Genomic DNA, 56,417 nt, shown 5'->3' with positions numbered 1-56,417 from the left:
GTCGCCCACGAAGGGCGTCAGGGTGTTGGTCAGGTAGCCGTTGCGCGCCACGCCGGAGAAGCCCCAGTGCAGGGGGATGCCCACGTGATGCACGATCTTGCCGTTGACCTGCAGCGGACGGATGCGCTTGGTCACCACCGCCACCGCCTTGATGTAGCCACGGTTGGACGAGACCTTCACGCGGTCGCCGGCCTTGATGCCGATCTCCTTGGCCAGCGCCTCGCCGATCTCGACGAACTGCTCCGGCTGGACGATGGCATTCAGACGGCAATGCTTGGTCCAGAAGTGGAAGTGCTCGGTGAGCCGGTAGGTGGTAGCGGCGTAGGGGAACTCGTCGGCCTTGCCGAACAGCTCCATGTCGTTCTTGAACACCCGCGCCGCCGGGCTGCTGATCGCCTGCGGGTTCTTGTGCAGCGGGTTGACGCCAATCGGCGTCTCGAACGGCTCGTAGTGCTCGGGGAACGGACCCTCGGCCATCTTGTCGACGGCGAAGAAACGCGCCACGCCTTCGGGGTTCATGATGAACGGGTTCATCCCCGCTTCCGGCGGGACGTCGGCCTTGTAGTCGGGCACGTCGGTGCCGCCCCAGGCCTTGCCGTTCCACCACACCAGGCGCTTCTTCACCGGGTCCCAGGGCTTGCCGCTGGGGTCGGCCGAGGCGCGGTTGTAGAGGATGCGCCGGTTGGCCGGCCACGCCCAGGCCCAGCCGAGGGTCTGGCCCATGGCGTAGGGGTCGCTGTTGTCGCGGCGGGCCATCTGGTTGCCCAGTTGCGTCCAGGAGCCGGCGAAGATCCAGCAGCCGCTGGCGGTGCTGCCGTCGTCGCGCAACAACGCGAAGCCGGGCAACTGCTCGCCGGCTTTCGCCAGGACCATGCCATTGTTCGGGTCGACCAGGTCGGCCAGCGCCTTGCCGTTGTACTCCTTGGCGATCTCCTCGGGCGTCGGCTCATCGGGCGTCAGGTACGGCCAGTCGAGCCCGAGGATCGGGTCGGGGAACTTGCCGCCGTCCTTGCGATAGGCCTCGCGCAGGCGGTGCAGCAGGCCGCTCATGATGGCGATGTCGGTACGCGCCTCGCCCGGCGGCTCGGCGCCCTTCCAGTGCCATTGCAGCCAGCGCCCGGAGTTGACGATGGAGCCGTCCTCCTCGGCGAAGCAACTGGTGGGCAGGCGGAACACCGTGGTCTGGATGGCCTGGGTGTCGACGTCGTTGTGCTCGCCGGCGTTGCGCCAGAACTCGCTGGTCTCGGTGGCCAGCGGGTCCATCACCACCATCCACTTCAGCTTGGCCAGCGCGGCGCTGACCTTGGCCTTGTTGGGGAAGGAGGCGATGGGGTTGAAGCCCTGGCAGAAGTAACCGTTGACCTTGCCCTGGTACATCATGTCGAAGTAGCGCAGCACGTCGTAGCCGGCGCCGGGCATGTCCAGCTTGGGCAGCCAGTCGTAGCACCAGTTGTTGTCCTTGGTGGCGGATTTGCCGAACCAGGATTTCATCAGGCTGACGTGGAATTTCGGGTAGTTCTGCCAGTAGGACAGTTGCCCCGGCCGCAGCGGCTTGCTGGTGCGCTTGGTGATGTAGGCGTTGTAGTCCTGCTCCGCGTCCATGCCCAGGGTCAGGTAACCGGGCAGCGAGTTGGACAGCAGCCCCAGGTCGGTGAGGCCCTGGATGTTGGAGTGGCCGCGCAGGGCGTTCATGCCGCCGCCGGGCATGCCGATGTTGCCCAGCAGCAGCTGGACCATCGCGCCGGTACGGATCATCTGCGCGCCCACCGAGTGCTGGGTCCAGCCCAGGGCGTACATGATGGTCATGACCTTGGTCGGCGCCGCCGTGGTGGAAATCTCCTCCCACACCTTGAGCATCATGTCCTTGGGCGTGCCGCAGATGTTGCTCACCACATCCGGCGTATAGCGGCTGTAGTGCTGCTTCATCAGGTTGAACACGCAACGCGGGTGCGTCAGGGTCGGGTCGACCTTGGCGAAGCCGTCCTCGCCCAGCTCGTACTGCCAGGAAGACTTGTCCGGGTAGGTGCGCTTCTCGGCGTCGTAGCCGTTGAACAGACCGTCCTCGAAGCCGAAGCCTTCCTTCACGATGAAGGAGACGTCGGTGTAGTTGTGCACGTACTCCTTCTGGTACTTGTCGTTTTCCAGCAGGTAGTTGATCAGACCGCCGAGGAAGGCGATGTCCGTGCCGGTGCGGATGGGCGCGTAGTAGTCGGCCACCGACGCGGAACGGGTGAATCGCGGGTCGACCACCAGCAGGCGCGCCTTGTTGTGCGCCTTGGCTTCGGTCACCCACTTGAAGCCGCACGGGTGCGCTTCAGCGGCGTTTCCGCCCATTATCAGAATCAGATCGGCATTCTTGATGTCGGTCCAATGGTTGGTCATGGCTCCACGGCCAAACGTCGGGGCAAGACTTGCCACCGTCGGGCCGTGTCAGACACGCGCTTGGTTATCGAACGCCAGCAGGCCGAGGGAACGAACCACCTTGTGGGTGATGTAGCCCGCTTCGTTGGAAGACGCCGACGCGGCGAGGAAGCCGGTGGTCAGCCAGCGGTTCACCGTCTGGCCCTGGTCGTTCTTCTCGATGAAGTTGGCGTCGCGGTCTTCCTTCACCAGCCTGGCGATGCGGTCCAGCGCCTCGTCCCAGCCGATGCGTTTCCACTCCGAGGAGCCGGCTTCGCGAACCTGCGGATACTTCAGGCGGTTGGGGCTGTGGACAAAGTCCAACAGGCCTGCGCCTTTGGGGCAGAGGGTGCCGCGGTTGACCGGGTGATCGGAATCGCCCTCGATGTGGATGATGTTCTGAGCGACGTTCTTCGCCGCATCACCCTGGCTGTACATGAGGATGCCGCAACCCACCGAGCAGTAGGGGCAGGTGTTGCGGGTCTCGACGGTGCGCGCAAGCTTGAAGTGGCGGATCTGGTCGGCGAATGCATCCGGGGGTGCCATCCCGAGTGCCGCCAGGCTCGATCCTCCAAGGCCCACGGCGCAGACCTTGAAAAATTGCCGACGGTTCATATCCATCGTGCGTCTCCTGATCAGGCAGCGTACGTCCGGGACATGGCCGGACCCTTGCTGCTTAAAAGATAGCCAAGCGGGCGCAATGCGCCAGCTTTGAGCGGGGCAGACCATGCCCGCGGGGGATTTGCGGCGCATTGACGCGCGTCAGTACGCCACTAGAACGTGCTGCCGAGTACCCCCAAATGGGCCGTTGGCGGGTAGCTGCAGGAGAGTCGGTCGCCGTCGGGCTGGCAGGAAGCGTGCTGCCGATCCGGATGCAGGGTCTCGTGCAGCCCGAGCAGTGCCAGGCCGATGAGGGCAGCGAGCAGGTAATGGCGCGCGTGTCTTCTTCTGGTCGCTTTCATGACGTCCTCCGTCACTTCAGCCTGCGATCGGGGCGTGGCAGCCCGGGCATAACCTTGAGTCTGGAACCTGTGGCGTGGCTGTCAACGTGGCGCGCTTGACCGAAATGCCCGAACGGCCCGGCAGCCGGGCCGTTAACCGACCCACCGCCGGCCGATTAGGGTGGCAGGACCTGATTGCCCAAGAGCGCCTCCATGTCGTCCGCCGCCTCGCCCTACCCTCACCTGCTCGCCCCGCTCGACCTGGGCCACTTCCAGCTGCGCAATCGCGTGGTGATGGGGTCGATGCACACCGGGCTGGAAGACCGCCTGTGGGACTTCGGCAAACTCGCCGCCTACTACCGCGAGCGCGCGCGCGGCGGCGTAGGGCTGATCATCACCGGCGGCTTTGCGCCCAACCGCGAGGGCTGGCTGCTGCCGCTGGGCAGCAGCCTGACCAGCGGCCTGCAGGTGCCCGCGCACCGGCGCCTGACCCAGGCGGTGCACCGCGAAGGCGGGCGCATCCTGCTGCAGATCCTCCACGCTGGGCGCTACGGCTATCACCCATTGGTGGTGTCGGCCTCGGCGGTGAAATCGCCGATCAGCTGGTTCGCCCCCCGCGAGCTGTCCGAGCGCGGCATCCTGCGCACCATCGCCGCCTTCGTGCGCTGCGCGAAGCTCGCCCACGCCGCCGGCTACGATGGCGTGGAAATCATGGGCAGCGAAGGCTACCTGCTGAACCAGTTCCTCTGCCCGCGCACCAACCAGCGCGACGACCGCTGGGGCGGCGACCTGGGCAACCGCATGCGCCTGCCGCTGGAGATCGTCCGCCGCACCCGTCGCGCGCTGGGCGAGCGCTTCGTCATCAGTTATCGCCTGTCGCTGCTGGACCTGGTGGACGGCGGCAACAGCTGGGACGAAGTCCGCACCGTTGCGCGGGCCCTGGAAGGTGCCGGCATCGACCTGCTCAACACCGGCGTCGGCTGGCATGAATCGCGGGTGCCGACCATCGTCACCTCGGTGCCGCGCGCCGCCTTCGCCGAGGTCAGCGCGCGCCTGCGCCGCGAGCTGCGGGTACCGGTGATCGCCAGCAACCGCATCAATACGCCGGAGGTTGCCGAACACGTGCTCGCCGAGGGTCATGCCGACCTCGTTTCCATGGCCCGGCCGCTGCTGGCCGACCCGCAGTTCGTGGAGAAGGCCGCCGCCGGCCGCGCCGCGTCGATCAACACCTGCATCGCCTGCAACCAGGCCTGCCTGGACCACGCCTTCGCCAACCGCCGCGCCAGCTGCCTGGTCAACCCGCGCGCGGCCTTCGAGACCGAGCTGCGCTACCGCAAGGCACGCGTGCACAAGCGCATCGCGGTGATCGGCGCCGGGCCGGCCGGGTTGTCCGCCGCCTGCGTCGCCGCCGAGCGCGGCCACCGGGTGACGCTGTTCGAGGCCGCCTTGGAGATCGGCGGCCAGTTCAACCTGGCCAAGCGCGTGCCGGGCAAGGAAGAGTTCCACGAGACGCTGCGCTACTTCGCCGTGCGCCTGGCCGAACTGGCTGTCGAGGTGCAACTGGGCCGGCGTATCCGGCGCGGCGAACTGAGCGGCGAGTACGACGAGGTGATAGTCGCCACCGGTATCCAGCCGCGCACGCCGTCGATCCCGGGGATCGGCCACGCCAGGGTGCTCAGCTACCTCGACGTGCTGCAGGGCGCGCCGGTGGGCGAGAAGGTCGCGCTGATCGGCGCCGGCGGCATCGGCTTCGACGTCGCCAGTTTCCTGCTCGCCGACCGCGAAGGGCCGCAACCACTTGGCGAGTGGCTCGGGCAGTGGGGCATCGACCTGGACAATGCCACGCCTGGCGGGCTGATCCCGCCCGTGGTCGCCGCACCGCGCCGGCAACTCTGGCTGCTGCAACGCAAGGCCGGGCAACCGGGCGCCGGGTTGGGCAAGACCAGCGGCTGGGTGCACCGCGCGCACCTCAAGCACCACGGCGTGCGGATGATCGGCGGCGTGGAATACCTGCGCATCGACGACGACGGCCTTCACCTGCGCATCGACGGCCAGGTGCAGTGCCTGGCGGTGGACAACGTGGTGATCTGCGCCGGCCAGGAGCCGCTGCTGGAACTGCAGCCGACACTGGCGGCGCAGAACCTGCGCTACCACGTCATCGGCGGCGCCAGCGTGGCACGCGAGCTGGACGCCAAGCGGGCGATCCGCGAGGGCGCCGAACTCGCCGCCCGGTTGTAAGGCTTTTTGTAGGAGCGAGCTTGCTCGCGAACCGCCAGACACCGAAGCCGCAGGCTGACTCGTTCGCGAGCAAGCTCGCTCCTACAGGGTGCGCACGGTGCGGAGAACCTTCCGACAAGCGTCTCGGCTAGGGTGACTGTAATCTGTTAGATTACAGTCTGGCGATGATCAGGAGCTTCCGCCACAAGGGGCTGCGTGCCCTTTATCAGCAAGGTGACACTCGCGGAGTGAAGGCCGAGCACGCGCCCAGGCTGCGGCGAATCCTCGCCGCGCTGGATACCGCCCAAAGCGCGAAGGACATGGACCTGCCCGGCTATCGCCTGCATGGGCTCAAAGGCTCGCTGTCCGGCTACTGGGCGGTCAGCGTCTCGGGCAACTGGCGAGTCATCTTCCGCTTCGTCGACAACGACGTGGAGCTCCTGGACTATCTCGACTACCACTGACCGGAGGATCACAGCATGGCAATGCACAATCCGCCCCACCCTGGCGAAATCGTCCGGGAAGACGTATTGCCGGAGCTGCGTCTTTCCGTGACGGCGCTGGCGGCTCACCTGGGCGTAAGCCGCCCTCATTTGTCAAAAGTTCTCCATGGTCGTGCGCCCGTCAGCGCCGATCTGGCCTGGCGTCTGGAGCAGGCTGGCGTGGGAACGGCCCGCCACTGGCTGGCGATGCAGGCCGCTTACGATCTCTGGCAGGTCAGTCAGCAGGCACACCCGCCAATTGCCCGGCTCAAAGCAGTGGCGTAGCGCTCTACTGTTCAGCTTCCAGCAACACCTTGATCGCCTGCAGATCGCGCTCCACCCATTGCGCATCGCGCTCGAAGGTGGCGTCGTCCATCTGTGGCTGGCGCAGCAGGGTGAGTTGCAGTTCGCAGCCGTCGCCGTTGGCGATCAGCCGCAGCGGGATGTGGATGGCGGGCGCCTGCTCGGGCAGGACGTCGTGGTCGAGCACGCCGAAGGTGTTGCGCGGCGAGAAGCGCACCCGCATCGGCCCCTGGGGTGTCTGCGCGAGCCAGAGCTGGCCTTCCAGCGGCTCGATGGCGCTGCACAGGCCGGAGGCCCAGTAAGGGAAGTTGTTCGGGTCGGCGAGGAAGTCGTAGGCGATGTCCCGAGGCCGCTCGATACGGACGCTCAGGGTACGGGACGCGCGGGTGACCATGGTCGGGACCTCCATCGGGGCGGGAGCGATGCGCCGGTCTGGTGCATACTACGCGGCTGACTATTCTCGATCGACCGCCGGCCAGCACATCGCGGCTCGGCCTTCAGACCTTTTTTCGGAGTTTCCCATGCCTACGCCGCCCTGGTGGATGTTCGTCCTGCCGCTGATCGCCGGCGCCTGCCTGCCGTTGCAGGCCGGCATCAACGGCCAGTTGGCCAAGCAGGTGTCGAGCGTGCTCGCTGCCGCGCTGATTTCATTCTTCGTCGGCATGCTCGGCCTGCTCGCGCTGACCCTGGCCAACCGCGAGTTTCCCAGCCTCGCGGCGATGCGCGGGATGCCCTGGTGGCAGTGGTGCGGGGGCTTCCTGGGGATGTTCTTCATCTTCATCGCCGCCTTTGCCGCCCCGCGCGTCGGCGCGCTGATGTTCATGGTGCTGGTGCTCGCCGGCCAGCTCGGCATGGCCCTGGCGCTGGACCACTTCGGCTGGGCCGGCTTCAAGGAAGCACCGGTGAGCACCCTGAAGGTCGCCGGCATGGCCGCCATCGCCGTCGGCATCTGGATGATCCGCAAGGGCTGACGGCCCGCCGTCTACGCTGAGCAGGGGCAGCTCGCCCGCAGGAGAAATCCATGACCGATATCCAGGTGATCCTGGTCGACGAACACGACAACCCGACCGGCACGATGGAGAAACATCAGGCCCACCATCTCGGCCTGCGTCATCGCGCGATTTCGGTGTACGTGTTCAACCGCGCCGGCGAACTGTTGCTGCAGCGCCGCGCGGCGGCCAAGTACCACTGCGGCGGACTGTGGAGCAATACCTGCTGCGGCCACCCTTACCCGGACGAATCCGCACGCCACGCCGCCGAACGCCGGCTGCGCGAAGAGATGGGCGTACAGGTCGAACTGCACAAGCTGTTCGAGTTCAGCTACCGCCTGGAACTGGCCAACGGCATGACCGAGCACGAGTACGGCCATCTGTTCGGCGCCGTCGACGACCAGCCGCCGCGCCCCGACCCCGAGGAAGCCGACGACTTCCGTTACATCGCCCTGCCCGATCTGGAAGCCGAAATGGCGGCTCACCCGGAGCGTTTCACGCCCTGGTTCGTGCTCTGCTACCCGACATTCAAGGAGCACCTGCGCGACCACGGCGGCATCGCCGCCCTGTAAGCCCCTGCAGTTCATCGAAAGGCCGCGCAAATCTGCGCGCCGCCCACTATGATGCGCGCCTTCGCGCCACCGCCCCGACTTGCCGCCATGAGAAAACCACCGCTGATCGCCAACGCCGAGCTGGACCGCCTGGAAACCTGGGCCAAGTACACCTCGGGCCTGTGCAAGGACTGCAACGCCACCTGCTGCACCATGCCGGCGGAGGTGAAGGTCAACGACCTGATCCGTATCGGCGTCGTCGACGAGTTCGAGCGCGACGAGCCGGCGAAGAACATCGCCAAGCGTTTGCTCAAGGAAGGCATCGTCGAGCGCTTCAACCAGAAGAGCGGCATCTTCACCCTGACCCGCAGCAGCAACGGCGACTGCTACTTCCTCGACGCCAGGACCCGCCTCTGCACCATCTACGCCAAGCGCCCGGACACCTGCCGCAACCACCCGCAGGTCGGCCCGCGCCCCGGCTACTGCGCGTACCGCAAGAAGACCGTCTGAGCGCCGATCCGTCGGGGGAAAGCGCCGTTATGGGTGGCTCTGGTCAGGACCTAGGGGGCGCCTGACCCCTGCTCGCGAATCGAACGGCACCCCGCCTGGCAGGCTCGCGAGCGCTAACGATGGCCACCCTCGCTCCTGCAGGTGGCGCCCGCGTCTGACCTGGCTCGCTATACTGCGGGCCTGTTCAGGAGCCCCGCATGAATTCCCTGCTCGAAGCCTGGCGGCACTCGCCGACCCACCGCCGCGTCTGGGCGCTCGCCGCGCCGATGATCCTCTCCAACGTTTCCGTGCCGCTGGTCACCCTGGTGGACAGCGCGGTGATCGGTCACCTGCCGCACGCCCATCAGCTTGGCGCCGTGGCGGTCGGCGGGGGTCTCTATACCCTGCTCGTGGGAGTGCTGGGCTTCCTGCGCATGGGCACCACCGGTTTCGCCGCCCAGGCCGCCGGGCGTAGCGATGGCGGCGCGCTGCGGCGCATCCTGGGCCAGGGCCTGCTGCTGGCATTGGGCCTGGCGCTGCTGCTCGGCCTGCTGGCGATACCGCTGACCGGCCCGGCACTGGCACTGATGCGCCCGTCCGCCGAGCTGGATGCGCTGGCCCGCGAGTTCTTCCACATCCGCCTGTTCGGCCTGCCGGCGGCGCTGGCCACCTACGCGCTGGTCGGCTGGTTCCTCGGCACGCAGAACGCCCGCGCGCCACTGGCGATCCTGCTGACCACCAACCTCATCAACATCGTGCTCAGCCTGTGGTTCGTCATGGGCCTGGGCTGGGGCGTGGCCGGCGCGGCGAAGGCCGCGGTGACGGCCGAATGGGGCGGCGCCCTGCTGGGCCTGGCGCTGACCCGTGGTGCGCTCAGGCGTTACCCCGGCCTGCCGGACTGGTCGCGGCTGCGCGCCTGGGCCAACTGGCGACCGCTGCTGATGGTCAACCGCGACATCTTCATCCGTAGCCTGGCGCTGCAGGGCGTGTTCTTCCTGCTCACCGTGCAGGGTACGCGCCTGGGCGATGCCACGGTGGCGGCCAACGCCCTGCTGCTCAACGGGCTGATGGTGACCGCCTACGCCCTCGACGGCCTGGCCCATGCCGTGGAGGCGCTGTGCGGGCACGCCATCGGCGGCCGCGACCGCACCGCCCTGCGCCGCTCGCTGGTGGTCGCCTGCGGCTGGTCGCTGATCGCCAGCCTGCTGTTCGTGGCCTTCTTCAGCCTCTTCGGGCACCTGTTCATCGCCCTGCAGAGCGATATCCCGGACGTGCGCGCCACCGCCGACCAGTACCTGCCCTATCTGGCCTGCTTGCCGCTGATCGGCATGTGGAGCTACCTGCTCGACGGTCTGTTCATCGGCGCCACCCGCGCCCGCGAGATGCGCAACGCCATGCTGCTGGCCTGCGCCGCCAGCCTGCCGCTGGGCCTGGCCCTGCAAGGCTGGGGAAATCACGGATTGTGGCTAACCTTTTTATGCTTCATGTTGTTGCGCGCGCTGGTCCTGGCGGGTTACGCCTGGAAACTCACGCGCCAAGACGCCTGGCAGGCGCCTGCCAGTCCCTGACCTGTTAAGGAGACGCCATGCCGGCTTGTCCCATTCCCGTTGACGAATCCCTGCGTCAGCAGACCCTGGATGAGATGAACCTGCTCGACACCCCGGCCGAGCATTATCTGGATACCCTGGTCCGCCTGACGCAGGACCTGGTGAAGGTCGATACCGTGCTGATCAGCCTGATCGACCAGGACCGCCAGTGGTTCAAGGCCCGCATCGGCCTGGACGCCACCGAGACCAAGCGCGACGTGTCGTTCTGCGGCTACGCGATCCTCGGCGAGGACACCCTGCTGGTGCCCGACGCCACGCTCGACGAGCGCTTCGCCGACAACCCGCTGGTGCTCGGCCCGCCCTATATCCGCTTCTACGCCGGGCGCCCGCTGCGCGCCGGCAACGGCCAGGCCATCGGCACCCTGTGCATGATCGACCCGCGCCCGCGCGGCATGACGGCGGCGCAACAGGCCAACTTCCGCGACCTCGCCACCCTTGCCGAGGGCTACCTGCAACTGCGCAGCCTGATCCAGAGCACCCGCGACCTGCGCGTCGAGATGGACCGCGAACAGCGCAAGGCCCTGCTCGACCCGCTCACCCAGCTGTGGAATCGCGGCGCCCTGCACGCCTTCCAGGAGCGCGAGTGCCGCCTGGCGCGGGAAAGCCACGCGCAGCTGGGCGTGCTCTATGCCGACCTCGACCATTTCAAGTCGATCAACGACCGGCACGGTCATGCCGGCGGCGACCAGGTGCTCCGCGAATGCGCCCAGCGCCTGCGCGCCGCGCTGCGGCCGGACGACCTGCTGGTGCGCCAGGGCGGCGAGGAATTCGTCGCGCTGCTCAAGGTGAAGGACGGTGAGGAACTGCAGCGCGTCGCCGAGCGCGTGCGCGAGCAGATCAACCACGCCCCCGTACCGCTGGCCGGCGGCCCGCTGCCGGTGACCCTGAGCATTGGCTGCACCCTGCGCGCCGGGGAGGAACCCATCGACCAGGCGCTGGAGCGCGCCGACGTTGCGCTTTACAGTGCCAAGCAGGCCGGGCGCAACCGGGTGAGCTTCAGCCCGCCGCCGGCATCCGCCTGACCGAATAAGGCCCCCGTAGAGGACCCACCCATGGCCCAAGCCATTGCCGCGTACCTGCACTACCTGTCGATCTACCTGCTGTTCGCCCTGCTGGTGCTGGAGCACCAGCTGTTCCGCCTGCCGCTGGACCTGTCGCGGGCGCGCAGCCTGGTGATCGTCGACCTGGCCTATGGCGCCTGCGCGGGCCTGGTGCTGCTGACCGGCGCGGCGCGGGTCGTCTGGTTCGCCAAGGGCGCGGACTACTACCTGCACAACAGCCTGTTCCACGCCAAGGTCGGCCTGTTCGTGCTGGTGGGGCTGCTGTCGATCCTGCCGACCATGACCTTCCTCAACTGGCGCAACGAGCTGCGGGCCGGGCGCGTGCCGGTGCCCAGCGAACGCCAGGCGAAGCGGGTGATCATGGTCATTCGCCTGGAGCTGCTGGCCCTGCTGGTCCTGCCGCTGCTGGCGACGCTGATGGCGCGCGGCTTCGGGATGATCGGCTGAGCAGGTGGCTTCGCTCATCCGCCCAGCCACTTTCCTACAGACAGAGCCGAGCAATCCGATTCAGGCGACGCCTTGATCGGCGGATGCTCCTGCGCAGTTTCGACTGCCGCAGGACCTCCGCATGCCTTCCCGCTTCCCCCGCCGCGCGCCCTGGCGGGCCCTTTCGCTGCTCGCCGCGCTGGCCCTGGGCGGCTGCGCCAGCAATGAATTCACCCTGGAAGCCGACCTGCCGGGGGATTTCGCCCTGGCCGGCGACGCGCGCTATTCCCTGCCGGCCGGCAGCCATTGCGGCGCGGCGGCCGAGAGCGTCACCCAACGCCTATTCACCACCGACGGCCACGCCCAGCGGCCGCACCGGGTCAGCTATCAGGTCCCGCTGAGCCTGAGCAGCGATGGCTGCCGTCGCGAGCTCAGCCACATCCGCCTGGCAATGGACGGCGAATCGGCCAGCCATCCCCTGGAAGCCTTCGCGCCGGACGTCAGTTACGCCAACCTCGCCATCCGCAGCCAGCTCGCGCCAGGCAGCGCGGGCATGCCCAAGCATGGCGTGCGCATCTTCGACGGGTGCTGCCGCTGGTTGCTGCCCGACTCGCCCAGCGGCGAACGGCAACTGCAGTGCAACGCCTCCGATATCAACGGCCAATGGTTCGACGCCAAGCCCGGCGGCGAGCTGCAGCGCGACCAGTTGCCCGGTCGCATCGTGCGACTGGCTATCGGCGTGGCGCCGGATATCCCCGCCAGCGCCGAGCAGCCGGGGGCTCAGACCCTTTCGGCAGCCGACTCCAGCAACTGAGCCAGCCGGCGCCGCAAGGCCGGCACTTCACCTTCGGCCGCTTGCAGGCCGAAGCGCTCGCGCAGCAGCGTGAGCAGTTCGTCGGCCTGGGTGATGTTGCGCTGCTCGACGCTGCCATCGGCACTGCGCCGGTTGAACTGGCCGTTGAGCAGCGACAGCCGCGCACCGCCTTCGCTGAGCGCGACCCGCAGGGAGTTGCGGAACACACTCTGCGGGAAGGTCGAGGTGTACCAGTTGCGCATGCCGTAGTCGGCCCAGTGCTGTGGTTCCAGGGTGAAGCGGTACAGCGTCTGCCAGCCGGACGCCGAGCGCGTGGCCATTTCCAGTTCGCCATCGAGCGCGCCACTGATGCGCCAGCCGCCGGGCAGGGCTTCGTTCAGCCGCAGCGGCAACGCGCGGGGCGACGCCGGGCCACCGAAGCCGATGTCCACCAGGTGCGGACCCTCGTCCAGGTCGACGCGCAGCAGCAAGTGGGTCTGCGGGGTCAGCGGCGCGTCCGCCGGCAAGCCCCAGCGCACCCGCGCCACCAGCAGCGTCACGCGGTAATCCAGGCTGCTCAGCAGTCGGGCGAACAGGCTGTTCAGCTCGAAGCAGTAGCCGCCGCGGTGCCCTTCGACGACCTTGGCGAACACCGCGTCGGGCTCGATCAGGATGGGCTTGTCCAGCAGCACGTCGAGGTTCTCGAACGGCAGGTGATGCAGCGCCGCGACGATCAGCCGGTCGAGGTTCTCCAGCGTCGGCGCCGGGCGCTCGGCCGGCAGGCCGAGGCGCGCCAGGGTCGCGTCGAGCTGGGTAGCGGTGAAGGGGGTGAGCGGGGTCATGCGAGTCTCCTTTCGCGAAGCATCAATGGTGCGGGGCGGCGGGTTCCGGAATCACCAGCGGGCCGCAATTATCATCGCTGACGATCACTGCCAGCAGCCGCGCGGGTTCGCTGGCGCTGGCGTTCTCGGCGAACAGGTGCAGCGCGCGGCTGGGCTCGAACCAGGTCTGGCCCGCGCTGTAAGTCTGCGCCGGCTGGCCCTGCATCTGCGAGCGCACCTGGCCGCTGAGCACGATGGCGGTCAGCGCGCCGGGGTGGCGGTGCGCTGGGGTATGCGCGTTGGGCGGGAAATCCACCTGCAGGGTGGTCACCACCTTGCCCGGCAGATCCGCCAGCGGCTCGCAGGACAGGCGCGTCACCTGGGTCGTCGGCCGCGCGCCGGTCGCATGCCCGGCCTGGCTGTCGGCCAGGCTCGCCAGCGGCCGCGACCAACCCTGCCAGCTCAACGCCCCCGCCGCGAGCGCCGCGAGAGCCGCCACCAGCGCCAGGCCGCCGCGCGCCTCGCGTCCGAGCGCGAGGTTCATGCCGGCACCCCCGCCAGGCGTACGCCCGGTTGCCAGCCCAGGCGATGGCGCGCCTTGGCCGAGCTGACCTCGATGTCCTGCTCGGCGATGTTGTAGGCCCCGTGCGCGCCCCACTGCAGCGCCAGCAAAGCGGCGCGGGCGGCATCGTCGACGTGCACGGACAAGCGCGGATCGGCCCGCTCGGCGCCGGTTCCCGGCCCGTAGAGGCGCCCGTAGCGCAGCACGATGCCCTCCAGGGGGCGTGCGCCGAGCACGGCCTCTTCCAGCGCCACCACGCCGCCGACGCTGATGGCGCGCGGGCCTTCGGCGGCCAGGTCGAGGGGGTGTTCCTCGTGCAGCGGCAACTCGCCCGGCGCATAGGCCCAGGCGATGCTCTGCGCCACCATGCGCTCCACCCCCGCGGCACGGGCGGCGGCCACCAGGTTGGCCGTGCCCTCCCGGCGCAGGCGAGCGTTGCGCGGCTGCGCGGCGGGCATCAGGGCGGGGTCGAGGCCGGCCGGCAGGTCAGTGAGCTGATGAATCACCCAGCGCGGCTGGAAGGCCGACACCGCATCATGAAGGGCGCGCGCGTCATATACGTCCAGCACCATCGCCTGGGCGCCGGCAGCTTCGAGTGTGGCGGCGCGCTGCGCGCTGCGGCTGATCGCCAGCACCTGGTAGCCGCGCTCCAGCAGCATCGGCAGCAAGCGCTGGCCGATGGCGCCCGTGGCGCCGGCAAAGAACACTTTCATGCACATGGGGACCTCGAAGGAGCAGTGGGGACTCGTCGCCACTCTAGCCAGGCCATGCCCCACCCCACAGTGCCAAGATCGCCTCGAACGACTGGGACATGCTTCCCGAACCTTGATTCATGTCCACGCAATGTCACCCGCATCGTCTATAACAAACGGCTCAATACCCCGATCCTGAGGAGTCGTCATGAGCCAAGTCTTCGATGTTGCCGTGGTCGTCGGCAGCCTGCGCAAGGAATCCCTGAACCGCAAGATCGCCAAGGCATTCGCCGACCTGGCGCCGGCCAACCTGAAGCTGTCGATCGTGGAGATCGGTGACCTGCCGCTGTACAACGAGGAACTCGACGTCGGCACCCCGCCCGCCAGCTACACCACCTTCCGCGAGCGCATCGCCCGTGCCGACGCGGTGCTCTTCGTCACCCCGGAATACAACCGCTCGGTGCCCGGCGTGCTGAAGAACGCCATCGACGTCGGCTCGCGTCCCTATGGCAAGAGCGCCTGGAACGCCAAGCCCTGCGCCGTGGTCAGCGCCTCGCCGGGCGCCATCGGCGGCTTCGGCGCCAACCATCACCTGCGTCAGTCGCTGGTGTTCCTCAACATGCCGGTGCTGCAACAGCCCGAAGCCTACCTGGGCGGCGCGGGCAGCTTCTTCGACGACGCCGGCAAGCTGTCCGAGAAGACCCAGCCCTTCCTCAAGAGCATCATCGACGCCTTCTCCGCCTGGATCGAACAGAACCAGCCGCGCTGATCGCCCCTGGGCGCCGGCCCCGGCCGGCGCTCGCCGATCTGTGCAGCGGGTCGCAGGCTACCGGACAAAGTCCGATTCCGCCGCGATCCGACTGGTCGCCCCTCCCGCGCCGCGCCATGGTTCAGGCCCGCCTTATCCGCCGGACCGACCATGCACCCGCGCCCGCTCCGACTCTGCCTGCCCGCCCTTGCACTGCTGGCCGCGTGCAGTTCGCCTCCGGTCCACAAGGACATCGACGGCGAAGGCTTCGCCGCCGGGCAGATGCTGCAGAACGACGCCAACCGCGCCGCCAACCTGGCCATGCGCGATAACCTGCAAAGCCTCTCGCTGCTGCTCGACAAGCTCTACAAGCGCAACCCGCGGCAGTGGAAGAAAACCGGCGCCGCCTCCCGCGACGCGGCGCACAAGGTGGTGATGGATGCCATCGTCGACCAGCAGCCGTTGCCCGGCCTGGGCGACAAGCGCTCGGTGGCCGCACTGCCGCTGGCTTTCGATGCCGACTTCGAGGGCGACCGCGCCGGCGCATTGATCTACGGCCTGGGCAGCATGCTGGTGGAGCTTTACGGCGGCACCACCACTCAGCACCTGCTCAGCGGCCTGAACGCGCAGAAGACCGCCAACGCGGCGTGGAACATCGAGGTCGCCGCCTGGCTGCTGGCCAGCCGCACCGACGCGGCGGGGCAGCCGCTGCTGCTGTCCAACGAGATCAGCAGCGCCGGGCGCAACCTGTCCTTCGAGCGTGAATTCGGCCGCATGATCGGGCGCCTGGAACTGCTCGCCCAGACCAGCGACGAAAGCCTGCGGCGCAGCGGCATCAACTACGTGCAGGGCCTGCTCGCCGCGCCGATCATCGGGCTGGTGCAATTCATCCCGCTGGATGCCGCCTCGGCAGCGGCCACCCAGTAGCTACTCCAGCAGACGCGCCAGGCGCTGGCGCAGGTAGCGGTTTTCCGCGCGCAGCTCCTCCACCTCGTCCAGCAGGCGCAGCGCCAGGGCGATGCCCGGCCAGTCCAGCTCGAACTCGCGGCGCAGGCGCACCGCACGGCGCACCACGCTGACCGCCTGGTAATCGAACACCCAATGCCCGCCGCGTTGTTCGCGGGGCTCCACGATGCCCACCTCGACGATCTCGACGAGTACGTCGCGGGGCAGGTTCACCGACTGGCAGAGCTCGTCGAGGTCCACCACCATCACTGTAGTCGTCATGCGCGTTTACCCCAATCGGCACGGGGGTCGAAGGCCGCCTTGGCGGCCAGTTCTTCCCAGAGTTTGCGGGTCGCTTCGTCCGCCGCCTTCGGCATCACCACCTTGAGCACGGCGTAGAGATCGCCGGCGGCGGCGTCTCCCTTGTTCGGCAGGCCCTTGCCCTTGATGCGCAAGCGCTGGCCGGCCTGGCTGTTGGCCGGGATGCCGAGGTTGATGCGCCCGCCCAGGGTGGGCACTTCCACCTTGGCGCCGAGCGCGGCCTCCCACGGCGCCACCGGCACGGTGACGACCAGGTCGCGACCCTCGACATCGAACAGCGGGTGCGGCACCAGGCGGATCGCCAGGTACAGGTCGCCAGGCGGGCCGCCGTTGACGCCCGGCGCGCCCTGCCCCTTGAGGCGGATGCGCTCGCCGTCGGCAGTGCCCACGGGGATCTTCACGTTCAGCGTCTTGTTCTGTGGCGGCAGCTTGCGGCCGTACTCGTCGTAGCTGGGCAGGCTGAAGCTGATCGGCCGGCTCTCGCCGGAAAGGGTTTCCTCGAGGAACAGCGGGACCTCCATCTCCACGTCCTGGCCACGATGCGGCTGCGGCTGGCGAGCGCCGCCGAAGCCACCACGGGAGCCGCCGGCGCGGGCGCCGAAGATCTGCTCGAAGAAGTCGGAAAAGTCCTGCTCATGCCCCGGCGGCGGGCCATCGAAGCCTCCGCGCGGCTGCCAGCCGGGCGGCGCCTCGAACTGCGGGCCCTGCGCGCCGTAGCGACGCAGCTCGTCGTACTCGGCGCGCTTCTCCGGGCTTTTCAGCACCTCGTAGGCTTCGGAGACGTCCTTGAACTTCGCCTCGGCGTCCGCCTCCTTGCTGACGTCCGGGTGGTATTTGCGCGCGAGCTTGCGGTAGGCGGTCTTGATCGCCTTCTCGTCGGCGTCGGGTTCAACCCCGAGCGCCGCGTAGTAATCCTTGAATTCCATCGATCTCCTCACATGCGTTGGACCTGTCGGCGCCTGGGACACGGGGATTCGCGCGGGCGGCCGAAGCCGCTGCGCGCACTGCGGGGCGAACAGGTGGAAAAAACGGGTTTCTGCGACAACAGATGGAGTCGCGGCGCCTGCTTTTCAACACTGCCTGCAAGCCTAGACGCTGATCCTGCAGGGCGGCTGCCGCGACGTGTTGATGCCGGTCATGGCATAGTCGGCTTTCCGCTTTCCCGGCAATCGACCCAGGCCATGACCGCTCCCCTCGATTCGTTCCGCCAGCCGCTGGACCCGAGCCACGAGCTGCCCATCTACCGTCAGTTGTACGGACGCATCCGCGACGCCATCACCCGCGGCGCCCTGCGTCCCGGCGAGCGCGTGCCGCCCGTGCGCGGGCTGGCCGGCGAACTGGGTGTGGCGCGCGGCACGGTGGAGCTGGCCTACCAGTTGCTGACCAGCGAAGGCTATCTGCAGGCACGCGGGCCAGCGGGCACGGTGGTATCGCCGCAACTGGCGGGACGCAGCGCCGCCGCGCCGGCGGTGGCGGTCGCGCCGGCAACCGTCGAGCGCACCCTGCCCGGCCTGATCGCCCATGGCCCGGCGTTGCGCCCGTTCCAGCTCGGCGTGCCGGCGCTGGATGCCTTCCCCCGCGCGCTCTGGGGGCGCCTGTGCGCGCGCCGCCTGCGCCAGCAGAGCGCCGCCATGCTGGCCTACCCGGAGCCCTGTGGCTACGGACCCTTGCGCGAGGCGGTCGCCGGTTACCTGGGCATTTCCCGAGGGATCGTCTGCGACCCGGCGCAGGTGTTCATCTGCGCCGGCTACCAGGGCGCGCTGGACCTGATCAGCCGCACCCTGCTCGAACCCGGCCAGCGTTTCTGGCACGAAGACCCGGGCTACCCGCGCGGCCGCGAGCTGCTGCGCCGGGCCGGCGGGGTGCCGGTGCCGGTCGCGGTGGACGGCGATGGTCTGCGCGTGGAGGACGGCATCGCCCGCGCGGCGGATGCGCGCTTCGCCCTGGTCACGCCGTCGCAGCAGAGCCCCACCGGCGTCGCCCTGAGCCTGCCGCGCCGCCTCGCCCTGCTGGACTGGGCCGCCGGCAGCGGCGCCTGGGTGGTCGAGGACGACTACGACAGCGAGTACCGCTACGCCGGCTTCCCGCTGCCGGCGCTGAAAAGCCTCGACCGCGCCGGGCGCGTGCTCTACACCGGCACCTTCAGCAAGGTGCTCTACCCCGCACTGCGCCTGGGCTATCTCGTGGTACCGGCGGCGTTGGTGGATGACTTCGTGCGCGCCCAGCAGGTGTTTTCTTCCGGCTGCGCGGAGCTGCTGCAGGCGACCCTGTGCGACTTCATGCAGGAGGGCCATTTCGCCCGCCACCTCAAGCGCACCCGCACGCTGTACGCCCAGCGCCGGCAGTGGCTGCGCAGCGCGCTGGAAGCACGCCTCGGCGAGCGCCTGCGCTTTGCCGACACGCCGGGGGGCCTGCATCTGATCGGCGCGCTGGAACAGGACGACCTGGCCGTCGCCCGCCGCGCCCATGCCGAGGGGCTGGGCCTGCAGGCGCTGAATGCCTGGTGCGTGGAGGCCAAGCGCGCGCCGGCGCTGATGATGAGCTTCACCAATGTCAGCGATGAGCCGCTGGCCGGGCGCCTGGCGGAGCGCCTGGCGGCGCTGCTGGAGTGAGGCAGGAGGCTGGGCGGGCGAAGAAGGTTCCGCTGCGACGGGCTTCGCGACCGGGTTTGCTTTCTGAAACATCGTGGCGCGGCCTGCACTCTCCCCCGCCCTCTCCCTGAAGGGAGAGGGAGCTGTCCGTGCCGGCTGACACCATGGATTCCTCCTGCACCGACCGGTTCCCTCTCCCTTGGGGGCGGGGGAATCAGGCAGACCGTAGGGCGCATGACCCGGAACGGGTTATCCGCCGATCACCCCGCGGCGGATAACGCTGTCGCGTTATGCGCCCTACGATCTCAGGCGGGAAAGGATCCGCCCCGCCGGCTTTCGCGGACAAGGCCCGCTCCTTCACCCCAGGCCGCCCCCCGTCCCCCTGTAGGAGCGAGCTTGCTCGCGAACAGCCTTGGCGATGGAACACCACCGTTCGCGAGCAAGCTCGCTCCTACGAAGAGCAAAAAGCCCCGCCGAAGCGGGGCTTTCATCACGCCGACCGCCGCCCGATCAGGACGACAGGTAGGCCGAACGGGTCAGGCCCAGGCGCAGCGCGTCGAGGAACTGCGTGCGCTCGCGCGCGGTGAGCTTGGCCCCGGCGACCTTGTCGCGGTAGTGGGTCATCAGCTCCTCGGGCGACAGGTGCACGTAGCGCAGCATGTCCTCGATGGTGTCATGGGTCTCGATGCCGGCGTGGTAGTAGCTGCCGTCGGCGTTCTGGTAGACGTTCACCGAGTCGGTGTCGCCGAACAGGTTGTGCATGTCGCCGAGGATTTCCTGGTAGGCGCCGACCAGGAAGGTGCCGATCAGGTAATCCTCGCCTTCCTTCACGTCGTGCACCGGCATGCTGGTCTCGATGCTCTGCTCGTCGACGTACTGGGTGATCTTGCCGTCGGAGTCGCAGGTCAGGTCCTGCAGCACCGCGCGGCGGGTCGGTTCCTCGCCCAGGCGGTGGATCGGCAGGATCGGCAGTACCTGGCCGATGGCCCAGGTGTCGGGCAGGCTCTGGAACACCGAGAAGTTGCAGATGTACTTGTCCGCCAGCTTGTCATTGAGCTCGTCGAGCACCTGGCGATGCGAGCGCTGGTGGGCCTTGAGCTGGTTGTGCAGGCGGCGGCAGATGGCGAAGTAGCACTGCTCGGCCAGGGCCTTCTGCGCGAGGCTGATCTTGCCCTCGGCGTACTGCGCGGCGGCGTCGCTCATGTAGTGGGTGGCGCGCCAGTAGGTCTCGGTGACCATCTCGGCGTCGGTCGGGCCAAGCAGGTCGGCCAGCCACTGGACGATTTCCGGCTGTTCGGCCAGGTCGGTGATGGTCGGTAGCTCGTCGTTGTGCCGCTCGACGTCGGTGACCTGGGTGATCAGCACCGCGTGGTGCGCGGTCAGCGCGCGGCCGCTCTCGGAGAAGATGTGCGGGTGCGGCAGGCCCTGGGCGTCGCAGAATTCCTTGAGCATGCCCACCACCACACCGGCGTAATCGTCGATGTCGTAGTTGATCGAGCTGGCGTTGCGCGAGTGGGTGCCGTCGTAGTCCACGCCCAGGCCGCCGCCGACGTCCACGTGGTCCACCGGCAGGCCGAGGGCACGCAGTTCGCCGTAGTAGCGGATGGCTTCCTTGAAGCCGTGCTGGTAGTCGGCCAGGTTGGCGATCTGCGAGCCCATGTGGAAGTGCAGCAGGCGCACGCCCTGGTCCAGCCCGGCGGCGCGGAAGCGCTCGACCACCGACAGCAGCTGCGCGGCGGACAGGCCGAACTTGGCCTTCTCGCCACCGGTGTCGGCCCACTTGGAGGAGGCCAGCGAGGACAGCCGCACGCGCAGGCCGACCTGGGGCAGCACGCCGATGACGGCGGCTTCCTCGATCACCAGCTGCACCTCGGATTCCTTCTCGATCACGATGAACACGTTGTGGCCGAGCTTCTGCCCCATCAGCGCCAGCTTGATGAACTCGCGGTCCTTGTAGCCGTTGCAGACGATGGTGCCGCCCTTGGGCGCCAGCGCCAGCACGGCCATCAGCTCGGGCTTGGAGCCGGCTTCCAGGCCGATGGAGACGTTCTGGGTGGCGATGATGCTCTCCACCACCGCTTCCTGCTGGTTCACCTTGATCGGGTACAGCGCGGTGTAGCGGCTGCCGTACTCCAGGCGCGCGATGTTGGCGTCGAAGGCGCCGGTGAGCTTGCGCACGCGGTCCTGGAGGATGTCCGGGAAGCGCACCAGCAGCGGCAGCGACAGGCCCGCCTCGCGCAGCTGCTCGACCAGCGCATGCAGATCGATCGGCTGGGCATCGGCGCCCTGCGGGCGAACTTCCACGTTACCGGCGTCGTTGATGGCGTAGTAGCCGGCGCCCCAGTGGCGAATTCCGTAGATGCTGCGGCTGTCAGCCACGGTCCAGTTGCTGCCGTCGTCTTTGCGGGTCCGTCTAGCGGCCATGCGTGGTGGTCTCCTCAAATAGCGCGAATGTGTGCAGGCGCCCGCCCGGCGTGCGGGTGAGTCGTTCGAGGCCTTCTGGTGTAACCCTAGCCGGGACTCGTGACGATGCCGTGTTGACCGCCGGGCTTGGCGGTAAGTTTAGGAAAATCCGACGACGCGCCCAGGGCGCGCCGGTAAATCTCCCATCTAGGGAAAGGGCTTGCCGGCGCCGCGCAGTCTGCGCATCGCCTGGAACCCGTTCTCGACAGGGGAGAGTCGCTTGCCTGTTCAGGCAGGGGGGACGGATCAGCCGCCGGATTTCTTCGCCTTGAGGCCGCGCTTGGCCAGCTCTTCGAGCAGCAGGTCGACGTGGTCGCCCTGGATCTCGATGATGCCGTCCTTCAACGCGCCACCGGTGCCGCAACGCTTCTTCAGCGCGGTGGCCAGGTCCTTGAGCGCATCGGCCGCCAGCGGCACACCGGTCACCGTGGTCACGGTCTTGCCGCCGCGGCCCTTGGTTTCCCGACGCACGCGAGCGATGCCGTCGCCGGCCGGAATCTCGGCCTGCTTGCAGGTGCACGCGCCAATGGGCTGATTGCAGTCCGGGCAGTGCCGGCCGGCATCAGTGGAATAGACGAGCCCGCCGAGGGCGGACAGGGAGGATGCTTTCTTGACCACCGGGCGTTTCCCCAGGATTGGCCTCTTCGGGCCAGGTCAACGAATGGCCGGCTGGCGCCGACCGCGACGCCCCACTCAGGCAGGGGCTGCGCAATTCCCGGTGGAGGACCCTGCCGGAAAGGTCGCGCAATTTAGCAGCATTGGAGGCAAATGCTAAGAGCGAAAATGCGTCATTGATCGGCGGTTTGGCGACATGGGGTCTTTTCAGGGCATCTGGAAATCAGATCAAGCGATCGCGGACGAAGTCCGCTCCTACCCATAGGTTAGCCACGGCGTAGGAGCGGACTCCGTCCGCGATTGCTCAACGCCAGCTCCGAATTCCTTAGAAACTCACCAGGTACTTGCGCAACGCCGCCAGCGAATCCGGGCAATACGGCGTGCCCGCCTTCGCCTCGGCCAGCACCTGGTGCGGGTCGATGAAGCGCGCTTCCAGCACTTCCTCGGGCTGCAGCTTCAACGGCGCATCGGACACGGCGGAGAACACCGCGCACCACAGGCGGTTGTCCGGCTGGTCGAAGAAGAAGGTGCCATGCGCGCGGAGTTCGACGCCGGCAATGCCCAGCTCCTCTTCCAGCTCGCGGGCGGCGGAAGCCTCGTAGCTCTCGTCCGCCTGCACCATGCCGCCGGCGGCCGGGTCCCAATAGCCCGGGTAGATCGCCTTGCTCAGGGTGCGGCGGTGCACGCACAGCTCGCCAGCGGAGTTGAACAGCAGGATGAAGGTGCCCCGGCCGATCAGCCCGCGCGCGCGCAGCTCGGCGCGCGGCAGGCTGCCCAGCAGCTGGTCGTCATCGTCGACCCAGGCGATCTTCTCCGCGTCGGAGGCCGCCCGGTGGGCGGCTTCCCTGTCGCTGATGGCCGCCATGGATCAGCCCTGGGCCAGCAGCTGGCGCAGGTCGATGATTGCGGCGTTGGCGCGGGAGATGTAGTTGGCCATGACCAGCGAGTGGTTGGCCAGCACGCCGAAGCCGCTGCCGTTGAGGACCATCGGGCTCCACAGCGGCGCCTCGGCGGCCTCCAGCTCGCGGATGATCTGGCGCACGCTGACGGTGGCGTTCTTCTTCGCCAGCACGTCGGCGAAGTCCACCTCGATGGCGCGCAGGATGTGCGACAGCGCCCAAGCCTGCCCACGGGCTTCGTAGAACACGTTGTCGATCTGCATCCAGGGGGTTTCCTGGATCACTTCCTCGACTTCCGGCGCCTGGCCCGGGGTGACCGGCTTGAGCGGGGTGATGTTGGTGTTCAGCTTGACCCGGCCGACGCTGGCCGAGAGGCGCTGGGACAGCGAGCCCAGGCGGGTGGAGACGTCGCCCAGCCAGTTGTTCAGGCTGTCGGCGCGGGCGTAGAACTGCGCGCCGGCGGGGTCGGCGGACAGGCGGGCGAGGTAACGGTCCAGCGACTTGATGCCCTCGGCGTACTCCGACTCGGAGGACGGCAGCGCCCAGCTCTTGTTGTCGAAGTTGAAGCGCGGCTCGGCGCGCGCCAGGTCCGCGTCCTCGGTGGACTGCGACTGGGAGCGGGCGAAGTCCTTGCGCAGCGCGCGCGACAGATCGCGCACCTGGACCAGCGCGCCGTATTCCCAGCTGGGCATGTTGTCCAGCCAGACGCCCGGCGGGAAGATGTCGTTGGACAGGTAGCCGCCGGGCTTGTTGAGCAGCGTGGCGACCACTTCCTTGAGGGTTTCGACGGTGGTGTAGCCCACCACCATCTGCCGGCCCGCGCGTTCGGCGGCGGCCTGAGCGTTCTGCTGCACGGGGAAGAGGTCCGGCTCCTGGCTCCAGTACCAGCCGATGGCCCCGCAGATCACCAGGTAGACGCCCAGCAGACCACCCAGCACGCGGCCCAGCCAGGGCCCGCCGAAGTAGGCGCGCGCGTCGTCCACCGAGTCATTCACGCGATCACGCACGGAGCCGCGTTTCTTCCAGTTCCACATGGCAAGTTCCTTGATGTCCCGAATTCGAAGATAGCTTGGACCTGCAACCGGCCCCAGGGTGCCGGGATTTTAGGCCCACCGGCGCCAGCATGCCGCACGGCGGCAGGTCAGCGCAGCCTACCCTGCGCATGGTGCTCGGTAATGGTGCGAATTACAAAGCTTCGGATGTTTGACCGAAGGCACTGTTATTGCCATCCAGGATTGGTAGCATAGGGCCATCACTGTGTATCACGGCGGAAATATCTTCGCCCCGCAGGCCGCCGGTACGGCTCTATAAAGAAGCGCGCGATGACCGAGCTCGATGATCCCTCCCTGGACCGCCTCAAGCATCACTTCGCCCAGCGGGTGATCCACCAGGCCCGTCACCTGCTGGAAGTCTGGCAGCGCCTGTCGCGCTCGGAGTGGAACAGTGCCGGGATGGCCGAGCTGGCCGAGGCCTGCCTGCGCCTGCAGCGCTACGCCGAACGCTTCGAGCAGGCCGAACACGCCGACCTGGCCAAGGGCATCGACCAGTGCCTGCGCGCCGTGCAGGACAACCGCGGGCGCCTGTCCAGCGAACTGATCACCGAACTCAACCGGTTGATGCAGCGCCTGTCGCGCACCGGCCTGCGGCATGGCGACCAGTTCGAGCAGACCCACCTGCCGCCGCTGCGCAAGCCCGTCTACCTCGCCCTGCAGGACCAGGAGCGCGCCGAGCGGCTGGCCCAGCAGCTGGAATTCTTCGGCATGGCCGCGCAGGCCTGCGAGCACGCCAACGCCTTCCGCGCCGCCATGGCCGACCGCCACCCGGCGGCCATCGTCATGGAAATCGACTTCGCCGGCGGCCAGGGCCTGGCGCTGGCCGACGAGGCCCAGGCGGGCCTGAAGCAGAAGCTGCCGGTGCTGTTCTTCAGCCACGAGGAAACCGACACCCCGACCCGCCTGGCCGCCGCCCGCGCCGGTGGCCAGGACTTCTTCAGCGGCGCGCTGGACGCCTCCGGCCTGCTGGAGAAGATCGAGACCCTGACCCGCGTGGCGCACTACGAGCCGTTCCGCGTGCTGATCGTCGACGATTCCCGCGCCCAGGCCGCGCACACCGAGATGGTCCTCAACAGCGCCGGCATCGTCACCCGCGCGCTCACCGCGCCGCTGTCGGTGATGGCCGAGCTGGCCGAGTTCCAGCCGGACCTGATCATCCTCGACATGTACATGCCCGAGTGCCTGGGCACCGAGCTGGCCAAGGTGATCCGTCAGCACGAGCGCCACGTGAGCGTGCCGATCATCTACCTGTCCGCCGAGGATGACCTGGACAAGCAGCTCGACGCCATGAGCGAAGGCGGCGACGATTTCCTCACCAAGCCGATCAAGCCGCGCCACCTGATCGCCACCGTGCGCAACCGCGCCGCCCGCGCGCGCAGCCTGAAGGCGCGGATGGTGCGCGACAGCCTCACCGGCCTGTACAACCACACCCACACCTTGCAGCTGCTCGATGACGCCCGCTTCCGTGCACGCCGCGAAGAGCGCCCGCTGACCTTCGCGATGCTCGATATCGACCACTTCAAGCGGGTCAACGACACCTACGGCCATCCCATGGGCGACCGCGTGATCAAGAGCCTGGCGCTGTTCCTCAAGCAGCGCCTGCGCAAGACCGATCACATCGGCCGCTATGGCGGCGAGGAATTCGCCGTGGTGCTGCCCGATACCGACGCCGACGCGGCGCGCAAGGTGCTGGAGGAAATCCGCCAGCGCTTCGCCGAAATCCATTACCCCGCGCAACCCCACGACCTGTCCTGCACCTTCAGCTGCGGCATCGCCGAACTGGGCGAGGACATGGACATCAAGACCCTGGCCAAGCAGGCCGACGAGGCCCTGTACCGCGCCAAGCACGGCGGCCGAAACCGCGTCGAGGTCTACACCTGACCCCCGCCGCTCTGCCGCGGCGCTTCCCGACCGAATGCTGGCACCGTGTCATCAGCCAGTAACCAAACTGCAATAGCTTCAGGGCTCGCCGTTTTTTCGCCGTCGGTCGAGACCTGCCATGCGCCTCAAGCTGCTCACCAACCTCAACACCGTCCTGCTCCTGCTCGTCTGCCTCGCCCTGGGCGCCACCCTGTGGTGGTCGCAACGCGCCCTGGAGCGCCCCTTCAGCCTGATGGACCGTTACCTGGAACTCTCCCAGGGATTCGAGCGGCAGGTGGCGCAGAACATCCAGGCGTACCTGGCCAGCGGCGACGCGCTCAAGCAGAAGGCCGCCCAGCAGGGGCTGGACGAACTGGCGAACGAACTGCCGCAACTGCCGGACAGCCTCCGCCAGCGGCTGGGCCAGAGCTTCGACGAGCTGCAGCAGTTCAGCGGCAACCAGTTGCTCGCCGCCGGCAAGCTGGCGGGTGATCCCCAGGGCCTGCTGCTGCAGGCCGAACGTGACCTGCTGGCGGCGCTGGACCAGCTCGGCGCCTATGCCGATGCCAGCCAGAACCCCGCGGCCGCCGAGTACCGCACGCCGCTGCTGCAGGCCGGCCTGCACCTGACGCGCCTGGCCCACGCCCGCGCCAAGCTGGTGGACAGCGGCAACCCGGCGCTGGCCGAGGACATCCAGCGCGAGCTGGACACCCTGCGCCAGCTGGCCGAGCGCATCGATGCCCTGCCGCTGCTCGGCGTGCTGGAGCAGCAGGCTTCGGCTTCCGACGACTTCGCCGCGATGATGGGCCTGGAGTCCCAGCCGGCCGCGCAGGCGCACAGCGAAGACCGTGGCGTGACGCTCAAGCGTGACCTCGCCGGCGTGCTGCGCCGCTACCCGGACGAACTCAACCGCACCCGCCAACTGATCGCCCAGCGCCAGGAACTGGCCAACGCCACCGCCCAGCGCCTGGGCGCCGTACAGCAGGCCCTGGCGACCCTGGAGCCGCAGGTGCGCGGGGAGCGCGCGAAGATCCAGGCGCAGGTGCGGGTGATCCAGGGCGCGCTGATCGCCCTGATCCTCGCCACCGCCCTGCTCATCGATACCCTGCAACGCCGCCTGGCACGGGTGCTCGGTCAACTGGTGCCGGCCCTGTCGACCTGGGCGCGGGGCGACTTCGCCCACCCTATCGCGCTGGCCACCCGCACCCGCGACCTGCTGGAGTTGCAGGAATCGCTGAACCGCCTGCGCGACTTCCTCGGCACCCTGGTCGGCACCATTCACCAGCGCGCCGAGGAAGTCGCCGGCAGCAGCCGCGCCCTGGCGGAACTGTCCGGCGGCCTGCATGCCGGCGCGGAGCGCCAGGCCAGCGACACCGGGGAGATCCGCGATGCCTTGGGCAACATGGAAGCGGCGATCCAGCAGGTGGCCGGCGACGCCAGCCAGGCCGCCTCGGCCAGCCACGCCGCCGGCCTGGCCGTCGAGCAGGGCCAGCAGGTGATCGGCAACAGTCTCAGCGGCATGCACGCGCTGGTGGACGAAGTGCAGAGCAACGCCCAGGCCATCGAGAACCTGGCGGAGGAGTCGGCCACCATCGCCAACGTGCTGGGGGTGATCCGCTCCATCGCCGAACAGACCAACCTGCTGGCGCTCAACGCCGCCATCGAGGCCGCGCGCGCCGGCGAGCAGGGCCGGGGGTTCGCCGTGGTGGCCGAGGAAGTGCGCTCGCTGGCCCTGCGCACCGCGGGCGCCACCGAGGAGATCCAGCAGCTCACCGCGCGCCTGCAGCAGGCCGCGCGGCAGTCGGTGGAGGCGATGCGCAGCCAGGTGGAGCATGCGGAAGTCACCGCCAGCCAGGCCGGTGCCGCCGAGGGCGCGCTGGACGAGGTGGTCGGCGCCATCCGCACCATCGCCAGCATGGCCGAGCGCATCGCCGAGAGCTCCGCCCAGCAGAGCGGCGCGGTCAGCGAGATCCGCTCCCACAGCGAGCGCATCCACGCCCTGGGCAGCGAGAACCTGCGACTGATCGGCCAGGGCCGCAGCCAGGGCGAGCAGTTGCAGGAGCTGGGCGGCGCGTTGCATACCGCTGTGCGGGCGTTTCGGGTGTGACGGACCCAACCTGTAGGAGCGCTCCCCGCGCGAACAGGGCCATGACCCGTCCTTGAAGATAAAGAGCCCCTCACCCTAACCCTCTCCCGCAAGCGGGAGAGGGGACCGCTCGGTGCAGGACGACACCTCAGTCTCAGCCGGCACGGACGACTCCCTCTCCCTCTGGGAGAGGGCTGGGGTGAGGGCATGCCCCGGCACAATGCCAATTCCGTGCAGGAGCAATTCGCGAGCAACAACGATGGCGCCCCTTCGTCCTACAAGGGGCGCTCTTCGTGGGAGCGAGCTTGCTCGCGAACGCCGTTCAGGCCGCGCTCAACGCTCCCCCAGCTTGTGCCGCGCCGCGTACAGGCAAACCATCTCCATCGCCAGGGTCGCGCCGGCCAGGGCGGTGATCTCGGCGCTGTCGTACGGCGGCGCGACTTCCACCACGTCCATCCCCACCAGGTTGATACCGCGCAGGGCACGGAGGATTTCCAGCGCCTGGTGCGAACTCAGCCCGCCGCAGACCGGCGTGCCGGTGCCCGGGGCGAACGCCGGGTCGAGGCAGTCGATATCGAAGGTCAGGTACACCGGGTGCTCGCCCACCCGCGCGCGGATGCGTTCGGCAATGGCCTGCAGCGACGTGCGGTGGACTTCGCGCGCGTCCAGCACCTGGAAGCCCATCACGTCGTCGTTGGTGGTGCGCAGGCCGACCTGCACCGAGCGCGCCGGGTCGACCAGCCCTTCGCGGGCGGCGTGGTAGAACATGGTGCCATGGTCGATGCGCTGGCCGTCCTCGTCCGGCCAGGTGTCGCTGTGGGCGTCGAAATGGACCAGCGACAGCGCTCCGTGCTTCTTCGCGTGGGCCTTGAGCAGTGGATAGCTGATGAAGTGGTCGCCGCCCAGGGTCAGCAGCGCGCAACCGGCATCGAGGATGCGCGCGGCGTGGGCTTCGATGACGTCCGGGGTTTCCTGCGGCACGCCGTGGTCGAAGGAGCAGTCGCCGTAGTCGATCACCGCCAGGTGATCGAAGGGGTCGAATTCCCAGGGGAAGTGCCGCGCCCAGGCCATCTGCACCGAGGCGGCGCGGATCGCCCGCGGCCCGAAGCGGCTGCCGGGGCGGTTGGTGGTGGCGGTATCGAAGGGCACGCCGCTCACCACCAGGTCGACGCCGCGCAGGTCGCGGCTGTAGCGGCGGCGCATGAAGCTGGTGATGCCGGCGTAGGTGGATTCGGCGGCGGTGCCATACAGGCTGTCGCGGGTGATGGCCTGGTCGTTGTCGTGGGCGTGGTCCATGGTGTCCTCGTTTTCAGTGGGTCACGGTGTCGGATAGGGGAGCGCCCCATGGGCGCGATCGCGGGCAGTGGTCGGGCTCAGCCCCGCGTCCGAAACGCCGACCACAGCCGCGTCCGCTCGCGCTGCTGTTTCAAGGTCAGCAACTGCTCGCCGAACAACTTCTGGCGCATGGCCGCAGGCGGGTAGATGTCCGGGTCGCCGGCCACGTCGGCATTGAGCAGCGGCGTGGCCTTGAGGTTGGCGTTGGCGAAGTACAGGGTGTTGGTCAGCTCGGCGATGGACTCCGGGCGCAGCATGAAATCGATGAAGGCGCGCGCCTCCTGCGGGTGCGGGGCATCCACGGGGATGGCCATCGTGTCGAACCAGAGCAGCGTGCCTTCGCGGGGAATCCGGTAGATCACCTCGAACGGCTTGTTCGCCTGTTTGGCCTGCGCGGCGCCCATCAGGGCATCGCCGGTATAGGTCAAGGCGACGCACAGGGTGCCGTTGGCCAGGTCGTTGATGTGCTTGCCGCTGGCGATGTAACGCACGTGGGGCTGCAGTTTTTCCAGCAACTGGCGGACCTCGGCCAGGTCCGCCGGGTCGGTGCTGTACGGCGGCTTGCCCAGGTAATTGAGCGCCACGCTGATGACCTCCTGGGGCGAGTCGATCAGCGACAGGCCGCAATCGGCCAGGCGGCTGGCGTACTCGGGCTTGAACAGCAGGTCGAGGCTGTCCAGCGGCGCGTCGGGAATGCGCTTGAGCACCTCGTTTTTGTTGATCGCCAGGCCCACGGTGCCCCAAGTGTAGGGCACGCCGAAGCCATTGCCGGGGTCGATGGCGGCGAGCTTGGCCAGCAGTTCCGGGTCGAGGTTGGCGAGGTTTTTCAGCTGCGCACCGTCCACCGGCTGCACCGCCTTGGCCTGGATGGCGCGGGCCAGGCCGCTGCTGGCGGGGAAGACCACGTCATAGCCGCTGCGGCCGGTCATCAGCTTGCTGTCGAGCACCTCGGCGCTGTCGAAGGTGTCGTATTTGACGCGGATGCCGGTTTCCGTCTGGAAGCGCTGCAAGGCATCGGCGCCGACGTAATCCGCCCAGTTGTACAGGTTGAGCACCCGCTCCTGCGCCGGCAGGGGCATGGCCAGGGCCACGGCCAGCGCCGCGAGAGAAGCCCGGAAGAACGCACGCATGATCATCGCCTCGGGTTGTTGTGGTTATGGGGGCGAGCATGGGGCGGGCTTTACTTTGCAAAAATACAAAGTTAATTACTTTGGCATTTCATCGAAGCAATGTTTGGAGACGGCCATGCTCAGCCAATTGCGCGACCTCGACCTGCAACTGCTGCGGCTGTTCGTCACCGTGGTGGAGTGCGGCGGCTTCAGCGCCGCGCAGGGCGAACTGGGCCTGAGCCAGCCCAGCATCAGCATCCAGATGGCCAAGCTGGAGACGCGCCTGGGCTACCGCCTGTGCGAGCGCGGCAAGGGCGGCTTCCGCCTGACGCCCAAGGGCGAGCACCTGCTGCAATCGACGCGGCGGCTGTTCGTCGCCATCGAGGGCTTCCGCGACGAGGCGCGCGGCGTGGCGGACAAGCTGCTGGGCGAGGTGCGCATCGGCTTGTCCGAGGGGCTGGACGTGGAAGTCCTGGCGCAGCTCTCCGGGGCGATCCGCCGCTTCCGCCAGCGCAACGAGGCCGTGAACCTGGAGCTGATCACCGCCGCCCCCGCCGAGCTGGAGCGCCTGCTCCTGCAGGACCGGCTGCACCTGGCGGTCGGCTACTTCGCCGGCACCCAGGCGGCGCTGGAGCACCGCACCCTGTTCATCGAGGCGCAGGGGCTCTACTGCGGCGCCGGACATCCGGCCTTCAGCGAGCCGCAGCCGACCCGCGAATCCCTGGCGGACGCCGACCAGGTGCTCCATCCCTATCGCTTCATCGCCGCCGACGAACCGCTGCAGACCAGCCGCAGCAGCGCCCGTTGCGAGCAGGTGGACGGCAGCCTGGCGTTCATCCTCTCCGGCGCGCACGTCGGCTACCTGCCCCGGCACGTCGCCCAGCCGTGGATCGAGCGCGGCCAATTGCGCGAACTGCTGCCCGGCGAGCTGGGCTTCGACGTCGCCTTCAGCCTAACCCGTCACCGCGGCCGCCACCCCGGCGACGCCGAGCAGGCCTTCGTCAGCGACCTGCTGGCCGCCTTCGGACAGCACGCGGCCGATTGACGCAGCGGCGCGGCGGGAACCGATCCACGTAGGCGCAGTCCCACAGCGTCGATCACGTCTTGTGACAGCTCTTGCGGCAACGCCTCGGGCCGGGCCGGGAGCTTTCCGCTATCATGCCCGCCACCGATATGCCCGCCCACCACGTAGTCCGCGAGATGTCCATGCGCCGCCTGCTTACCCTGCTCCTGCTCCTGGTCGCCCTGCCCGCTGCCGCCGGCCTGTTCGACAAACCCGCCGACAAGGGCGGCTTCGCCGTCGGGCAACCGGCCAAGGGCGACTTCCTGCCGGTGGCCGAGGCCTTCCGCGTCAGCGTGGAGGACAGCGACAGCCAGCAGGTGAAGCTGCGCTTCATCAACGCCGACGGCTACTACCTCTACCAGCACCGCTTCAGCTTCAAGGTCGAGCCTGCCGACAGCGGCGTGAGCGTGGGCGAGGTGAAGCTGCCGCCGGGCAAGCAGCACCACGACGACTATTTCGGCGATACCGTCGTCTACTACGCCATCACCGACATCGACGTGCCGCTGGTCAATCCGCAGCACAAGCCCTTCACCCTGGTCGTCAGCTACCAGGGCTGCGCCGACAAGGGCCTGTGCTACGCGCCGGAAACCACCCGCCTGCAGATCGCCGACGGCCAGGCGGCCAGCGTGGTGAGCGGCCCCGCGCCCGCCGCCAGCGCCAAGCCCGCCGCGTCGGGCAACCCGCTGGCCAGCCTGCTGGGCGACCACGAGCCGGGCAAGATCAAGAAACTCGGCCGCGCGCTGGTGATCTTCTTCCTCCTGGGCCTGGCGCTGACCTTCACCCCCTGCGTGCTGCCGATGCTGCCGATTCTCTCCGGCGTCGTGCTGCGCGGGCGTCCGGGCGGCATGCGCGGGCTGGCGCTGTCGCTGGCCTACGTATTGCCGATGGCGGCGTGCTACGCGGTGCTCGGCACGCTGATGGGCCTGTTCGGCGCCAAGCTCAACCTGCAGGCGATGTTGCAGTCGCCCTGGGTACTGATCCCCTTCGCGGCCTTCTTCGTGGTCTTCGCCATCGCCATGTTCGGCGCGTTCGAGCTACGCCTGCCGGGCTTCGTCCGCGAGCGCCTGGACGCCATGGCGAACAACACCCGCGGCGGCTCCATCGCCGGCGCGGCCACCCTGGGCGTGCTCTCCAGCCTGCTGGTGTCGCCCTGCGTCACCGCCCCGCTGGCCGGCCTGCTGCTGTACATCAGCAGCACCGGCGACGCGGTGGGCGGCGGGCTGCTGCTGTTCTCCCTCGGTCTGGGCATGGGCACCCCGCTGGTGATCTTCGCCGTCGGCGGCGGTGCCCTGCTGCCCAAGAGTGGCGCCTGGATGAACGGCGTGCGCAACGTCTTCGGCGTCATGCTGCTGGCGGTGGCCATCTGGATGCTCGAGCGCCTGGTGTCCGGGCCGGTGGCGCTGACCCTCTGGGGCACCCTGGCAGGCGGCGTCGCCCTGGCCATCGGCACGCTGGAACTGGGGCCGAAGAAGCCGCTGCAACGCCTCGGCCAGCTGTTCGGCCTGATGCTGCTGGTCTACGCCGTGGCCGCCTGGACCGGCGCCCTGCGCGGCGAGTCCGACCCGCTGCACCCGCTGGGCCGTAGCGGCCCTGGCCAGCATGCGGGCCCGCCCAGCTCCACGCCCGGCGACTGGCAGAACATCACCACCCCGGCGCAGCTCAACGCTGCCCTGGCCAGCGCCCAGGCCGCCGGTCGGCCGGTGCTGCTGGACTGGTACGCGGACTGGTGCATCAGCTGCAAGATCATCGAGCGCCAGGTACTGCCCGCGCCGGAAGTCCAGTCGCAGCTGCCCGGCTTCGTGCTCTTGCGCTTCGACATGACCGCCAGCACCGAAGAGCAGCGCGCCCTGCTCGACCGCTACAACCTGTTCGGCCCGCCCGCGCTGCTGTTCTTCTCGCCCAAGGGCGACGAATGGAGCGATCTGCGCATCATCGGCGAAACCGATGCAGCCACCCTCGCCGACCGCCTGAAACAGGCTGGAACGCGCTCCTGATCACAGTTTGATTGCAACGGTTCTGCCGTAATCGGCTGGCAACATGCTGACATCTACGGCAAAACCGGCATGACTGGACAGTCACGCCGGCTTTCCGGCATAGTCCCGCCCTATCTTTTCCCGCCAATAACAAGGACTACCGCATCCAGATGGCGACCTTACTGGTACTGCACGGGCCGAACCTCAACCTGCTGGGCACCCGCGAGCCCGACAAGTACGGCTCCGTCACCCTCGAGCAGATCAACCAGGACCTGGAGCGCCGCGCCCGCGAAGCCGGCCACCACCTGCTGCACCTGCAGAGCAACGCCGAGTACGAACTGATCGACCGGATCCACGCCGCGCGCAACGAAGGCGTGGACTTCATCCTCATCAATCCGGCCGCTTTCACGCATACAAGTGTCGCACTACGTGACGCATTGCTCGCAGTGAGCATCCCATTCATCGAAGTGCACCTCTCCAACGTGCACAAACGTGAACCTTTCCGGCATCACTCCTACTTTTCCGACGTGGCGGTAGGGGTGATCTGCGGTCTGGGCGCCACAGGCTACCGCCTGGCCCTGGAATCCGCCCTCGAACAACTTGAACGCCCGTGACCTCACCTGGGAGAGCGAACACTGATGGACATCCGTAAAGTCAAGAAACTGATCGAACTGCTCGAAGAATCCGGCATCGACGAACTGGAAATCAAAGAGGGCGAAGAGTCCGTACGCATCAGCCGCCACAGCAAGACCGCCGCCCAGCCGGTCTATGCCGCCGCCCCGGCCTACGCGCCGGCGCCGGCTCCGGTCGCCGCCCCCGCCGCAGCGGCTGCCGCTCCGGCCGCCGAAGCCGCCCCGGCTGCGCAGAACCTGGCCGGCGCCGTGCGCTCGCCGATGGTCGGCACCTTCTACCGCGCTGCTTCGCCGACCTCCGCCAACTTCGTCGAAGTCGGCCAGAGCGTGAAGAAAGGCGACATCCTCTGCATCGTCGAAGCCATGAAGATGATGAACCACATCGAGGCCGAGACCAGCGGCGTGATCGGTCAGATCCTCGTGGAGAACGGCCAGCCGGTCGAGTTCGACCAGCCCCTGTTCACCATCGTTTAAACCGCGGGGAACCTGCGATGTTGGAAAAAGTACTGATCGCCAACCGCGGCGAAATCGCGCTGCGTATCCTGCGCGCGTGCAAGGAGCTGGGCATCAAGACGGTGGCCGTGCACTCGACCGCCGACCGCGAGCTGATGCACCTGTCGCTGGCCGACGAAGCGGTCTGCATCGGTCCGGCCCCGGCCGCGCAGTCCTACCTGCACATCCCGGCGATCATCGCCGCGGCCGAGGTCACCGGCGCCGTGGGTATCCACCCCGGCTACGGCTTCCTGGCCGAGAACGCCGACTTCGCCGAGCAGGTCGAGCGCTCGGGCTTCACCTTCATCGGCCCGAGCGCCGAGGTCATCCGCCTGATGGGTGACAAGGTGTCCGCCAAGGACGCCATGAAGAAAGCCGGCGTGCCGACCGTACCGGGCTCGGACGGCCCGCTGCCCGAGGACGAAGAGACCGCGCTGGCCATCGCCCGCGAGGTAGGCTACCCCGTGATCATCAAGGCCGCCGGTGGCGGCGGTGGTCGCGGCATGCGCGTCGTGCACCACGAGGAAGACCTGATCAAGTCCGCCAAGCTGACCCGCACCGAAGCGGGCGCAGCCTTCGGCAACTCGATGGTCTACCTGGAGAAGTTCCTGACCAACCCGCGCCACGTGGAAGTCCAGGTGCTCTCCGACGGCCAGGGCAACGCCATCCACCTGGGCGACCGCGACTGCTCCCTGCAGCGTCGTCACCAGAAGGTGCTGGAAGAAGCCCCCGCCCCGGGCATCGACGAGAAGGCCCGCGCCGAAGTGCTGGCCCGCTGCGTCCAGGCCTGCGTGGAAATCGGCTACCGTGGCGCCGGCACCTTCGAGTTCCTCTACGAGAACGGCCGCTTCTACTTCATCGAGATGAACACCCGCGTGCAGGTGGAGCATCCGGTGTCGGAGATGGTCACCGGTATCGACATCGTCAAGGAGATGCTCAGCATCGCCTCGGGCAACAAGCTGTCGATCAAGCAGGAAGACGTGGTCATCCGTGGCCATGCGCTGGAATGCCGGATCAACGCCGAAGACCCGAAGACCTTCATGCCCAGCCCCGGCAAGGTGAAGCACTTCCACGCACCCGGCGGCAACGGCGTGCGCGTGGATTCGCACCTGTACAGCGGCTACGCCGTACCGCCGAACTACGACTCGCTGGTGGGCAAGATCATCACCTACGGCAAGGACCGCGATGAAGCCATGGCGCGCATGCGCAACGCGCTGGACGAGCTGATCGTCGATGGCATCAAGACCAACACCGAGCTGCACAAGGAGCTGGTCCGCGACAAGGAGTTCTGCAAGGGTGGCGTGAACATCCACTACCTGGAGAAGAAGCTGGGCATGGACAAGCACTAAGCCTGTCGCGCCTTTCTCGCTCCCTCCACAAGGGCTGCCTCCGGGCGGCCCTTGTGCTTTGTGGCCCGCTGGTGCGGCGCGGTGCCGTGCAGTAAGCTTGCCGCCTTTATCGACGGGCCGCCCAGGCGGGCCGTGGTCTTTTCCAGCCGCACTGCCGCACTATCGAGGTCCCGCCCCATGCCCTGGCTCCAAGTCCGACTCGCCATCACCCCGGATCAGGCGGAAACCTACGAAGATGCGCTGCTGGAAGTCGGCGCCGTCTCGGTGACCTTCATGGACGCCGAAGACCAGCCGATCTTCGAGCCGGACCTGGGCACCACCCCGCTGTGGAGCCACACCCACCTGCTGGCGCTGTTCGAGGCCGATACCGACGAGACGGCCCTGGTCGCCCACCTGTCCCTGCTCACCGGCGGCGAGCTGCCGCAGCACGAGATCGAGCGCATCGAGGACCAGGACTGGGAGCGCAGCTGGATGGACAACTTCAAGCCGATGCGCTTCGGCCGCCGCCTGTGGATCGTCCCCAGCTGGCACGACGCCCCGGAGCCGCACGCGGTGAACCTGCTGCTCGACCCTGGCCTCGCCTTCGGCACCGGCACCCACCCGACCACCGCACTGTGCCTGGAATGGCTCGACGGCCAGGAACTGGCCGGCCAGAACGTCCTCGATTTCGGCTGTGGCTCGGGCATCCTCGCCATCGCCGCGCTGCTGCTGGGCGCCGAGCAGGCGGTGGGCACCGATATCGACCCGCAGGCGCTGGAAGCCTCGCGCGACAACGCCTCGCGCAACGGCATCGACCCGGCGAAATTCCCCGTCTACCTGCCCGCTGATCTGCCCAAGGCGCCAGCGGACGTCCTGGTGGCGAACATTCTGGCCGGTCCGCTGGTCACATTGGCAGAGCAGCTCACCGGCCTGGTGAAACCCGGTGGCCTGCTGGCCCTCTCGGGCATTCTCGCCGAGCAGGCCGAGGAAGTGCGCGCCGCCTATGCGAGCGCTTTCGACCTCGACCCGACCGCCGAGCGCGAAGGCTGGATCCGCATCACCGGCCGCCGCCGCTGAGTGCCCGCCGCAAAGGGCTTGAGTTAGACTAACCGCCTGTTTTTTCCGCCGGACCGCCGCATGAGCGACAGCTTCATCACACAGTGCCCCCATTGCCAGACCCGTTTCCGCGTCAACGCGACGCAACTGGGTGCGGCCAGCGGTGCTGTGCGCTGCGGAACCTGCCTGAAGGTCTTCAACGCCCCGCAGAACCTGGTGGGCGAACCGCCCCTGACGCCGGCATCGACGCCAGCAGCGGCGGCGCAACCGCCGGCAGCAGCGCCCGTGGCGAAAGCCCCGGCGCCGGTTCCGCCGCCGGCCTTCACGCCCTTCACCCCGGAAAAGCCCGCAGCCCCCAGCGCTCCCGGCACCGCCACCCTCGGCTGGCCCCTGGCGCCCCATGCCGCGCGGCACTCCAGCGATGTGGCGGAAAAGCCCGCCAGCGCCGAGCCCAGGGTCCAAGCACAACCCACGCCGCCGGCCGCCCCCGCGGCCAGCGTTGCGGCGAGCGCGGTGATCGCCCCGGCGGCCACCGTCAGCAGCGAGCCGGCCAAGCCTGTCGCCGCGCCGGCGAAAAAAGACGAGACGCTGTGGATCCACGACGATCTCGACCTGGACAGCCTCAACCTCGACGAGGAACTGGCCAAGCTCGATGAATTCGAGCTGACCCAGGAATTTCTCAGCATCGACAAGGCGCCGCGCCCCAGCGAGGCCCTGCAGAGCCGCCAGGAAGAGAAGCGCGACCCGCACGACGAGCGCTGGGCCGAAGCCCTGCTGGAAGAAGAGCAGAACGGCGCCAGCCGCGCGACCCGCCAGGAGCCCAGCTTCGGCCGGCTACCCGTCGAGGAGCCGGACGAGCCGCCCGCCAGCGCACGCCTGGTGGCCGACAAGGAGCCCGAGCCGGATGCGCACGAGCCCGATGACGAACCCCGCATCGACCCGGCGCCCCTGCGCGCCGAGACCGACGACGAACCGCTGCCCGCCTTCAGCGCCCGCCGCGATGACGACGAGCCCGACGCTGTCGACGAGCCGGACGACGAGCCGCCGCTGGCCGACGCGCGCGGCGACAGCCGTCGTGCCGAGCCGGGCCTGGGCACCGACGGCCTGCACGACCTGAGCGACGAACCCCTGCAACTGGACTGGCAGAAACCCAAGCGCCGCTGGGGCCGCCGCCTGTTCTGGCTGCTGCTGGTGCTGCTGGCCCTGGGGGGTCTCGCCGGCCAGTACATCGCCTATCACTTCGAGGAACTGGCCCGCCAGGACCAGTACCGCCCCTGGTTTGCCCAGGTCTGCCCGGAGCTGGGTTGCACCCTGCCCTCCAAGGTCGACGTGGAACAGATCCGCAGCAGCAACCTCGTGGTGCGCAGCCACCCGGACTTCAGCGGCGCCCTGGTGGTGGACGCGATCATCTACAACCGCGCCAACTTCTCCCAGCCCTTCCCGCTGCTGGAGATGCGTTTCGCCGACCTCAACGGCCAGCTGATCGCCAGCCGCCGCTTCAAGCCCAGCGAGTACCTCTCCGGCGAACTGGCCGGGCAGAGCGAGATGCCGCCGCAGACGCCGATCCACATCTCCCTGGACATCCTCGACCCGGGTCCGAAGGCGGTGAACTACAGCCTGAGCTTCCACTCGCCGGAATGACCCGGCGGGTAGCTCAAAGCGCCTGAGCGCGCCAGTTCCGCTCGTCTTCCTACCTTGGGTGCTAAGCCCGCAGCTGTTCAGAATTTATCCAAAATCGCCTTTATCCGGTCATCGAGAGCGGGTATCATGCCCTCCCTTTTTTGCTAGCACCGGTGGCACGCCCCGAAACGCACCCGCGAGTCCGTAACGCGCGGCGCCTCGGTGTTTGTGCCCCATTGACCATGGAAAACCAGTCGGTGGTACGCATCGGCTCCTACACATTGCCCAACAGACTGATCCTGGCCCCGATGGCCGGCGTCACTGATCGTCCGTTCCGCCAGCTGTGCCGCCGCCTCGGCGCCGGCATGGTGGTCTCGGAAATGGTCACCAGCGACGTTCGCCTGTGGAACAGCCGCAAGTCGCGCCTGCGCCTGCAGCACGACCACGAGGACCAGCCGCGTTCGGTGCAGATCGCCGGCGGCGACCCGCAGATGCTCGCGGAGGCCGCGCGCTGCAATGTGGAGCTGGGCGCGCAGATCATCGACATCAACATGGGCTGCCCGGCAAAGAAGGTGTGCAACAAGGCCGCGGGTTCCGCGCTGATGAAGGATGAACGGCTGGTGGCCGACATCCTCGAGGCGGTGGTCGCGGCGGTAGAGGTTCCCGTCACCCTGAAGATTCGCACCGGTTGGGACCGGTCGAACAAGAACGGTGTGACGGTGGCGCGGATCGCCGAGCAGTCGGGCATCCAGGCGCTGGCGGTCCATGGCAGGACCCGTGCCGACCTCTACACCGGCGAGGCGGAGTACGAAACCATCGCGGCGATCAAGCAGGCGGTTTCGATTCCGGTCTTCGCCAACGGTGATATCGATTCGCCGCGCAAGGCACGGCAGGTGTTCGAGCAGACGGGCGTCGATGCCCTGCTGATCGGCCGCGCCGCCCAGGGCAGGCCCTGGATCTTCCGCGAGATCGATCATTACCTGAGCACCGGTGAGACCTTGCCGGCGCCGAGTCTGCACGAAGTGGAGAGCATCCTGCTCGAACACCTCGCTGCATTGCATGCGTTTTATGGGGAGGAAATGGGTGTGCGAATTGCCCGCAAGCATGTGGGCTGGTACCTCGCAACCCTACCGGGCGCGGCGGAGTTCCGCACCCAGTTCAATCGTTTGCAGGACACGGATGCACAAAGCGCCAGCGTCAGGCAGTTCTTCGCCGAGCGCCACAATAACGGAGAAGGGGTGGCCGCATGACAACGATGACCGAGACATTAGTGAGTGGAATGACACCCGTGAGCGACAACGCCAACCTTAAACAGCACCTGACCACTCCGACGCAGGAGGGTCAGACCCTCCGCGACAGCGTGGAAAAGGCTCTGCACAACTATTTCGCCCATCTCGAAGGGCAGCCGGTCACGGACGTGTACAACATGGTGCTTTGCGAAGTCGAAGCGCCGCTGCTGGAAACCGTCATGAACTACGTGAAGGGTAACCAGACCAAAGCCTCCGAACTGCTGGGGCTGAACCGCGGGACCCTGCGCAAGAAACTCAAGCAGTACGATCTTCTCTGACTGGTGGCAGGCGTTGGCCCGCGACCGCAAGGTCAGCCGGGCCCACGCCTGACACGCGAAAAGCCCGAAGCCTTTGTGGAAGCCGTTATGACCGACCAAACCACCCGCCTGCCCGTCCGCCGTGCGCTGATCAGCGTTTCCGACAAGACCGGCGTCGTCGATTTCGCCCGTGAGCTGGCTGCCCTTGGCGTGGAGATCCTGTCCACCGGCGGCACCTACAAGCTGCTCAAGGACAACGCCATCGCCGCCGTGGAAGTGGCCGACTACACCGGCTTCCCGGAAATGATGGACGGCCGCGTGAAGACCCTGCACCCGAAGATCCACGGTGGCATCCTCGGCCGTCGCGACCTCGACGGCGCAGTGATGGAGCAGCACGGCATCAAGCCGATCGACCTGGTGGCGGTCAACCTGTACCCGTTCGAAGCGACCGTGGCCAAGCCCGACTGCGACCTGCCGACCGCCATCGAGAACATCGACATCGGCGGCCCGACCATGGTCCGCAGCGCGGCGAAGAACCACAAGGACGTCGCCATCGTGGTCAACGCCAGCGACTACGCCGGCATCGTCGGCGCGCTGAAGGCCGGCGGCCTGACCTACGCCCAGCGCTTCGACCTGGCCCTGAAGGCCTTCGAGCACACCTCGGCCTACGACGGCATGATCGCCAACTACCTGGGCACCATCGACCAGGCGCGCGACACCCTCTCCACCGAAGACCGCGGCGCCTTCCCGCGCACCTTCAACAGCCAGTTCATCAAGGCGCAGGAAATGCGCTACGGCGAGAACCCGCACCAGAGCGCGGCCTTCTACGTCGAGGCGAAGAAGGGCGAGGCCAGCGTCTCCACCGCCATCCAGCTGCAAGGCAAGGAACTGTCGTTCAACAACGTGGCCGACACCGACGCTGCACTGGAATGCGTGAAGAGCTTCGTCAAGCCGGCCTGCGTCATCGTCAAGCACGCCAACCCGTGCGGCGTGGCCGTGGTGCCCGAAAACGAAGGCGGCATCCGCAAGGCCTATGACCTGGCCTACGCCACCGACACCGAATCCGCCTTCGGCGGCATCATCGCCTTCAACCGCGAACTGGACGGCGACACCGCCCAGGCCATCGTCGAGCGCCAGTTTGTCGAAGTCATCATCGCCCCGAAAGTCTCCGAAGCCGCCCGCGCCGTGGTCGCTGCCAAGGCCAACGTGCGCCTGCTGGAGTGCGGCGAGTGGCCGGCCGAGCGTGCGCCGGGCTGGGACTTCAAGCGCGTCAACGGCGGCCTGCTGGTGCAGAGCCGCGACATCGGCATGATCACCGCCGACGACCTGAAGATCGTCACCCAGCGCGCCCCGAGCGAGCAGGAAATCCATGACCTGATCTTCGCCTGGAAAGTCGCCAAGTTCGTCAAGTCCAACGCCATCGTCTACGCCAAGAACCGCCAGACCGTCGGTGTCGGCGCCGGCCAGATGAGCCGCGTGAACTCCGCCCGCATCGCCGCCATCAAGGCCGAGCACGCCGGCCTGGAAGTGAAAGGCGCGGTCATGGCATCCGACGCCTTCTTCCCGTTCCGCGACGGCATCGACAACGCTGCCAAGGCCGGCATCACCGCGGTGATTCAGCCGGGCGGCTCGATGCGTGACAACGAGGTGATCGCCGCAGCGGACGAAGCCGGCATTGCGATGGTGTTCACCGGCATGCGCCACTTCCGCCATTAAGGTGGATCGGACGCACTGAAGCAGGCATCTGCTGCGTTGCCCGAACGTTCCCCAATGCTCATTGCCAGTAGGCAACTCCGCTTGGTGAACGCTCGGGCGCCTTGCATCTACCCGCTTCATCGCGCCCCTTGAGATCGGTCGTGAAGAGCGGACTGGTCGTGAGAATTCGTAGGTTGGGTGGAGCGAAGCTATACCCGACAATCCGGCCAAGCCGGAACAGTTCAGGAGAACTCCAATGAACGTACTCATCATCGGCAGCGGCGGTCGCGAGCACGCGCTGGCCTGGAAGGTCGCGCAGGATTCGCGCGTGCAGAAGGTCTTCGTTGCGCCGGGCAACGCCGGCACCGCCACCGAAGCCAAGTGCGAGAACGTCGCCATCGACGTGCTGGCCCTGGAAGAGCTGGCCGATTTCGCCGCGAAGAACGTGCAGCTGACCATCGTCGGCCCCGAGGCGCCGCTGGTCAAAGGCGTGGTCGACCTGTTCCGCGCCCGTGGCCTGGACATCTTCGGCCCCACCGCCGGCGCCGCCCAGCTGGAAGGCTCCAAGGCCTTCACCAAGGACTTCCTCGCACGCCACAAGATCCCCACCGCCGACTACCAGAACTTCACCGAAGTCGAGCCGGCGCTGGCCTACCTGAAAGAGAAAGGCGCGCCCATCGTGATCAAGGCCGACGGCCTGGCCGCGGGCAAGGGCGTGATCGTCGCCATGACCCTGGCCGAAGCCGAGGACGCCGTGCGCGACATGCTCGCCGGCAACGCCTTCGGTGACGCCGGTTCCCGCGTGGTGATCGAGGAGTTCCTCGACGGCGAGGAAGCCAGCTTCATCGTCATGGTCGACGGCCAGAACGTGCTGCCCATGGCCACCAGCCAGGACCACAAGCGCGTCGGCGACGGCGACAGCGGCCCGAACACCGGCGGCATGGGCGCGTACTCCCCGGCGCCGGTGGTCACCCCTGCCGTACACCAGCGCGTGATGGACGAAGTGATCTACCCGACCGTGCGCGGCATGGCCGAGGAAGGCAATGTCTACACCGGCTTCCTCTACGCCGGCCTGATGATCGACAAGAGCGGCGCGCCGAAGGTCATCGAGTTCAACTGCCGCTTCGGCGACCCGGAAACCCAGCCGATCATGGTCCGCCTGGAGTCGTCCCTGGTCCTGCTGGTCGAGGCCGCCCTGGCCAAGGCGCTGGACAAGGTCGAAGCCACCTGGGACCCGCGCCCCACCGTGGGCGTGGTGATCGCCGCTGGCGGCTACCCGGGCGACTACGCCAAGGGTGACGTCATCGAGGGCCTGGACGACGCCGCCCAGCTCGACGGCAAGGTGTTCCACGCCGGCACCGCGCTGAAGGACGGCCAGATCGTCACCGCCGGCGGCCGCGTGCTGTGCGCCACCGCCATCGGCCCGACCGTCTCCTCGGCGCAGCAACAGGCGTACCGCCTGGCCGAGAAGATTCGCTGGAACGGCAGCTTCTACCGCACGGACATCGGCTACCGCGCCATCGCCCGCGAGCGCGGCGAAGGCTGATCCGCCAGGCAGCGGAGGTGTCCGGGTCGGACACCTCCCATCTGCCAGTCAGCATTTTCCGGGTTGGCGCCCAGCCACCGGAACCCTCGATTATCCTCCGCCCCTCGTTCGCCATCCTGCGCCGCTTCCCGCCACGGGTACCTCCGGGCTGCCGGCCGCCTCGCCGATTCGCTGCCCCCGTCGTTGCCGCCAGGCACGCTGCTGTGTGGCCGCAGAGATTGGCAGCCGCGGCCCTTGGCGCTATACCGAGTTGGTCGGGCGCACCGACCGATCGCCGAGGAAACTCCATGCTGCTGCACCGCCTGAACAAACCCCTGGCCGAACTCAAGGTCGCCGTAGTCACCCCCACCTATGAGCGTGATCGCTTCCTCGGCCAGAGCCTGCGCTATTTCCGCGCCCAGCAGCACAGCTGCGCCGCGCTGCGCTGGTTCGTTCTCGACGACAGCGCCACGCGCAGCCAGCATGCGTTCTTCAACGACGCACCGGACCTGGAGTACCACTGGCTCGCCACGCGCACGCCGCTGGGCGAGAAGCGCAACAGACTCAACCGCCTGGCCCAGGCCTGGGGCGCCGACATCATCTGCAGCATGGATGATGACGACTGGTACGGCCCCCGCTACGTGCAGGACATGACCGACCTGCTGCGAAGCAGCGACGCCTGCTTCGCCGGCTCGGGCGACGACTACTACTTCGACGCGCGCGGCCAGCGCGTGCTGTTCATCAACGCCGTTCGCGACCACATGAGCTGCAACGGCGTGCTCTGCTACAAGAGCTTCGTGCTCGGCGAGCGCGCCTACGACAGTGGCGCCGCCTCCGCGGAGGAGCCCGCCTTCATCCGCCGCGACAAGGTCCTGCAACACCCGGACGTACGACGCATCCACCTGGCGCTCGCCTTCGAGCAGAACACCGTCAGCAAGCGCAATTACCTGCGCGACCCACGCTGCCGGACCGACCTGAGCCTGGACGACTTCCCCATGCAGGAAGCGGATCGGCAGTTCTACCGCAGCCTGGCATAGCGCGCCCAACCCGCGAATCCGACGGGTGGCGGCGTTCCCCGTCGGACGCCGCGTTGTGGCTGGTCCCCGCGGGTGCGGGTGGATTACGGCCGTCAGTACAGTTGGCTATAATCTGCCCACTCACTACCGAAGGGACTTCGCCGTGCGTCGGCTCTGGATTGCCATAGGACTCCTCGTCAGCCTTGTGCTGCTGTTGCCTGCGCTGGCCGCGTCGAGTAATGGCGATGCAACCCAGGCGGCGCAGTCCATTGTCCCGCGTACTACCTCGACGCCCCCGCCGACCGCGCAGTGGAACGTTTTGCGCGACGAGAGCGCGCAACTGCAGATCGCCGACGTCCTGCAACGCAAACAGCAATTCTTCCCGCTCGACCGACACTCCTTCATCTACCCCGCCAGCGCCCAGGCCGTCTGGCTTCAGGTGCGCCTGCCGGCGCAGCAACGCCCCAGCTGGCTGTGGATATTCGCCCCGCGGGTGCAGTACCTCGATTACTACCTGGTCCAGGACGGCCAGCTGCAAAAGCAGGTGCACACCGGCGAACTGCGGCCGTTCCAGGAACGCCCGCTGCCCTCGCGCTCGTACCTCTTCGCGCTGCCCACCGACGGCCAGCCGATGACGCTGTACGTGCGGATGACCTCCAACCACCCGCTGATGGCCTGGTTCGAGCAGATCGACGACGCCGGCCTGGTGGCCCTGGAGCGCCCGGCGTACATCTTCGGCATGCTCCTGGGCGCCATGCTCCTGCTGATGCTCTACAACCTCACCCGCTTCGCCTACATGCGCGGCACAAGCAGCCTGTGGCTGGCGGCGATGCATGGATCGCTGGCGCTATGCGCCGCGGCCAACCTGGGGCTGGTGGCCTTCGCGCTGCCCTGGCTGACGTTCAACCAGTCGCTGGTGGCCGACCTGGGCGCACTCGGCGCCGCCGTCTGCCTGCTGGGGTTTGCCGCCAGCTTCTTCCGCGGTACCGTGGACAGCCCGCTCAATCGCCTGCTGCAGGCCGAAGGGCTGGCGATCCTGCTGATCGGCATGCTCATCGCCTTCACCCAGGTGTTCTGGTTCAGCTGGCTGGTCTATCTGCTGGTGATCCTCTGCTCGCTCAGCGTGCCGCTGGTGGCCGCCTGGCACTGGTACCACGGGTACCGCCCGGCGCGCCTGGTCACCCTGGGCATGCTGGTGTTCAACGGTGGCTTCCTGGTGTTCCTGCCCGTGCTGTTCGGCACCCATCAGCTGGAACCGGGCTGGCTGGTACTGGGCGTGTTCAGCTTCGCCACCCTCGCCGGCTTCATCCTCAGCGTGTCGCTCACCGAGCGCCAGCGCCTGCTGCAGCAGCTCAACCTGCAGCAGCGCACCAGCGAGGCGGCTCACGCAGCGGAGCTGCAGGCCAAGGGCGACTTCCTGGCAAAGATCAGCCACGAGATCCGCACGCCCATGAACGGCGTGCTGGGCATGACCGAGCTGCTGCTCGGCACGCCGCTGTCGGCCAAGCAGCGCGACTACGTGCAGACCATCCACAGCGCGGGCAACGAGCTGCTCGCGCTGATCAACGAGATTCTCGACATCTCCAAGCTGGAGTCCGGGCAGATCGAGCTGGACGAGGTGCAATTCGACCTCGGCGCGCTGATCGAGGACTGCCTGGCGATCTTCCGCGCCAAGGCCGAGCAGCAGAAGGTCGAGCTGATCAGCTTCACCCAGCCGCAGGTGCCGCGCATCATCAGCGGCGACCCGACGCGCCTGCGCCAGGCCGTGCTGAGCCTGCTGGACAACGCCTTCAAGCAGACCGACGAGGGCGAGATCCTGCTCGTCGTCGCCCTCGATGGCCCGCCGGACCGCCCGCGCCTACGCATCGCCGTGCAGGACAGCGGCCGCCCGCTGGACAGTGCGGACCGCCAGGCGCTGCTGACCGCCGAGCTGCACAGCCGCGACTTCCTCTCCGCCACGCGCATGAGCAGCCGCCTCGGCCTGATCATCGCGCGCCAGCTGGTGCGCCTGATGTCGGGTGAATTCGGCATCGAAAGCGGCGACAGCGGCGGCGATTCGGGCAACCTGCTGTGGCTCAGCCTGCCGCTGGACCCGCAACAGATCGACCAGGGCGGCGCCGACCTCGACGGCCCGCTGCAGGGCGCGCGGCTGCTGGTGGTGGACGACAACCAGACCTGCCGCAAGGTGGTGGTGCAGCAGTGCAGCGCCTGGGGCATGAACGTCAGCGCGGTGTCCTCGGGCAAGGAAGCGCTGGCCCAGCTGCGCACCAAGGCACACCTGCGCGAGTACTTCGACGTGGTCCTGCTGGACCAGGACATGCCCGGCATGACCGGCATGCAGCTGGCGACCAAGATCCAGGAAGACCCCAACCTCAACCACGACATCCTGCTGATCATGCTCACCGGCATCAGCAACGCGCCGAGCAAGATCATCGCGCGCAACGCCGGCATCAAGCGCATTCTCGCCAAGCCGGTGGCCGGCTACACGCTCAAGGCGACCCTCGCCGAGGAACTGTCGCAGCGTGGCCCGAGCGGCGTGAGCAACTACCTCGCGCCGGCCAGCGAGCCGGTGTCCAACGTGCCGCCGACCGACTTCCGCATTCTCGTCGCCGAGGACAACAGCATCTCCACCAAGGTCATCCGCGGCATGCTCAGCAAGCTCAACCTGCAGCCCGATACGGCGAGCAACGGCGAGGAAGCCCTGGCCGCGATGAAAACCACGCAGTACGACCTGGTGCTGATGGACTGCGAGATGCCGGTGCTCGACGGCTTCTCCGCCACCGAGCGCCTGCGCGCCTGGGAAGCCAGCGAGCAGCGCCCGCACACCCCGGTGGTGGCGCTCACCGCGCACATTCTCAGCGAACACAAGGAGCGCGCGCGGCTGGTCGGCATGGATGGCCACATGGCCAAGCCGGTGGAACTGTCGCAACTGCGCGAACTGGTGGCCTACTGGGTCGGCGAGCGCGACCGCCGCCTGCGCCAGCAGAGCGACGCCCTTCCCTCCTGATCTCTCGCCGGCGAGCGTAGGAGCGGACTTCGTCCGCGATTGGCCTCCGGCGCACTGAGGAATCGACCGCGGACGAAGTCCGCTGTCGGGCAGGACCTATCAGGCTGCGGGCCAGCTTTTCGTAGGAGCGAGCTTGCTCGCGAACCCACCTCTGCAGCGGGGATCGTTCGCGAGCAAGCTCGCTCCTACAGGCACCGCCCTGGGCAGGGAAGCTATGTGATAGACCGAGCGGCATTTGCCCCGCCGCAATGCCACCCGCCGCCCCAACCGCTATGCTGTGCCCTGCCGCGCCCTCTCAATCCGGACGAGTCGTACCCATGCAAGTGATGTTCAGCGTTTACCTGAAGATGCTGGTGCTCTACAGCCCCTTCTTCGTGCTCTCCTGCTTCATCAGCCTGAACCGCGGCTTCGCGCCGCGCGATCGCAAGCGCATGGCCTGGCGCGTGGCCCTGGCAGCGCTGATCGCCAGCGTGCTGCTGTACCTGTTCGGGCGCTACATCTTCACCCTGTTCGGCATCACCGCCGACGCCTTCCGCATCGGTGCGGGTTCGGTCCTGTTCATCTCCGCCCTGGGCATGGCCCAGGGGCGCTCGGCAGTGCAGGCGGACAACGTGCAGCAGGACGTCACCATCGTCCCGCTGACCATCCCCATCACCGTCGGCCCCGGCACCATCGGTGCACTGCTGGTGATGGGCGTGAACCAGGACTGGGAGCACAAGCTGTCGGCCCTGGCGGCGATCTTCCTCGCCTGCCTGACGGTGGGCGGCACGCTGTACCTGTCCGACAAGATCGAGAAGGTCCTCGGCGAGCAGGGCCTGATGATCGTCAGCCGCCTGATGGGGCTGTTCGTCTGCGCCCTCGCCGCGCAAATCATCATGACCGGCGTGCGCGGCTACTTCATTCCGTAGCCACGCGCACCTTTGGGGAGCATCGCGCAGCAAAGGGCGTTCGACGCACCAAAGCTGCGCACTGAAAAACCTCACCATCACGACAGAAAATCGCGTGCAGCCCATCTGCGCCAAGGCTTTTGCCTGTTTGGCACGGATGCTGCGATGGCAGCTGCGACCCGACCGAGGGTCGCCCCATTTCCGGGGACGCTGCCGCACCGGCAACGCCCCGCCCCCCGATAGCCAAGGAGGCTGCCGCGATGAAACGTCGTCCGCTGTTGAAAAGTACGCTGGCCATGAGCGCCCTGCTGCTCACCGGTCTGTTCCCGTTCAGCTCCCAGGCCGCCGAGACCATCAAGGTCGGCATCCTGCATTCGCTGTCCGGCACCATGGCGATCTCCGAGACCTCGCTCAAGGACATGGCGCTGATGACCATCGACGAGATCAATGCCAAGGGCGGGGTGAACGGCAAGAAGCTCGAAGCGGTGGTAGTGGACCCGGCCTCCAACTGGCCGCTGTTCGCCGAGAAGGCGCGCCAGCTGCTGACCCAGGACAAGGTCGCGGTGGTCTTCGGTTGCTGGACCAGCGTGTCGCGCAAATCCGTGCTGCCGGTGTTCGAGGAGCTCAACGGTCTGCTGTTCTACCCGGTGCAGTACGAGGGCGAAGAGATGTCGCCCAACGTCTTCTACACCGGCGCGGCGCCGAACCAGCAGGCCATCCCGGCGGTGGAATACCTGATGAGCGAGGACGGCGGGGCGGCCAAGCGCTTCTTCCTGCTGGGCACCGACTACGTCTACCCCCGCACCACCAACAAGATCCTGCGCGCCTTCCTGCACAGCAAGGGCGTGGCCGACAAGGACATCCAGGAGGTCTACACGCCGTTCGGCCACAGCGATTACCAGACCATCGTCGCCGACATCAAGAAGTTCTCCGCCGGCGGCAAGACCGCGGTGATCTCCACCGTCAACGGCGACTCCAACGTGCCGTTCTACAAGGAGCTGGCCAACCAGGGCCTGGAAGCCACCGAAGTGCCGGTGGTGGCCTTCTCCGTGGGCGAGGAAGAACTGCGCGGCATCGACACCAAGCCGCTGGTGGGCAACCTGGCCGCGTGGAACTACTTCGAGTCGGTGAAGAACCCGGAAAACACGAAATTCGTCGCCGACTGGAAGGCCTACGCCAAGGCCAAGAGCCTGCCCAACTACAGCACCGCGGTGACCAACGACCCGATGGAGGCCACCTACGTCGGCATCCACATGTGGGCGCAGGCCGTGCAGAAGGCCGGCAGCACCGATGTCGACAAGGTGCGCGAGGCCATGGGCGGGCAAACCTTCAAGGCGCCGTCGGGCTTCACCCTGACCATGGACAAGACCAACCACCACCTGCACAAGCCGGTGATGATCGGCGAGATCGAGGACAACGGTCAGTTCAACGTGGTCTGGAAGACCCCCGAACCGATCCGCGCCCAGCCGTGGAGCCCGTTCATTCCGGGCAACGACAAGAAGCCGGATTACGCGGTGCGCAGCAACTGAGTACCCGTCTGTAAAGCCCCTCTCCCCAGCCCTCTCCCTGAAGGGAGAGGGAGCCGTTCGGCGCGTAACCGATGGCACGGCGCAATCGACCACTCCCGAGGTCGGCTGAAGTCCCCTCTCCCTTCAGGGAGAGGGACAGGGAGAGGGCAAACCGCCCCACACGGCTGCCCAGGGAACTCCGAAGATGCCCACTGCCCTGCTCCACCTGCTCCGCTTCTGCGCCCTGACGCTGGCCGCGCTGCTGCCGCAGCTCGCCTTCGCCAGCGCCGCGCAGGACTTCGCCAGCGCCGACAACGACGCCCGCGCCCAACTGCTCGAACAATGGGCCGCCGCCCCCGATGCCGACCGCCTGCCGCTGCTGGAAGCCATCCAGTCCGGGCGCCTGGCCGTCGATGCGCAGAACCGCGCCTTTCTCATGGGTGACGACGGCCAATACCACCCCGCCGAGGGCGGCGCTCCGGCGGTCGGCGAGCCCGACAAGCTGCGCCTGAACAACCGCCTGCGCGGCCTGGTGAACACCGCCCTGGCCAGCCACCAACTGGTTGCCGACAACCCCGACGTACGCCTGGACGCCGCGCGCCAGCTGCAGAAGAGCGCCCGCCCGGCGCAACGCACGCTGCTCGAATATCGCCTCAACGAAGAATCCGACGACGGCGTCAAAGCCGCCCTGCAACTGGCCCTGGCCAACCTGCAGCTGGCCGACCCGGCGCCGGCGGTGCGCCTTTCCGCCGTGCGCCTGCTCGGCGAATCCGGCGATCCGCAGGCGCGCACCCGCCTGGAAAACCTCCTCGATCCTGCCGTCGAACCGGACGACTCGGTGCGTACCGCCGCCGCCACCAGCCTCGGCCAGGTCAAGCGCCGGCTGCTGATGGGCGACCTCTTCGGCCAGGCCTTCAGCGGCCTCTCGCTGGGCTCGATCCTGCTGCTCGCCGCCCTGGGCCTGGCGATCACCTATGGCCTGCTCGGGGTGATCAACATGGCCCACGGCGAGATGCTGATGCTCGGCGCCTATTCCACCTACGTGGTGCAGTTGCTCTGCCAGCGTTACGCGCCTGGAGTGCTGGAGTTATACCCGCTGCTTGCGCTGCCGGTGGCCTTCCTCGTCACCGCGTGCATCGGCATGGCGCTGGAGCGTACGGTGATTCGCCACCTCTACGGCCGCCCGCTGGAAACCCTGCTCGCCACCTGGGGCATCAGCCTGGTGCTGATCCAACTGGTGCGCGTGCTGTTCGGCGCGCAGAACGTCGAGGTGGCCAACCCGGCGTGGCTGTCCGGCGGCATCCAGGTGCTGCCCAACCTCGTGCTGCCGTGGAACCGCATCGTCATCATCGGCTTCGCGCTGTTCGTGCTGGCGCTCACCTGGCTGCTGCTCAACCGCACGCGGCTGGGGCTGAACGTCCGCGCCGTCACCCAGAACCGCAACATGGCCGCCTGCTGCGGCGTGCCCACCGGCCGCGTGGACATGCTCGCCTTCGGCCTCGGCTCGGGCATCGCCGGCCTGGGCGGCGTGGCGCTGTCGCAGGTCGGCAACGTCGGCCCGGACCTGGGCCAGAGCTACATCATCGACTCCTTCCTGGTGGTGGTGCTCGGCGGCGTCGGCCAGCTCGCCGGCAGCGTCTTCGCCGCGTTCGGCCTGGGCGTGGCGAACAAGATCCTCGAACCACAGATTGGCGCGGTGCTGGGCAAGATCCTGATCCTCGCGCTGATCATCCTGTTCATCCAGAAACGTCCGCAGGGGCTCTTCGCTCTGAAAGGGAGGGTCATCGATTGATGAAAACGCCCCGCTTCGATCCGACTGCCTCTGGTAGGAGCGAGCTTGCTCGCGAACCCGCCCAGCTCCGGCGCCGCCGGAAAATCTGTTCGCGAGCAAGCTCGCTCCTGCAGGGTGCACGGGAGACTCGCCAATGAACCAGCCACTCACCGTGACGGCCGCGCAGAAGGCCGGCCCGAAACTCACCGCCGGCATTGTCGGCACCGCCCTGATCGCGCTGCTGATCCTGCCGCTGCTGCACCTGTTGCCGGAGAGCCACGCGCTGCACCTCTCCGCCTACGGGCTGACGCTCACCGGCAAGATCCTCTGCTACGCCATCGTCGCGCTGGCGCTGGACCTGGTCTGGGGCTACGCCGGCCTGCTGTCGCTGGGCCACGGGCTGTTCTTCGCCCTGGGCGGCTACGCCATGGGCATGTACCTGATGCGCGAAGCGGCCGGCGACCAGTTGCCCGCGTTCATGACCTTCCTGTCCTGGACGGAGCTGCCCTGGTACTGGGCCGGCACGCAGCACTTCCTCTGGGCCCTGTGCCTGGTGGTACTGGCGCCCGGCCTGCTGGCCCTGGTGTTCGGCTTCTTCGCCTTCCGCTCGCGGATCAAGGGCGTGTACTTCTCGATCATGACCCAGGCGCTGACCTTCGCCGGCATGCTGCTGTTCTTCCGCAACGAGACGGGCTTCGGCGGCAACAACGGCTTCACCAACTTCCGCAGCATCCTGGGCTTTTCCATCACCGCGCCGGGCACCCGCGCAGCGCTGTTCATTGCCATCGTCCTGCTGCTGGCGGCGAGCCTGGCCATCGGCTTCGCCCTGGCGCGCAGCAAGTTCGGCCGCGTGCTCACCGCCCTGCGCGATGCGGAGAACCGCCTGATGTTCTGCGGCTACGACCCGCGCGGCTACAAGCTCTTCGTCTGGACCCTGAGCGCGGTGCTCTGCGGCCTGGCTGGCGCGCTGTTCGTGCCGCTGGTGGGCATCATCAACCCCAGCGAGATGTCACCGACCACCTCCATCGAGGCCGCCGTCTGGGTTGCCCTCGGCGGGCGCGGCACGCTGATCGGCCCGCTGCTGGGCGCGGGCGTGGTGAACGGCGCGAAGAGCTGGTTCACCGTGGCCTTCCCCGAGTACTGGCTGTTCTTCCTCGGCGCGCTGTTCATCGTCGTTACCCTGTATCTGCCGCGCGGCATCCTGGGCCTTATCAAGCGGGAGAAAGAGCAATGAGAGCGGTCCCCCACCTGATGCTGGAGCCGGCCTACGATCCCAACCGCGACCCCGGCGCCAGCCGCGATGCCATCGGCATCGGTGCAAGCAGCCGAGGCCAACTGGACGTGCGCCACGGCACCATCCTCACCCTGGAAGACATCAACGTCAGCTTCGACGGCTTCCGCGCCCTGCGCGACCTCACGCTGTACATCGGCGTCGGCGAGCTGCGCTGCATCATCGGCCCCAACGGCGCGGGCAAGACCACGCTGATGGACGTGATCACCGGCAAGACCCGCCCGGACAGCGGCAAGGCCTTCTTCGGCGAGACCCTCGACCTCACCCGCATGAGCGAGGTGGAGATCGCCCAGGCCGGCATCGGCCGCAAGTTCCAGAAACCCACGGTGTTCGAGGCGCTGTCGGTGTTCGAGAACCTGGAGCTTGCGCAGAAGACCAACAAGTCGGTGTGGGCGAGCCTGCGGGCCAAGCTCTCCGGCGAGCAGAAGGACCGCATCGAGGACGTGCTCGGCACCATCCGCCTGCGCGAGTCGCGCAACCGCCCCGCCGGGCTGCTCTCCCACGGACAGAAGCAGTTCCTGGAGATCGGCATGCTGCTGGTGCAGGAGCCGCAACTGTTGCTGCTGGACGAGCCGGTGGCGGGCATGACCGATGCCGAGACCGAGTTCACCGCCGAGTTGTTCAAGTCCCTCGCCGGCCAGCATTCGCTGATGGTGGTGGAGCACGACATGGGCTTCGTCGGCAGCATCGCCGACCACGTCAGCGTGCTGCACCAGGGCCACGTACTGGCCGAGGGTTCGCTGGAAGACGTGCAGGCGAACGAGCAGGTGATCGAGGTTTACCTGGGGCGCTGACGTTCACTCCACAGCATGGGTATCGCTGCGCTCCACCATCCTACGCACGCATCTCGCCGGGTGGCACAGCGTAGGTTGGTGTGGAGCGAAGCGATACCCAACAGCTCTCGATGCAGGGCAGCCATACACGAATCATCAAGACTCTCCACAAGGGCAACTCCCATGCTGCAAGTCGACAAACTGCACCAGTACTACGGCGGCAGCCACATCCTGCGTGGCTTGTCGTTCGACGCGAAGATCGGCGAGGTCACCTGCCTGCTCGGGCGCAACGGCGTGGGCAAGACCACCCTGCTGCGCTGCCTGATGGGCCTGGTGCCGGCCAAGGAAGGCAAGGTCAGCTGGGAGGGCAAGCCGATCACCGGCTTCAAGCCGCACCAGCGCGTGCATGCCGGCATCGCCTACGTGCCCCAGGGGCGGGAAATCTTCCCGCGCCTGACGGTGGAGGAAAACCTGCTGATGGGCCTGTCGCGCTTCAGCGCCGGCGAAGCCAAGGTCGTCCCCGAATTCATCTACGAGTTGTTCCCGGTGCTGCGGGAGATGAAGCAGCGCCGCGGCGGCGACCTGTCCGGTGGCCAGCAGCAACAGCTCGCCATCGGCCGCGCGCTGGCCAGCCGGCCGCGCCTGCTGATCCTCGACGAGCCCACCGAAGGCATCCAGCCCTCGGTGATCAAGGAGATCGGCGCGGTCATCCGCACGCTCGCCGAGCGCGGCGACATGGCCATCCTGCTGGTGGAGCAGTTCTACGATTTCGCCGCGGAGCTGGCCGACCAGTACCTGGTGATGTCCCGGGGGGAGATCGTCCAGCAGGGGCGTGGCGCGGATATGGAAAGCGACGGCGTGCGCGGGTTGGTGACCATCTGAGCCCGCCTATAGGCGGGTTCGCGAGCAAGCTCGCTCCTACAGGTCGGCCTGCGTGCTATGTGTAGGAGCGAGCTTGCTCGCGATCCACGGCCCTATCGTGAGACGACCTGTCACTGGCGGATGGCGGCCGTGGGTGGCAAGCTGCCAGGCCCCGACCTGTTTTTTCTGGAGCCTGCCATGCCGATCACCCTGCGCCCCGCCGTCAACGACGACGCCGGATTCGCCGCGGTCTGCGTGGCGGCGGCCTATGCCCAGTGGATACCCAAGCTTGGCCGCAAGCCGGGGCCGATGCTGGATGACTACCACGCGGTGATCGCCGAAGACCGTGTGCTGATCGCCGAACAGGACGGGGCGCCAGTCGGCCTGCTGGTGATGCGCGAAACCGACGAGGGCTTCCTGCTCGACAACATCGCCGTGCTCCCCGAATGCGCAGGGCAAGGCATCGGCCGCGAGTTGCTGGCGCACGCCGAGACAGCGGCCGCGCAGCTGGGCTACCCGTCGCTGTACCTCTACACCAACGAGCGCATGGTGGAGAACATCGAGCTGTACGCCAGGAACGGCTACCAGGAATACGCGCGCCGGCTGGAGAACGGCTTCCGCCGCGTGTACATGCGCAAGCAGCTGGGCTGATTGATTGCGCGGCCTGGCGGCTCCTTGTAGGAGCGCGCCATGCGCGCGATCGCGGGCATGGCCCGCTCCTACAGACAAACTCCGCACCAATGCGGTGCGCCAAATGCGATGATGCACCGCAACCGCGCCCATACCTGACCGATTGGACAAACCCTTGCGTCGGTTTGAAACGCCGGCCCGCGTAGCCTTCAGCGCAAACGCAAGGCATCGCGCACTATCCTGGCGCACCCGGCACGCGGATTGCTCTGTCACGAGCATCCCTGGATTCGCAGCTGCCCATGAACGCACCGGCCACCCTCTTCCACCCCGCCTGGCACGCTGAGCTGGAGCTGGCTTACGCCCGCCTCGGCGACACCACGCGGCCGGTTACCCGGTGCCATCTCGGGCCGCTGCGGGTGCAGAAGCACCTGTACGCGGAAGGGCCGCAGGTCTGCCAGCACATCGTGGTGCACCCGCCCGGCGGCATTGCCGGCGGCGATACCCTGAAGCTGGGCATCCACGCCGGCGATGACAGCTGGGCGCAACTCACCAGCCCGGGTGCAGCCAAGTGGTACCGCGCCAGCTGCGCGGCGACGCAGCACCTGGACATCCGCATCGGCCCCGGCGCCACGCTGGAATGGCTGCCGCAGGAAACCATCGTCTACGCTGGCGCGCAGACCGAACTGACCACCCGCATCGACCTGGAAGCGGATGCCCGGCTGTTCTACTGGGACGTGGTCGCCCTCGGGCGACCGGCCAGTGGCGAGCGTTTCGACGACGGCTACTTCGCCGCCGCCCTGGATATCCGCCGCGACGGCCAGCGCCTGTGGCACGAACGCCAGCGCGTGGCCGGCAACGACCGCCTGCTCGACTCGCCCATCGGCCTGGCCGGTCACCCGGTGATGGCCACGCTGATCGCCAGCGGGCAGATCGAGGCGGCGCTGCTCGACGCCTGCCGCGCCATCCCCTGCCAGGGCCGCGGCAACCTCACGCAACTGCCCGGCCTGGTCATCGCCCGCTGCCTGGCCCATGAGGCGCTGCACGCCCGCGCCTGGCTCATCGAACTCTGGCGCCGGCTGCGGCCCGCGCTGCTCGGCCGCGAGGCCGTTCCTCCCCGAATCTGGAGCACCTGAGATGGACCTGACGCCCCGTGAAAAAGACAAGCTGCTGATCTTCACCGCCGGCCTGGTCGCCGAGCGCCGCCTCGCCCGCGGGGTGAAGCTCAACTACCCCGAAGCCGTGGCGCTGATCTCCGCCGCGCTGCTGGAAGGGGCGCGCGACGGCCAGACGGTCGCCGAGCTGATGCACTACGGAACCACGCTGCTGAGCCGCGAACAGGTAATGGAAGGCGTACCGGAAATGATCCCGGAGATTCAGGTGGAAGC

At 67.8% G+C, this 56,417-nt stretch carries 50 protein-coding genes and 1 pseudogene (2 of these 51 only partly in view); 37 read left to right on the top strand and 14 right to left on the bottom strand.

The annotated features are described in order from the left end of the window. Both fdnG and ACNFIA_RS12740 read right to left on the bottom strand, forming a co-directional pair. A protein-coding gene (fdnG, locus tag ACNFIA_RS12745) for a formate dehydrogenase-N subunit alpha (RefSeq protein ID WP_416785243.1) crosses the window boundary here: on the bottom strand, positions 1-3,021 show its 5' portion. Its footprint begins 57 nt before the window's first position; the window shows 3,021 of its 3,078 coding nt (coding positions 1-3,021); it begins with the start codon at positions 3,019-3,021; its stop codon lies beyond the left edge, outside the window. Between the two features lie 152 nt (positions 3,022-3,173). Beyond that, positions 3,174-3,362 (bottom strand): hypothetical protein, encoded by a 189-nt coding sequence (locus tag ACNFIA_RS12740; RefSeq protein ID WP_259757532.1) that lies wholly within the window; start codon positions 3,360-3,362, stop codon positions 3,174-3,176. 192 nt (positions 3,363-3,554) lie between these two features. Here ACNFIA_RS12740 and ACNFIA_RS12735 point away from each other — a divergent pair, with 192 nt between their 5' ends. From ACNFIA_RS12735 to ACNFIA_RS12725, 3 genes are all read left to right on the top strand, one after another. Beyond that, positions 3,555-5,579: an FAD-dependent oxidoreductase gene (locus tag ACNFIA_RS12735; protein ID WP_416785239.1), complete on the top strand. Its 2,025-nt coding sequence runs from the start codon at positions 3,555-3,557 to the stop codon at positions 5,577-5,579. A gap of 164 nt (positions 5,580-5,743) precedes the next feature. Then, positions 5,744-6,022, top strand: coding sequence for a type II toxin-antitoxin system RelE/ParE family toxin (locus tag ACNFIA_RS12730; protein WP_416785237.1), 279 nt, complete (start codon positions 5,744-5,746; stop codon positions 6,020-6,022). Between the two features lie 15 nt (positions 6,023-6,037). Further along, entirely contained in the window at positions 6,038-6,325 is a 288-nt protein-coding gene (locus tag ACNFIA_RS12725) for a HigA family addiction module antitoxin (RefSeq protein WP_416785234.1), read from the top strand. A 4-nt stretch (positions 6,326-6,329) separates the two neighbouring features. Here the strand turns inward: ACNFIA_RS12725 and ACNFIA_RS12720 are convergent, their stop codons facing one another. Beyond that, the gene (locus tag ACNFIA_RS12720) at positions 6,330-6,737 is read right to left on the bottom strand and encodes an SRPBCC family protein (RefSeq protein WP_416785232.1); all 408 of its coding nucleotides are present in this window, start codon (positions 6,735-6,737) and stop codon (positions 6,330-6,332) included. Positions 6,738-6,864: 127 nt separating this feature from the next. On the opposite strand from ACNFIA_RS12720, the gene ACNFIA_RS12715 reads away from it, so the two are divergent. The 7 genes from ACNFIA_RS12715 (at position 6,865) to ACNFIA_RS12685 (ending at position 12,280) form a co-directional block, all read left to right on the top strand. Continuing rightward, positions 6,865-7,314 carry a DMT family transporter gene (locus tag ACNFIA_RS12715; RefSeq protein ID WP_416785229.1) on the top strand — a complete coding sequence of 150 codons (450 nt, stop codon included), beginning with the start codon at positions 6,865-6,867 and terminating at the stop codon, positions 7,312-7,314. Between the two features lie 50 nt (positions 7,315-7,364). Then, positions 7,365-7,904 (top strand): isopentenyl-diphosphate Delta-isomerase, encoded by a 540-nt coding sequence (idi, locus tag ACNFIA_RS12710; protein ID WP_416785226.1) that lies wholly within the window; start codon positions 7,365-7,367, stop codon positions 7,902-7,904. Between the two features lie 87 nt (positions 7,905-7,991). Then, positions 7,992-8,393: a YkgJ family cysteine cluster protein gene (locus ACNFIA_RS12705; RefSeq protein WP_259757536.1), complete on the top strand. Its 402-nt coding sequence runs from the start codon at positions 7,992-7,994 to the stop codon at positions 8,391-8,393. Between the two features lie 197 nt (positions 8,394-8,590). Continuing rightward, the gene (locus ACNFIA_RS12700; protein WP_416785223.1) at positions 8,591-9,940 is read left to right on the top strand and encodes an MATE family efflux transporter; all 1,350 of its coding nucleotides are present in this window, start codon (positions 8,591-8,593) and stop codon (positions 9,938-9,940) included. A 17-nt stretch (positions 9,941-9,957) separates the two neighbouring features. After that, entirely contained in the window at positions 9,958-11,001 is a 1,044-nt protein-coding gene (locus ACNFIA_RS12695) for a sensor domain-containing diguanylate cyclase (RefSeq protein WP_259757538.1), read from the top strand. A 30-nt stretch (positions 11,002-11,031) separates the two neighbouring features. Further along, positions 11,032-11,487, top strand: coding sequence for a DUF2214 family protein (locus tag ACNFIA_RS12690; protein WP_416785221.1), 456 nt, complete (start codon positions 11,032-11,034; stop codon positions 11,485-11,487). 121 nt (positions 11,488-11,608) lie between these two features. Beyond that, entirely contained in the window at positions 11,609-12,280 is a 672-nt protein-coding gene (locus ACNFIA_RS12685; RefSeq protein ID WP_416785218.1) for a hypothetical protein, read from the top strand. Here the strand turns inward: ACNFIA_RS12685 and ACNFIA_RS12680 are convergent. From ACNFIA_RS12680 to ACNFIA_RS12670, 3 genes are read right to left on the bottom strand one after another with little or no spacing between them, the layout of a single operon-like run. Further along, positions 12,247-13,101 carry an arylamine N-acetyltransferase family protein gene (locus ACNFIA_RS12680; protein WP_416785216.1) on the bottom strand — a complete coding sequence of 285 codons (855 nt, stop codon included), beginning with the start codon at positions 13,099-13,101 and terminating at the stop codon, positions 12,247-12,249. The genes ACNFIA_RS12685 and ACNFIA_RS12680 overlap by 34 nt on opposite strands. A gap of 22 nt (positions 13,102-13,123) precedes the next feature. Continuing rightward, positions 13,124-13,624 carry a cupin domain-containing protein gene (locus tag ACNFIA_RS12675; protein ID WP_416785213.1) on the bottom strand — a complete coding sequence of 167 codons (501 nt, stop codon included), beginning with the start codon at positions 13,622-13,624 and terminating at the stop codon, positions 13,124-13,126. Next, positions 13,621-14,361 carry an NAD-dependent epimerase/dehydratase family protein gene (locus ACNFIA_RS12670; protein WP_416785210.1) on the bottom strand — a complete coding sequence of 247 codons (741 nt, stop codon included), beginning with the start codon at positions 14,359-14,361 and terminating at the stop codon, positions 13,621-13,623. The genes ACNFIA_RS12675 and ACNFIA_RS12670 overlap by 4 nt, the downstream gene beginning before the upstream one ends. Positions 14,362-14,542: 181 nt before the next feature. On the opposite strand from ACNFIA_RS12670, the gene ACNFIA_RS12665 reads away from it, so the two are divergent. Together ACNFIA_RS12665 and ACNFIA_RS12660 are read left to right on the top strand one after the other, a co-directional pair. Next, positions 14,543-15,103: an NADPH-dependent FMN reductase gene (locus tag ACNFIA_RS12665; RefSeq protein WP_416785208.1), complete on the top strand. Its 561-nt coding sequence runs from the start codon at positions 14,543-14,545 to the stop codon at positions 15,101-15,103. A gap of 150 nt (positions 15,104-15,253) precedes the next feature. Next, positions 15,254-16,009 (top strand): hypothetical protein, encoded by a 756-nt coding sequence (locus ACNFIA_RS12660; protein ID WP_259757546.1) that lies wholly within the window; start codon positions 15,254-15,256, stop codon positions 16,007-16,009. Here ACNFIA_RS12660 and ACNFIA_RS12655 read toward each other — a convergent pair whose 3' ends face one another. After that, positions 16,010-16,309 (bottom strand): chaperone modulator CbpM, encoded by a 300-nt coding sequence (locus ACNFIA_RS12655; protein ID WP_259757547.1) that lies wholly within the window; start codon positions 16,307-16,309, stop codon positions 16,010-16,012. It abuts the gene before it with no gap. Then, a complete protein-coding gene (gene cbpA, locus ACNFIA_RS12650) occupies positions 16,306-17,274 on the bottom strand; it encodes a curved DNA-binding protein (RefSeq protein ID WP_416785206.1) in 969 nt (322 codons plus the stop codon). The genes ACNFIA_RS12655 and cbpA overlap by 4 nt, the downstream gene beginning before the upstream one ends. Before the next feature lie 255 nt (positions 17,275-17,529). On the opposite strand from cbpA, the gene ACNFIA_RS12645 reads away from it, so the two are divergent. Beyond that, a complete protein-coding gene (locus ACNFIA_RS12645) occupies positions 17,530-18,960 on the top strand; it encodes a PLP-dependent aminotransferase family protein (protein WP_416785204.1) in 1,431 nt (476 codons plus the stop codon). 489 nt (positions 18,961-19,449) lie between these two features. Here ACNFIA_RS12645 and speA read toward each other — a convergent pair whose 3' ends face one another. From speA to ACNFIA_RS12625, 4 genes are all read right to left on the bottom strand, one after another. After that, a complete protein-coding gene (gene speA, locus ACNFIA_RS12640) occupies positions 19,450-21,363 on the bottom strand; it encodes an arginine decarboxylase (protein ID WP_259757550.1) in 1,914 nt (637 codons plus the stop codon). 285 nt (positions 21,364-21,648) lie between these two features. Further along, positions 21,649-22,020, bottom strand: coding sequence for a translation initiation factor Sui1 (locus ACNFIA_RS12635; protein ID WP_259757551.1), 372 nt, complete (start codon positions 22,018-22,020; stop codon positions 21,649-21,651). 322 nt (positions 22,021-22,342) lie between these two features. Beyond that, a complete protein-coding gene (locus ACNFIA_RS12630; RefSeq protein WP_416785201.1) occupies positions 22,343-22,882 on the bottom strand; it encodes an NUDIX hydrolase in 540 nt (179 codons plus the stop codon). Positions 22,883-22,885: 3 nt separating this feature from the next. Next, positions 22,886-23,950 (bottom strand): DUF2333 family protein, encoded by a 1,065-nt coding sequence (locus ACNFIA_RS12625; protein WP_259757553.1) that lies wholly within the window; start codon positions 23,948-23,950, stop codon positions 22,886-22,888. Positions 23,951-24,238: 288 nt separating this feature from the next. Here ACNFIA_RS12625 and ACNFIA_RS12620 point away from each other — a divergent pair, with 288 nt between their 5' ends. Beyond that, a complete protein-coding gene (locus ACNFIA_RS12620; RefSeq protein WP_416785199.1) occupies positions 24,239-25,849 on the top strand; it encodes a diguanylate cyclase in 1,611 nt (536 codons plus the stop codon). A gap of 1,570 nt (positions 25,850-27,419) precedes the next feature. Further along, a pseudogene (locus ACNFIA_RS12615) lies at positions 27,420-27,935 on the top strand (methyl-accepting chemotaxis protein); the annotation flags it as partial. A gap of 312 nt (positions 27,936-28,247) precedes the next feature. Here ACNFIA_RS12615 and speB read toward each other — a convergent pair. Together speB and ACNFIA_RS12605 are read right to left on the bottom strand one after the other, a co-directional pair. Continuing rightward, a complete protein-coding gene (gene speB, locus ACNFIA_RS12610; RefSeq protein WP_416785197.1) occupies positions 28,248-29,210 on the bottom strand; it encodes an agmatinase in 963 nt (320 codons plus the stop codon). A 77-nt stretch (positions 29,211-29,287) separates the two neighbouring features. Next, positions 29,288-30,379 carry a polyamine ABC transporter substrate-binding protein gene (locus tag ACNFIA_RS12605; protein ID WP_416785195.1) on the bottom strand — a complete coding sequence of 364 codons (1,092 nt, stop codon included), beginning with the start codon at positions 30,377-30,379 and terminating at the stop codon, positions 29,288-29,290. A gap of 115 nt (positions 30,380-30,494) precedes the next feature. Between ACNFIA_RS12605 and ACNFIA_RS12600 the strand changes: the two genes are divergently transcribed. The 22 genes from ACNFIA_RS12600 to ureA all read left to right on the top strand — a co-directional run. Continuing rightward, positions 30,495-31,403, top strand: a complete 909-nt coding sequence (locus ACNFIA_RS12600) for a LysR family transcriptional regulator (RefSeq protein WP_416785193.1) — start codon at positions 30,495-30,497, stop codon at positions 31,401-31,403. Between the two features lie 161 nt (positions 31,404-31,564). After that, positions 31,565-33,415, top strand: coding sequence for a protein-disulfide reductase DsbD (locus tag ACNFIA_RS12595; RefSeq protein WP_416785445.1), 1,851 nt, complete (start codon positions 31,565-31,567; stop codon positions 33,413-33,415). Positions 33,416-33,564: 149 nt separating this feature from the next. Continuing rightward, complete coding sequence (gene aroQ, locus ACNFIA_RS12590; RefSeq protein WP_192434396.1) at positions 33,565-34,008, top strand: type II 3-dehydroquinate dehydratase; 444 nt, start codon at positions 33,565-33,567, stop codon at positions 34,006-34,008. A 24-nt stretch (positions 34,009-34,032) separates the two neighbouring features. Next, positions 34,033-34,500, top strand: coding sequence for an acetyl-CoA carboxylase biotin carboxyl carrier protein (accB, locus tag ACNFIA_RS12585; RefSeq protein WP_259757559.1), 468 nt, complete (start codon positions 34,033-34,035; stop codon positions 34,498-34,500). A gap of 17 nt (positions 34,501-34,517) precedes the next feature. Then, positions 34,518-35,867: an acetyl-CoA carboxylase biotin carboxylase subunit gene (gene accC / locus ACNFIA_RS12580; protein ID WP_259757560.1), complete on the top strand. Its 1,350-nt coding sequence runs from the start codon at positions 34,518-34,520 to the stop codon at positions 35,865-35,867. A 177-nt stretch (positions 35,868-36,044) separates the two neighbouring features. Next, positions 36,045-36,923 carry a 50S ribosomal protein L11 methyltransferase gene (gene prmA, locus ACNFIA_RS12575; protein ID WP_416785190.1) on the top strand — a complete coding sequence of 293 codons (879 nt, stop codon included), beginning with the start codon at positions 36,045-36,047 and terminating at the stop codon, positions 36,921-36,923. A gap of 60 nt (positions 36,924-36,983) precedes the next feature. Then, positions 36,984-38,543 (top strand): DUF3426 domain-containing protein, encoded by a 1,560-nt coding sequence (locus ACNFIA_RS12570; RefSeq protein ID WP_416785188.1) that lies wholly within the window; start codon positions 36,984-36,986, stop codon positions 38,541-38,543. Positions 38,544-38,764: 221 nt separating this feature from the next. Further along, positions 38,765-39,772, top strand: a complete 1,008-nt coding sequence (gene dusB, locus ACNFIA_RS12565; protein WP_259757563.1) for a tRNA dihydrouridine synthase DusB — start codon at positions 38,765-38,767, stop codon at positions 39,770-39,772. After that, positions 39,769-40,089: a DNA-binding transcriptional regulator Fis gene (gene fis, locus ACNFIA_RS12560; RefSeq protein WP_026078947.1), complete on the top strand. Its 321-nt coding sequence runs from the start codon at positions 39,769-39,771 to the stop codon at positions 40,087-40,089. The genes dusB and fis overlap by 4 nt, the downstream gene beginning before the upstream one ends. Positions 40,090-40,176: 87 nt before the next feature. Continuing rightward, positions 40,177-41,784 (top strand): bifunctional phosphoribosylaminoimidazolecarboxamide formyltransferase/IMP cyclohydrolase, encoded by a 1,608-nt coding sequence (gene purH, locus ACNFIA_RS12555; RefSeq protein ID WP_259757565.1) that lies wholly within the window; start codon positions 40,177-40,179, stop codon positions 41,782-41,784. A gap of 235 nt (positions 41,785-42,019) precedes the next feature. After that, a complete protein-coding gene (gene purD, locus ACNFIA_RS12550) occupies positions 42,020-43,309 on the top strand; it encodes a phosphoribosylamine--glycine ligase (RefSeq protein ID WP_416785186.1) in 1,290 nt (429 codons plus the stop codon). A 287-nt stretch (positions 43,310-43,596) separates the two neighbouring features. Next, positions 43,597-44,325: a glycosyltransferase family 2 protein gene (locus tag ACNFIA_RS12545; protein ID WP_259757567.1), complete on the top strand. Its 729-nt coding sequence runs from the start codon at positions 43,597-43,599 to the stop codon at positions 44,323-44,325. Between the two features lie 142 nt (positions 44,326-44,467). Then, positions 44,468-47,311: a response regulator gene (locus ACNFIA_RS12540; protein WP_416785184.1), complete on the top strand. Its 2,844-nt coding sequence runs from the start codon at positions 44,468-44,470 to the stop codon at positions 47,309-47,311. Positions 47,312-47,628: 317 nt separating this feature from the next. After that, on the top strand, positions 47,629-48,219 hold the full coding sequence (locus ACNFIA_RS12535) for a MarC family protein (protein WP_259757569.1): 591 nt from the start codon (positions 47,629-47,631) through the stop codon (positions 48,217-48,219). Between the two features lie 239 nt (positions 48,220-48,458). After that, entirely contained in the window at positions 48,459-49,727 is a 1,269-nt protein-coding gene (urtA, locus tag ACNFIA_RS12530; protein WP_416785182.1) for an urea ABC transporter substrate-binding protein, read from the top strand. Between the two features lie 184 nt (positions 49,728-49,911). Further along, positions 49,912-51,498, top strand: a complete 1,587-nt coding sequence (gene urtB / locus ACNFIA_RS12525) for an urea ABC transporter permease subunit UrtB (RefSeq protein ID WP_416785180.1) — start codon at positions 49,912-49,914, stop codon at positions 51,496-51,498. Positions 51,499-51,631: 133 nt separating this feature from the next. Further along, positions 51,632-52,711 (top strand): urea ABC transporter permease subunit UrtC, encoded by a 1,080-nt coding sequence (gene urtC / locus ACNFIA_RS12520; RefSeq protein WP_416785178.1) that lies wholly within the window; start codon positions 51,632-51,634, stop codon positions 52,709-52,711. Then, on the top strand, positions 52,708-53,562 hold the full coding sequence (gene urtD, locus ACNFIA_RS12515) for an urea ABC transporter ATP-binding protein UrtD (RefSeq protein WP_416785176.1): 855 nt from the start codon (positions 52,708-52,710) through the stop codon (positions 53,560-53,562). Before urtC ends, urtD begins: the two co-directional genes overlap by 4 nt. Positions 53,563-53,724: 162 nt before the next feature. After that, a complete protein-coding gene (gene urtE, locus ACNFIA_RS12510) occupies positions 53,725-54,423 on the top strand; it encodes an urea ABC transporter ATP-binding subunit UrtE (RefSeq protein WP_416785174.1) in 699 nt (232 codons plus the stop codon). A 177-nt stretch (positions 54,424-54,600) separates the two neighbouring features. Further along, positions 54,601-55,053 carry a GNAT family N-acetyltransferase gene (locus ACNFIA_RS12505; RefSeq protein ID WP_416785171.1) on the top strand — a complete coding sequence of 151 codons (453 nt, stop codon included), beginning with the start codon at positions 54,601-54,603 and terminating at the stop codon, positions 55,051-55,053. 278 nt (positions 55,054-55,331) lie between these two features. Then, positions 55,332-56,165 carry an urease accessory protein UreD gene (locus ACNFIA_RS12500; RefSeq protein ID WP_416785169.1) on the top strand — a complete coding sequence of 278 codons (834 nt, stop codon included), beginning with the start codon at positions 55,332-55,334 and terminating at the stop codon, positions 56,163-56,165. A 1-nt stretch (position 56,166) separates the two neighbouring features. After that, positions 56,167-56,417, top strand: the 5' portion of a protein-coding gene (gene ureA, locus ACNFIA_RS12495; protein ID WP_259757577.1) for an urease subunit gamma. The gene runs 52 nt beyond the window's last position; 251 of the gene's 303 nt are visible here — the first part of the coding sequence; the start codon lies at positions 56,167-56,169; its stop codon lies beyond the right edge, outside the window.

Source organism: Pseudomonas sp. NY15437 (assembly GCF_048068435.1).
Taxonomy (GTDB): domain Bacteria; phylum Pseudomonadota; class Gammaproteobacteria; order Pseudomonadales; family Pseudomonadaceae; genus Pseudomonas; species Pseudomonas nitroreducens_B.
Note: the sequence above shows the minus strand (reverse complement) of the source record. Positions and strands in the feature narration are given on the sequence as shown.

Excerpts from the sequence above, each read along its gene's own strand:
- ACNFIA_RS12740 (WP_259757532.1), bottom strand. The coding sequence starts at position 3,362 with ATGAAAGCGACCAGAAGAAGACACGCGCGCCATTACCTGCTCGCTGCC.
- ACNFIA_RS12735 (WP_416785239.1), top strand. The coding sequence starts at position 3,555 with ATGTCGTCCGCCGCCTCGCCCTACCCTCACCTGCTCGCCCCGCTCGAC.
- ACNFIA_RS12730 (WP_416785237.1), top strand. The coding sequence starts at position 5,744 with ATGATCAGGAGCTTCCGCCACAAGGGGCTGCGTGCCCTTTATCAGCAA.
- ACNFIA_RS12725 (WP_416785234.1), top strand. The coding sequence starts at position 6,038 with ATGGCAATGCACAATCCGCCCCACCCTGGCGAAATCGTCCGGGAAGAC.
- ACNFIA_RS12720 (WP_416785232.1), bottom strand. The coding sequence starts at position 6,737 with ATGGTCACCCGCGCGTCCCGTACCCTGAGCGTCCGTATCGAGCGGCCT.
- ACNFIA_RS12715 (WP_416785229.1), top strand. The coding sequence starts at position 6,865 with ATGCCTACGCCGCCCTGGTGGATGTTCGTCCTGCCGCTGATCGCCGGC.
- idi (WP_416785226.1), top strand. The coding sequence starts at position 7,365 with ATGACCGATATCCAGGTGATCCTGGTCGACGAACACGACAACCCGACC.
- ACNFIA_RS12705 (WP_259757536.1), top strand. The coding sequence starts at position 7,992 with ATGAGAAAACCACCGCTGATCGCCAACGCCGAGCTGGACCGCCTGGAA.
- ACNFIA_RS12700 (WP_416785223.1), top strand. The coding sequence starts at position 8,591 with ATGAATTCCCTGCTCGAAGCCTGGCGGCACTCGCCGACCCACCGCCGC.
- ACNFIA_RS12695 (WP_259757538.1), top strand. The coding sequence starts at position 9,958 with ATGCCGGCTTGTCCCATTCCCGTTGACGAATCCCTGCGTCAGCAGACC.
- ACNFIA_RS12690 (WP_416785221.1), top strand. The coding sequence starts at position 11,032 with ATGGCCCAAGCCATTGCCGCGTACCTGCACTACCTGTCGATCTACCTG.
- ACNFIA_RS12685 (WP_416785218.1), top strand. The coding sequence starts at position 11,609 with ATGCCTTCCCGCTTCCCCCGCCGCGCGCCCTGGCGGGCCCTTTCGCTG.
- ACNFIA_RS12680 (WP_416785216.1), bottom strand. The coding sequence starts at position 13,101 with ATGACCCCGCTCACCCCCTTCACCGCTACCCAGCTCGACGCGACCCTG.
- ACNFIA_RS12675 (WP_416785213.1), bottom strand. The coding sequence starts at position 13,624 with ATGAACCTCGCGCTCGGACGCGAGGCGCGCGGCGGCCTGGCGCTGGTG.
- ACNFIA_RS12670 (WP_416785210.1), bottom strand. The coding sequence starts at position 14,361 with ATGTGCATGAAAGTGTTCTTTGCCGGCGCCACGGGCGCCATCGGCCAG.
- ACNFIA_RS12665 (WP_416785208.1), top strand. The coding sequence starts at position 14,543 with ATGAGCCAAGTCTTCGATGTTGCCGTGGTCGTCGGCAGCCTGCGCAAG.
- ACNFIA_RS12660 (WP_259757546.1), top strand. The coding sequence starts at position 15,254 with ATGCACCCGCGCCCGCTCCGACTCTGCCTGCCCGCCCTTGCACTGCTG.
- ACNFIA_RS12655 (WP_259757547.1), bottom strand. The coding sequence starts at position 16,309 with ATGACGACTACAGTGATGGTGGTGGACCTCGACGAGCTCTGCCAGTCG.
- cbpA (WP_416785206.1), bottom strand. The coding sequence starts at position 17,274 with ATGGAATTCAAGGATTACTACGCGGCGCTCGGGGTTGAACCCGACGCC.
- ACNFIA_RS12645 (WP_416785204.1), top strand. The coding sequence starts at position 17,530 with ATGACCGCTCCCCTCGATTCGTTCCGCCAGCCGCTGGACCCGAGCCAC.
- speA (WP_259757550.1), bottom strand. The coding sequence starts at position 21,363 with ATGGCCGCTAGACGGACCCGCAAAGACGACGGCAGCAACTGGACCGTG.
- ACNFIA_RS12630 (WP_416785201.1), bottom strand. The coding sequence starts at position 22,882 with ATGGCGGCCATCAGCGACAGGGAAGCCGCCCACCGGGCGGCCTCCGAC.
- ACNFIA_RS12625 (WP_259757553.1), bottom strand. The coding sequence starts at position 23,950 with ATGTGGAACTGGAAGAAACGCGGCTCCGTGCGTGATCGCGTGAATGAC.
- ACNFIA_RS12620 (WP_416785199.1), top strand. The coding sequence starts at position 24,239 with ATGACCGAGCTCGATGATCCCTCCCTGGACCGCCTCAAGCATCACTTC.
- speB (WP_416785197.1), bottom strand. The coding sequence starts at position 29,210 with ATGGACCACGCCCACGACAACGACCAGGCCATCACCCGCGACAGCCTG.
- ACNFIA_RS12605 (WP_416785195.1), bottom strand. The coding sequence starts at position 30,379 with ATGCGTGCGTTCTTCCGGGCTTCTCTCGCGGCGCTGGCCGTGGCCCTG.
- ACNFIA_RS12600 (WP_416785193.1), top strand. The coding sequence starts at position 30,495 with ATGCTCAGCCAATTGCGCGACCTCGACCTGCAACTGCTGCGGCTGTTC.
- ACNFIA_RS12595 (WP_416785445.1), top strand. The coding sequence starts at position 31,565 with ATGCGCCGCCTGCTTACCCTGCTCCTGCTCCTGGTCGCCCTGCCCGCT.
- aroQ (WP_192434396.1), top strand. The coding sequence starts at position 33,565 with ATGGCGACCTTACTGGTACTGCACGGGCCGAACCTCAACCTGCTGGGC.
- accB (WP_259757559.1), top strand. The coding sequence starts at position 34,033 with ATGGACATCCGTAAAGTCAAGAAACTGATCGAACTGCTCGAAGAATCC.
- accC (WP_259757560.1), top strand. The coding sequence starts at position 34,518 with ATGTTGGAAAAAGTACTGATCGCCAACCGCGGCGAAATCGCGCTGCGT.
- prmA (WP_416785190.1), top strand. The coding sequence starts at position 36,045 with ATGCCCTGGCTCCAAGTCCGACTCGCCATCACCCCGGATCAGGCGGAA.
- ACNFIA_RS12570 (WP_416785188.1), top strand. The coding sequence starts at position 36,984 with ATGAGCGACAGCTTCATCACACAGTGCCCCCATTGCCAGACCCGTTTC.
- dusB (WP_259757563.1), top strand. The coding sequence starts at position 38,765 with ATGGAAAACCAGTCGGTGGTACGCATCGGCTCCTACACATTGCCCAAC.
- fis (WP_026078947.1), top strand. The coding sequence starts at position 39,769 with ATGACAACGATGACCGAGACATTAGTGAGTGGAATGACACCCGTGAGC.
- purH (WP_259757565.1), top strand. The coding sequence starts at position 40,177 with ATGACCGACCAAACCACCCGCCTGCCCGTCCGCCGTGCGCTGATCAGC.
- purD (WP_416785186.1), top strand. The coding sequence starts at position 42,020 with ATGAACGTACTCATCATCGGCAGCGGCGGTCGCGAGCACGCGCTGGCC.
- ACNFIA_RS12545 (WP_259757567.1), top strand. The coding sequence starts at position 43,597 with ATGCTGCTGCACCGCCTGAACAAACCCCTGGCCGAACTCAAGGTCGCC.
- ACNFIA_RS12535 (WP_259757569.1), top strand. The coding sequence starts at position 47,629 with ATGCAAGTGATGTTCAGCGTTTACCTGAAGATGCTGGTGCTCTACAGC.
- urtA (WP_416785182.1), top strand. The coding sequence starts at position 48,459 with ATGAAACGTCGTCCGCTGTTGAAAAGTACGCTGGCCATGAGCGCCCTG.
- urtB (WP_416785180.1), top strand. The coding sequence starts at position 49,912 with ATGCCCACTGCCCTGCTCCACCTGCTCCGCTTCTGCGCCCTGACGCTG.
- urtC (WP_416785178.1), top strand. The coding sequence starts at position 51,632 with ATGAACCAGCCACTCACCGTGACGGCCGCGCAGAAGGCCGGCCCGAAA.
- urtD (WP_416785176.1), top strand. The coding sequence starts at position 52,708 with ATGAGAGCGGTCCCCCACCTGATGCTGGAGCCGGCCTACGATCCCAAC.
- urtE (WP_416785174.1), top strand. The coding sequence starts at position 53,725 with ATGCTGCAAGTCGACAAACTGCACCAGTACTACGGCGGCAGCCACATC.
- ACNFIA_RS12505 (WP_416785171.1), top strand. The coding sequence starts at position 54,601 with ATGCCGATCACCCTGCGCCCCGCCGTCAACGACGACGCCGGATTCGCC.
- ACNFIA_RS12500 (WP_416785169.1), top strand. The coding sequence starts at position 55,332 with ATGAACGCACCGGCCACCCTCTTCCACCCCGCCTGGCACGCTGAGCTG.